The organism is Rhizobium sullae (assembly GCF_900169785.1).
Classification (GTDB): domain Bacteria; phylum Pseudomonadota; class Alphaproteobacteria; order Rhizobiales; family Rhizobiaceae; genus Rhizobium; species Rhizobium sullae.
Map to the genome: position 1 here is coordinate 56,728 of NZ_FWER01000003.1, position 56,247 is coordinate 112,974.

The following is a 56,247-nucleotide window of genomic DNA, read 5'->3' on the forward strand; positions in this document are numbered from 1 at the left end:
GAGCGCGGCCGCCGCAATGGCGCCGATCACCTGCACGACGATGTAAGGAATGAGGCGTCCCACCGGGAATCGGCCAGCAACAGCAAGGCCTATGGAAACAGCCGGATTGAAATGTCCGCCGGAAATGCCGCCCACGGCGTAAGCCATCGTCAGGACGGTCAGACCGAACGCCAATGAAACACCGGTAAAACCGATACCAAGTTCCGGAAAGGCCGCGGCAAGAACGGCGCTGCCGCATCCGCCGAACACCAGCCAGAACGTTCCCAAAAACTCTGCAATAAGACTTTTCTGCATATTTTCCTCCTTCGCTCTCAACCAGAGAGAGAACGAAGACGCCGCTTGAAAGCGATTCGCGTCAATGCCTTCAATTTGGGGTAGCGGGCCACACCGCTGGACCATGATCCGCGAGAAGAAATCATTGCGGTGCAGGCGTATCGGATTTCATCACTTTCCTGCTCATTCGGCGTTTGCGGAATTGAAATTGCGTATTGAAGGAGTCTGGAACATCTGAGGCTGGCGGCACTGATCAGGTTCTCGACGGTCCAAGGATAACTTTGGCTTCAAGCAGGAGCCGTTCACCGGTTGAAGTGAGTGCTGGATTGCGTCCTGATCGGTCGAACAGCTTGAGACCAAGATCCTCCTCGAGTTTCTTGCAGCCTGAGTGCTGACGGCGCCTTTTGTAAAGCCCGGCCCATACCAGAGAGCGACCATGTTCGGCGGCAAAAGCGGAGATCTATCTATATTCCAGATAGTATCTAGCTTGATGCGCATGCAGATAGAATTTACATGTTCAACGCAATAGTGTTCTAAGACCCCTTCGACCCAAGGGTGCTCCTGATAAATCCCGAATGGAATAAAAATGACTGATGCGATAGCTCCCGTATCGCCGACCTCCGCTTCATCGAACATTGCGCAAGTCAATTCCCCGGCGCGCGTTCTGATCGCGAGTCTCGTCGGCACCACCATCGAATTCTTTGATTTCTATGTCTATGCGACGGCAGCCGTCCTGGTCTTCCCGACGCTGTTCTTCCCGAACAACGATCCGACCACCGCCCTTCTCGCTTCCTTTGCCACCTTCTCGATCGCCTTCTTCGCCCGTCCGCTGGGTGCTGTGGTCTTCGGTCATTTCGGCGACAGGATCGGCCGCAAGACGACGCTGGTCGCCGCTCTCCTGACCATGGGTATCTCCACGGTCATCATCGGTCTCCTGCCCTCCTACGAATCGATCGGCGTCGTCGCGCCGCTTCTGCTCGCTCTATGCCGGTTCGGTCAGGGCTTCGGCCTTGGCGGCGAATGGGGTGGCGCTGTTCTGCTTGCAACCGAGAATGCGCCGGAAGGCAAGCGCAGCTGGTACGGCATGTTCCCGCAGCTCGGCGCACCCGTCGGCCTTTTCCTGTCGTCCAGCGTCTTCTGGCTGCTGCTGCATGTCATCTCGCAGGAGGCGCTTCTGAGCTGGGGCTGGCGCGTTCCGTTCATCGCCTCGATCGTACTGATCGTCATCGGCCTCTGGGTTCGCTTGTCGATCACCGAAACGCCTGCCTTTCAGAAGGCGATCGACAAGCATGAGCGCGTTGCCGTGCCGGTCGCGGAGCTCTTCCGCAAGCACAAGCGCAGCCTGTTCCTCGGCACCTTCGTGGCGCTTGCCACTTTCGTGCTCTTCTACATCGGCTCGGCCTATCTGCTGTCCTACAACGTCAAGGTCCTGAAGATCCCGTTCCTGGACGCGCTGGAAATCCAGATCGTCGGCTCAGTGGCCTTCGGCATCTTCATCCCGATCGCCGGCAAGCTCGCTGAGCGATTCGGACGCCGCGAAGTGCTGATCCTCACCACGGTCCTGATCGGTATCTTCTCATTCTTCCTGCCTGGCCTGATGACCGGCGGCGAAGGCAGCATCGTCATTTTTGCCATTGTCGCAATGGCACTCATGGGCATGACATACGGCCTGATCGGCACGGCGCTCGCGGCCCCCTTCCCGACCCCAGTGCGCTACACCGGCTCGTCAATCACCTTCAACCTTGCCGGCATCTTCGGCGCCTCGCTGGCGCCCTACATCGCCACCTGGCTGCAGGCGAACTACGGCATGCTCTATGTCGGCTACTATCTCGGCCTCGCTGCCGTGATCACGCTGATCTGCATCCTGGCATCCGGCCGCGACGACGTCTGATCCGGATTGCTTGTGAAATTCAAAAAAAGCCGCGACGGTTTCCCGTCGCGGCTTTTTGATTTCTATCACGCAGCGTGGCAATTTTCCTGCGAATAGCAGCTACTCGCTTGTCACGCCCTGGAACGGGCGCACCTCGCGCCCTGGCATGAAGACGCCGAGGCGCTTGATTTCCCATTCGAGCTTGATGCCGGAATTTTCGAAGACCTCGCGGCGGACCTGCTCGCCGAGATATTCGAGATCGTAGCCCGTCGCCTGCCCCATGTTGATCATGAAATTGCAGTGAAGCGACGACATCTGCGCGCCACCGATGACGAGACCGCGGCAGCCCGCTTCGTCGATCAGCTTCCAGGCCGAGTGGCCCTCCGGGTTCTTGAAGGTCGAGCCGCCGGTCCTTTCGCGGATCGGCTGCACCGTCTCGCGATGATTGCGCACGGCATCCATCTCGGCGCGGATCTTCGCGCGATCCTCCGGATAGCCCTCGAAAAGCACGGAGGTGAAGATGAGATCGGGCGAAGCCTTGGAATGGCGGTAGGAGTATCCCATCTGCGCATTCGACAGCACAACCTTGTTGCCCTTGCGATCGATGGCATTGACCTCGACGAGGCGATCGCGGGTCTCGCTGCCGTTAGCGCCGGCGTTCATGCGCGCCGCACCGCCGATGCTGCCCGGGATGCCGTAGAAGAAATGCAGGCCGCCGATGCCGTTGTCCATCGCCATCGCAGCCACATGCTTGTCCGGGCAGATGGCGCCGGCGAGAATGCGATTCTCACCCGCAAGTTCAACCGAACCGAATCCCTTAGCCGACAGGCGCAGCACAACGCCGGGAATGCCGCCATCGCGTACGAGAATATTCGAACCGACGCCGACGACCGTCAACGGCACGCTCTTCGGAAGAATTTTCAGGAAGGCAATCAGGTCCGCCTCGTCATGCGGCTGGAACATCAGCTCGGCAAGGCCGCCTGCATGGAACCAGGTGACACGGTCCATGGGGGCATCCGGCGTGATGCGGCCGCGGATGTCCTTAACGCCTTCTCCGAGAGTCTCGAGAAGCTTTTCCCCATTCACCTGTTTCATGCAGACTTTCCCGAAAGACCTTCCAGTTGCTTTGGCAGCGCTGCTGCCCAGTAAGTTATATTCCCAGCACCTAACAGAACCACAAAATCGCCGGGCTTTGCAATCTCCGCGACCATTTCCGGCAAAAGCTCCTGGTTGGCAAGGAAACGCGCATCGCGATGACCGCCCGCCTTGATACGCGAAATGAGCGCCTCAGAATCCACGCCTTCGATCGGATCTTCACCCGCGGCATAGACCGGAGCAAGGAAAATGCTGTCTGCATCGTTGAAGCAGGCGGCGAACTCTTCGAACAAGCTGGAAAGGCGTGTGTAGCGATGCGGCTGATGAACGGCGATAACCCTGCCCTTGCAGGCTTCGCGCGCGGCCCGCAGCACGGCCTTGATCTCGACCGGATGATGGCCGTAATCATCAAAGATCTGCACGCTGTTCCATTCGCCGGTCAGCGTGAAGCGCCGCTTGACGCCGCCAAAGGAGGCGAGCCCCTTTGCGATATCTACGCTCGAAATGCCGAGACGATTGGCGACCGCAATCGCCGCCGTCGCATTCGAAATGTTGTGCCGACCAGGCATCGGCATTACGAGATTGTCGAGCCTGATGACTTGCCCCGTGCGCCGGCGGCGGATTTCAACGTCGAAGATCGACCGTGCGCCGTCGATGCGCACATTCATGAAGCGCACGTCGGCCTGCGGATTTTCACCATAGGTAATGACCTTGCGATCCTCGATGCGGCCGACGAGAGCCTGCACCTCCGGATGGTCGAGGCACATGACGCCGAAGCCGTAGAAGGGTACGTTCTCGACGAACTGCCGGAAGGCGGTGCGCACGGCGTCGAAATTGCCGTAGTGGTCGAGATGTTCCGGATCGATGTTCGTCACGACCGCCACATCGGCGGGAAGCTTCAAAAATGTGCCGTCCGACTCGTCGGCCTCGACGACCATCCACTCGCCCTCGCCCATACGGGCATTCGTGCCGTAGGCATTAATGATGCCACCATTGATGACAGTCGGATCGAGCCCGCCCGCATCGAGCAGCGTGGCGACCAGCGATGTCGTCGTCGTCTTACCATGCGTGCCGCCGATGGCGATCGCATTGCGGAAGCGCATCAGTTCGGCAAGCATTTCGGCGCGCCGCACCACCGGCAGCAGCTTCTCTCGCGAGGCGACAAGCTCCGGGTTGTTCTTCTTGATGGCGGTCGAGACGACAACGACTTCGGCGTCACCCAGGTTTTCCGCCCTGTGCCCGACGAAGACTTCGATGCCCTTGTCGCGCAGGCGCTGCACGTTTGCGCTGTCGGCCTGGTCCGATCCCTGCACGCGGTGGCCGAGATTGTGTAGCACCTCGGCGATGCCGCTCATGCCGATGCCGCCGATGCCGATGAAATGGACAAGGCCTATCGCCTTCGGCATTTTCATGACTGTGTCCCCTTGAACTCTGCAACTGTACGTCCGGCGGCAATAGCCTCAACCATGCCCGCAAGCAAGTTCGCAGCGTCCGGTTTCCCGGCCTGCTTTGCGGCGGCCGCCATGCGGGCGAGCTTTTCCGGGTCGTTCATCACGTGCGCCAGGATCGAAGCGATCTTCTCCGCGGAGAGCTCCGATTGCGGAATGACCTTCGCACCCCCGGTCGCGGCAAGCGCTGCGGCATTCGCTGCCTGGTCGTGATCAAGTGCATGCGGATAAGGCACCAGCACGGCAGGACGGCCGATCACCGAAATTTCCGAAACGGTCGAAGCGCCCGAGCGGCAGATCACGAGATGCGCGTTCGCAAGGCGCTGCGCCATGTCGGTGAAGAACGGCGCGATATCTGCTCCCATCTCAAGCTTTGCTACGCAGCCACTGACCATCTCCATATCTTCCGGACGCACCTGCTGGGTGATGCGCAACCGGGCACGCAGTTCGTCGTCGAGCAGGCTGATTGCCGTCGGCATCGCCTTGGAGAAATACTGCGCTCCCTGGCTGCCGCCGAAGACGACGAGATTGAAGGGTTCGCCGGCGTGCGAAGGCCTGTACGGCACCTTCGCCGCTTCGATGATTGCTGGACGCACGGGATTTCCGGTCGTCACGGTCTTTTCCGGATAAGCGCCGCCATTTTCCGGCAGGAACCCGCCGGCGATCGCCTGGACGCGCTGCGCTAGCGCCTTGTTGGCGCGGCCCATCACAGCGTTCTGCTCGTGGATCATCGAGGGCACGCCGAGACGCGTGGCGGCAAGCAACGGCGGAACCGTCGGATATCCGCCGAAACCGACGACGACCGCAGGCTTCAGCTGCTGGATCAGTTTCTTCGCGGCCCGCATTCCGGTCCAGAGCGTCCAGAGCGAGCGCGCGACCGCAACCGGATTCTTCGAGCCGATCGTCGCGGACGGCACGACATGAATCTCCTCCGCCGGGAACTTGCCGGCAAAGCGCTCGGCACGGCTGTCTGTCACGAGATGCACGGAATAACCGCGCGCCTTCAGCTCATATGCCAAAGCCTCTGCTGGAAACACGTGGCCGCCGGTGCCCCCGGCGGCGAGCAGGATGATACCTTTGCTCATCGGCTTTTACTCCGCCGGCATTCCGTGCGGCATGCGGAAGAAGCTCCGCTCCTGTGCCCGTTTTTCCGGGCGATGGCGCGTCAGCGCGAGAATGAAGCCGGCGGTCACGCAGATCGCGACCATGGACGAACCGCCGTAGGAAATCAGCGGCAGCGTCATGCCCTTTGCCGGAAGCAGCTCGAGATTGACGCCGATATTGATGATCGACTGGATGCCCATCTGGAGCACAAGCCCCGCGACGGCAAACCGGTTGAAGTCGTTCTTCTCCTTATATGCGTGCGATAGCCCCCTCAAAACAAGGACCGTGAAGAGCAGAACGAGCGCGATGCAGAAGACGATGCCGAATTCCTCGGCGGCGACCGAGAAGATGAAGTCGGTATGCGCGTCCGGGATGATGCGCTTGACGATGCCCTCGCCGGGTCCTTTGCCAAACCAGTCGCCGCGGATGATGGCCTCGCGGGCGGTGTCGATCTGGAACGTGTCGCCCTCGCCGGTCATGAACTTGTCTATTCGCCCCGCCACATGCGGGAAGACGTAATAGGCGCTGAACAAGCCGCCCGCGCCGCAGACGCCGAGCAGGACGATCCATATCCATGGCATGCCCGCCATGAAGAACATGCCGCCCCAAACGGCGGTCGTCAGGATCGTCTGGCCAAGGTCAGGCTGGGCAACGAGCAGTGCCGCGACCATGCCGAAGAGGATGATCGCAAAGAGGTTACCCGGGATTTCCGGCTGACGCGCGTGCTCGGCAAAGAGCCAGGCGCAGACGACCACGAAGGCGGGCTTCATGAATTCCGACGGCTGGACCGAGATACCGGCAAGCGTCACCCAGCGCCGAGAGCCCTTGACCTCGATGCCGAAGAAAAGCGCCAGCACCATCATGGCGAGCGAGATGACAAGCAGCAGGATGGCGGTCCGCCGCACCTGCCGCGGCGTCAGGAAGGAAAGTCCGACCATAACGGCGATCGACGGGATCATGAAAGCCGCGTGCCGCTTCACGAAGTGGAACGGCTCGAGCCCGATGCGCTCGGCAACGGCGGGCGAGGCCGCAAAGGAGAGCATGAAGCCGACGCCCATCAGGAAGATGAACATCGCCAGGAAAAAGCGGTCGATGGTCCAAAACCAATCGGCCAAAGGCCCACGTTCCGCACGGCTCACCATGTCATTTATCTCCTGTTGCCGAACCGATCAGCATGGTCACTCCGTCGAGCGCTGCCACATGGCTGACAAATGCATCGCCCCTGACTTCGAAGTTCTTGTACTGGTCGAAGCTTGCGCAAGCCGGGGATAACATCACCGCGACAGGACCAGTTTCATCTTTTTCCGCGTCGGCCGCGGCATGCGCGACAGCGCGCTCCATCGTCCCCGAAATCTCATAGGGCACGGCCTCGCCGAGCGTCGCGGCAAATTCCGCCGCCGCTTCGCCGATCAGATAGGCCTTGGCGATGTACGGGAAGAACGGCGCAAGCGTCGTGATGCCGCCCGCTTTCGGCAGACCACCGGCGATCCAGTAGATCCGATCGTAACTGGAAAGCGCGGGCGCTGCGGCATCCGCATTCGTCGCCTTCGAATCGTTGACGAAGATGACATTGCCGCGTGTCCCGACCGGCTGCATGCGATGCTTGAGACCGGGGAACGAGGCAAGCCCGGCGCGAATCTCTTCGTCCGAAACGCCCACGGCAAGGCAAGCTGCGGCCGCGGCGGCGGCATTCTGTGCATTGTGGCCGCCGCGCAACGTCTGGATGCCGTCGAGATCGGCAAGCGGTCGAACCGCAGCGGAAGAAGCCTGTATGAGCTTCGTACCCTCAGCATAGATTCCATCGGCCAGCGGATGGCGGCGTGAAATGCGGACCACCTTCGTTCCAGCTCGCTCGACGCGGTCGGCGATCATTTCGCAATGACTGTCATCGACGCCGACGATGGCGGTACCGCTGCCAGCAACCAGCCGCTCCTTGATGCCGGCATAGTGCTGCATCGTGCCATGTCGATCGAGATGATCAGGCGTCAGGTTGAGCAGAATGCCGGCGGAGGGATTCAGTGTCGGCGCGAGGTCAATCTGGTAGGACGAGCACTCGACGACATAATAGCGTCCGGCCTTCGGCGGATCGAGCGTCAGTACCGCCGTTCCGATGTTGCCACCAAGCTGCGTGTCGCGGCCGCTGGATTTCAGGATATGCGCAATCAGGGCGGTCGTCGTCGATTTGCCATTCGTGCCGGTGATGGCGATGAACGGGCAATCCGGCGCGTGCGCCCGGCGCTCGCGCACGAAGAGTTCGACATCGCCGACGATATCGACACCGGCGGCGCGGGCGAGATCGACCGTCCAATGCGGCTTCGGATGCGTGAGCGGCACGCCCGGTGAGAGCACGAAGAGCGACTGAACGCTCCAATCGACGATTCTGAGGTCCTCGGTATGGATTCCTTCCGCGGCCGCCTTCGTGACGCTGTCTGGATTGTCGTCCCAGGCCGTGACATGGGCGCCGCCCAGGATGAGCGCGCGGGCCGTTGCAAATCCGGACCCACCAAGCCCGAACAGCGTGACCTTCTTTCCTGCAAGCGTCGTGACAGGAATCATGACCGCCTCACCGCAGCTTCAGGGTGGAAAGGCCGAGCATCGCGAGGCCGACGGCGATGATCCAGAAACGGATGACCACCTGGCTTTCGGTCCAGCCCTTCTTCTCGAAATGGTGATGGATCGGCGCCATCAGGAAGACGCGGCGCCCGGTCATCTTGAAGAAACCGACCTGGATGATGACGGAGAGCGTTTCCGCGACGAACAAGCCGCCGATGATCGCCATGACGATCTCGTGCTTGGTGGCGACGGCAACGGTGCCGATCGTGCCGCCAAGCGCCAGCGAACCGGTATCGCCCATGAAGATTGCGGCGGGCGGCGCGTTGAACCAGAGGAAGCCGAGACCCGCACCGATGACTGCGCCGAGAACCACGGCAAGCTCGCCAGTGCCGGGCACGAAATTGATCTGCAGATAGTTCGCGAAAACAGCGTTACCGGCAAGATAGGCGATGATGCCGAAGGAGGCGGCGGCAATCATCACCGGAACGATCGCAAGGCCATCGAGGCCGTCTGTCAGGTTGACGGCGTTGCCAGCCGAAACAATGACAAAGCCGCCGAAGACCACGAACATGATGCCGAGATTGACCAGGAAATCCTTGAAGAACGGGAACGCGACCGAGGAGCCGAAGGTCGAGCCTGCGGTACCGGAGGCAAGCGCGGTGCGCATCATGAAGTAGACGGCGATGCCCGCAATGACGAACTCGATGCCCAGGCGCGCCTTGCCCGAAAAGCCTTTGTCGCTCTGCTTCGTGACCTTGAGATAGTCGTCATAGAAGCCGATCGCACCGAAGCCGAGGGTGACGAGCAGTGTCGCCACCACATAGACGTTGGAAAGGTCGGCCCAGAGCAGCGAGGCGCCGACAATGCCGGCAAGGATCATCAGCCCGCCCATCGTCGGCGTGCCGGCCTTCTTGAAATGCGTCTGCGGCCCGTCGGCGCGGATCGGCTGGCCCTTGCCCTGCCGGATGCGGAGCGAGTTGATGATCATCGGCCCGAAAAGGAAGACGATCAGTGCGGACGTGAAGAGAGAGGCGCCTGTACGGAAGGTAATGTATCTGAACAGGTTCAGAAATTTCAGTTGGTCCGACAGTTCGACTAGCCAAATTAGCATTCAGGGCCCCTTGTTTACCCGGTCAACGTTCGCGTTGCGTGTCTGCAAATGGCGCAAACTTGTCAAGGAGCGCGGCGACAATCTTGCCGAAGCCTATCCCCAAGGACGATTTCACCATCAACACGTCGCCCGGCGCGACCGAGTTCAATACAAATTCCGTGAGTTCTTCTGTCGTCTCGCGGTATTCGACCTGCACGCTGTCGGGAAGCGATTCCTTCAGCGCCAGCATATCCTTGCCCGCAAGCCAGACATGTTCGATGCCGGCCGCAAGAAGCGGCCCTGACAGGTCGGAATGGACCTTTTGCGCGTATTCGCCCATTTCCAGCATGTCGCCGAGCACCGCGATGCGGCGCCCGCGGCCAGCCGGATCGGCTGCGGCAAGCAGCGCGATCGCCGCGCGCATCGAGGCGGGGTTGGCGTTGTAGCTTTCGTCGATCAGCGTGAAGCTGCCGTTGCCGATCGACAACTTGTGGCGGCGGCCCCTGCCCTTTTCGGGCTGCAGGGTGGCCAGCGCTGCGATCGCCTTGTCGAGGTCCGCATTGACGAGCGTCACAATGCCGAGAGCGGCCAGCGCGTTTTCCGCGATATGCCGCCCGGGCGCGCCGATCGCCACCTCGAACGTGTCGCCGTCGATCGTTAGCCAGAGTGCCGAGCTTTCGTCCGAGCCGTTGAATTCCGCAAGGCGGAACTCGGCCTTCGCGTGCTGGCCGAAGGAATGGATGTTCTCGATGCCGAGCGACTGCGCTGTCCGTTCGAGGAAATTGTACTGGTCGCTGTCTCGATTGAGCACGGCATGCCCGCCGCGCACCAGGCCTTCGAAAACCTCCGCCTTCGCCGCGGCGATTTCCTTGATGCTCTTGAAATTGCCGAGATGCGCCGGAGCGATGGTCGTGACGACGGCGACGTGCGGCCGGATCATCTCAACCAGCGGACGGATTTCGCCCGGATGGTTCATGCCGACTTCGAAGACGCCGAAATGCGTATCGAGCGGCATCCGCGCGAGCGTCAGCGGCACGCCCCAGTGGTTGTTGAAGGAGGCGACGGAGGCGTGCACCTTGCCGGATGGCGAAAGAACGTGGCGAAGCATTTCCTTCGTCGTCGTCTTGCCGACCGAGCCGGTCACCGCGATGATCTGCGCCCGTGAACGCTGACGCGAGGCGACGGCAAGCCGGCCGAGTGCTGCCAGCACATCGTCGACGACGATCATCGGAACGGTCAAACGGCCGAGCCCCGGAAGGCGGGCTTCGCTGACGACGAGAAGTGCGGCGCCATTGGCCATCGCCATCGAGGCGAAGTCATGGCCGTCGACCCGGTCGCCTTTGATGGCGAAGAAGGCCTCGCCCGGCGTGATCGAGCGGCTGTCTATGGAAATGCCGGTGATGCCTTCAGGAAGCGTGCCGAACGGGCGGCCCGTCATCGCGGCAACCATGTCATCGGTGGTCCAGAGCCAGTTCACGATTTCAGCTCCTCCAAAGCTTCGCGCACTTCGGCATGATCCGAGAACGGCAGCGTCACGCTCCCGATGGTCTGCCCTTCCTCATGCCCCTTGCCAGCGACGATCAACGTATCGCCGGATTTCAGCATGGCGACGGCCTCGTAGATCGCCTGCGAACGATCGCCGATTTCGATGGCACAGGGTGCAGCCGCCATGATCTCCGCGCGAATCGAAGCCGGCTCCTCCGAGCGCGGATTGTCGTCCGTGACGATCACTACGTCAGCCAGGCGGCAGGCGATCTCGCCCATGATCGGACGCTTGCCGCGGTCGCGGTCGCCGCCGCAGCCGAAGACGACGATCACGTGCCCGGTCGTAAAAGGGCGCACCGAATTCAGTACATTCTCCAGCGCATCCGGCTTGTGGGCGTAGTCGACATAGGCAAGCGCACCATCCTTCGTATGCCCGACGAGCTCGAGACGGCCCGAGGCGCCCTGCAGCTTTTCGAGGGCGGCCATCGCGATCTTGGCCGGAACGCCGGTGGACATGGCAAGCGCCGCGGCAACCAGCGCATTGGCGACCTGGAAATCGCCGGCAAGTGGAATATCGACCTCGAAAATTTCGTCATAGATATGCACTTCGGCGACCTGCTTATGGCGGAAGTGCTCAACCCGCTTGAGCGTCAGATAATCGCCTTTGCGGCCCACGGTACGGACATCATGGCCCGCATCCTTCGCCACCTTGATCGCCTGCGCGGACCAGGCATCGTCGGCGAAGATGACGGCGGGCGAACCCTTCGGCAGCAGCGTTTCGAAAAGCCGCATCTTGGCGGCCATGTAGCTTTCGACCGTGGGGTGATAATCCATGTGATCGCGGCCGAGATTGGTGAAGGCTGCAGCCGAAAGCTTCACGCCATCCAGCCGGCACTGGTCGAGACCATGGCTCGACGCCTCCATCGAAGCATGCGTAACGCCCTCGTCGGCAAGATCAGCCAGCAGCTTGTGGAGCGAAACCGGATCGGGCGTCGTCAGCGAACCATATTCATTGCGTGTCGGCGAAACGACGCCGGTCGTGCCGATCATCGCCGCCGGATGTCCGGCATAGGCCCAGATCTGGCGCGTGAAGGAAGCAACAGAGGTTTTGCCCGCCGTGCCGGTTACGGCAACCATCGTCTCCGGCTGCCTGCCATAGAAATGCGATGCGGCGACGGAAAGAAAACGGCGCGGTTCCTTGACCGCCAGGACGGGAATAGAAGCCTCGACGGCCTGGGCCGACACGGCAAGGGCTGCGCCATGCTTGGCGGCATCGGCGATGTAGCCCGCGCCGTCCGCCTTAGAGCCGGCCACGGCAACGAATGCCATTCCTGCTTCGATCTTGCGGCTATCGGCGGAAAGCCCGGAAATTTCCAGTCCTCCGACCGGCCCTTCGAGTTGCTCCTTGATTTCCGGAAATGCGCTTCCGGCAATGTCCCGCAGTTTCATCGAATGTCTTTTCTCTCTCACGCCGCCCACCCCACGCGAATCGGCGCTTTTATTCATTCACACTCAATAAGACACCAGCAAGGCCGATCCGTCTTCACCGAATTGCGGCTCTATACCGAGGATGGGCGCGGCACGCCGGATGATGTTCCTGACCATCGGCGCAGCCGTGTAGGAGGCGATGGTCTGGCCCTTTTCGCCGTTGTGCGGCTCGTCGCAGAACGTCAGCACGACATATTGTGGATTATCGATCGGGAACGCTGCGATGAACGCGTTGAAATTCAAGTCATTCGCGTAGCGGCCGTTGACGACCTTGTCAGCCGTGCCTGTCTTGCCGCCGACGTTGAAGCCCGGTACGTCGGCGTTGCGCCCCGACCCTTTGAGGCCATTTAGCTTGAACAGGTAGCGGATTTCGTCGCTGGTGCTCTTCTTGACGACGACCTCGGCCGTCTCGTCCGCCTGCTCGCGGGTGCGCGGCAGGAAGGTCGGCTCGATGAGCTTGCCGCCATTGACGAGGGCAGCACCCGCAACAGCCGTCTGCAGCGGCGTCGTCGAGACGCCGTGGCCGAAGGAGATCGTGACCGAGTTGATCTTTTTCCAGACTTTCGGCTGGCTCGGCATCTTCACTTCCGGCAGTTCCGTCTGCATCTTGGTGAGCAAGCCGAAGCGCGTCAGATATTCCTTCTGCAGCTCTATGCCGACGATATCGATCATCTTCGCCGTGCCGATGTTCGACGAATACTCGAAGATTTCCGGCACCGTCAGCCAGCGGCGCTTGCCATGGAAGTCGTTGATCGTGAACCCGCCGATGCGGATCGGGCGGCTCGCATCGAAGCTATCGTTGATGCTGACCTTGCCGCTGTCGAGCGCCATGGCCGTGCTGAAGGTCTTGAAGGTCGAGCCCATCTCGAACGTGCCGTTCGACATGCGGTTCAGCCAGCCTTCCTTGGCGCCCTCTTGCGGATTGTTCGGGTCGAAGTCCGGCGCAGAGGCCATACCGAGCACTTCGCCGGTATGAATATTGAGGACAACCGCGCCCGCACCCTTGGCTTCGTAATTGGTGACCGCGTTTATCACGACATCGCGCACGATGTTCTGGACGCGCAGGTCGATCGAGAGCTTGACTGGCTCGAGCGGCTGGTCACTGGTCATGCCCACCGATGCCAGATCGGCAAGACCCTGGTCATCGATGTATTTCTCCATGCCGGCGACGCCGCGGTTGTCGATGTTGACGTAACCGAGAATATGCGAGGCCGTCGGACCACCCGGATAGAAGCGACGCTTCTCAGGGCGGAAGCCGATACCGGGAATGCCGAGCGCCAGAATCTGGCTCTGCTGCTTCGGGGTGAGTTGGCGGCGAAGCCACGCGAAATGCGAGCTCTTGACCGAGAGCTTCTTATAAGTGCCCTTCACGTCGAGATCGGGCAGGATGGTCGAAAGCTTCTCGATCGCCTCGTCTGCATCGACGATCTTGTTCGGTTCGGCGAAGAGAGAAACCGTGCGGATGTCGGTCGCCAGCACCTCGCCGTTGCGGTCGAGGATATCCGGCCGCGACGCCATCAGGCGGTCAGGCGGCAGGATGCTGGAAACGACTTCCGGATCCTTCATCCCATATTCGACGAGGCGCCCGCCGATGACGCCGTAAAGCGCGGTGAACCCGAGGATCAGCAGGCCGACGCGACTTTTGGCCTGACCTGCCTTCTTCTTGCGCGAACCCTCGAGCGGCAAGCTGCCCGACGGGCCACCGAAGCGGTTATAGACGCCGGAGGAAAAATGCGCCTGGCTTTTCAGGACCATGATGCGAGAGAGAAACGACATGGCTACTCCACCGATCCAGTTGACATCAGGTTTTCGTCTTGCGGCTCTTCGGCGCGCGCCTGCGGAACAGGCTTCGGCAGCGCCTTGGCAACAAGGGCCGTACCCGTGCTTCCATCGGGCTTTTTGCTGTTCTTGGCTTCGGTGATTTCCGGAACCGGAACCTGCGACTTCAACATCGGCAGCTCGCGCACCTGTACGAGCGCGGTCGAGTCCGTCGGCTGCAGCTTGAGCTCATCATTATAGCTGTTCACCAAACGCTCCAGCCGGTTCGGCTGCGATTGCAGCGCCCAGTCGGCCTTGAGCAGATCGATGGTATCCTTTTCGAGCTTGATCTCGGCCTCGAGGCGATTGACCTCTTCGAGCTTCAGTTCCGCGCGGTGCTTGATCGTATAGGTCACGGTGGCCGCAGCCGTCATGATACCGATAAGGACGACGTCGAACGTTCTCAGCATATCAACCTCCAAGCTTTCCAAGGCTGGCAAGACTGGGCAATCCGAAGATCGCCATATCCGCAGCTTCGGCCGGCGCATTGGTGCGCATTCCGGCACGCAACTTGGCGGAACGCGCCCGCGGATTGGCCTCGGCTTCAGCCTGGCTTGCAGCAATCATGGATTTTCCAACCGGTTCGAAAGTCGCGGCACGCTCATGCGCGATCGGCAGATGGCGCGAGCCGGACGCCTTGCCCGCGCGGTCGGAGAAGAATTTCTTGACGATACGATCTTCCAGCGAATGGAACGTGACGACAACGAGACGGCCGCCCGGCTTCAAGACGCGCTCGGCAGCAAAGAGCGCCTGCCCGAGCTCGCCGAGCTCGTCATTGACGAAGATGCGAAGCGCCTGGAAAACGCGGGTCGCCGGATGAATCTTGTCCTTCATCTTGCGCGGCGTCACCACCTCGATGAGCCCGGCGAGATCGCGCGTCGTTTCGAACGGCTTTTCGGCCCGGCGCTTCTCGATCGCGTGCGCGATGCGTGGCGCCTGATCTTCTTCGCCGAGGAAATGGAAGATGCGGATGAGCTCGGCGACTTTTGCGCGATTGACAACATCGGCGGCAGAAACGCCGGAAGCCGACATGCGCATGTCGAGCGGGCCGCTCTTCTGGAAGGAGAAGCCGCGTTCGGCCTCGTCGATCTGCATCGAGGAAACGCCGATATCGAGCACGACGCCGTCGAGCCCGCCGGCAGGCGCATAGTCAGCCAGATTGGAGAACTGTGCATGGACGAGGCTGAGACGGCCGCCATGGGCAGCGACCATATCCTGGCCAGCCGCAATTGCCGTCGGGTCCCGGTCCAGCGCGATTACATCGGCGCCAGCATCAAGAATGGCCGACGTATAGCCGCCGGCACCAAAGGTCCCATCGAGAATGATTTTACCGGGAGCTGGTTGAAGGGCCGAAAGCACCTCAGCAAGAAGAACCGGAATGTGGCGAACCGGTCCGCCACCGGCATCAGTTGAACCTCCGCCAGGATTCGCCGCCATTCCGTACCCTCGTTCTATCCGGAGCGCCTGCCCGCCAGCCTGCGCTCCCCTCGTGCCTGTATCTGGGCCGCCTGGAATGCCTGCGGCTGCCACAGCTGAAAATGATCCGCCCGACCGACGAAGGCCACCTCGTCCGAGATGCCGGTAAAGTCGCGGATGAAATCCGTGACCATCAACCGCCCCTCGGCGTCGAGCTTCATGAAGACCCCGCCCCCATGGATAAGGAGCGACATCTCGTTCGCATCCGGCGAAAACGGATCCTCCGCAGCAATCTGCCGCTCGAACCTTTCGAGAAGGTCCGGGCCGCCGACGCTGATCGCCGGAAACACAAAGTCCTGGAAGCAATAAAGTTCCTGGACGTTGCGCTGCGCCAGAATGGAGCGAAAGGCCGCAGGCACGGAAACCCTGCCCTTGGAATCGATCCGGTTGGTCGCATTTGAAAGGAAGCGGCTCATGACACGAAACATCCGTTCCCGAAAGGGCCCGAACCGACATCTTACGCCCGGAACCCCCAAATTCAGGCACAGCTTCGCCAGCCGGATGAACAGGATTCCATCCGGCGCCTCCGAAGAGGAAGACGCCTTGTCTTTGCGATTGATGGGCGCTTGATCGCCCTCGTGCAGTGCAGTTATGGGATAGCATGGGACCGTATGGGCGTCAATGGGAAACGCCCGTCTCGCGATGAGCGCAGTATCGAAAATTTATAAGCTGTTAAGTTTAATAAAGGGTTAGGACCGGCTCGCCCGCCGTCCCAGAAAGCATCGATGAAAATAGAAAAACATGCATGCCTTCGGGCGTCGCCATAAAAGAAAATCTTGAAGAATCAGGAGAATGAGAGCCTCCCGACCGGAGGCCCTTGCCACAGAAGTTAATCGCCAGTTGGCCTGTAAGCCGGGTTCTGTATGGCTCCGGCCGAAACCGGAACGTGGCAGCCATTCCTCTGGGACAGCGTTCGCACGCTGCCTCACGCAACCCACCCGGATGACTGACCCGGAAACCGGCCGGCGGGCTTTCGCCCGCCACGTCATCCCTATTCGGTCTTGCTCCCGGTGGGGTTTACCGTGCCGTCGCCGTTGCCGGAGACGCGGTGGGCTCTTACCCCACCCTTTCACCCTTACCTGCGCAAGCGCAGGCGGTTTGCTTTCTGTGGCACTTTCCCTGAGGTCGCCCTCGCCGGACGTTATCCGGCACCGTATTTCCGTGGAGCCCGGACTTTCCTCACCTTACCGCCTTTCGGCATTGGTAAAGCGCGGCTGCCCGGCCAACTGGCAGGGCTCAAATAACCGAGAGCGCCGCCGATTGCCACCAGAAATATGCGGATGTTACCGGAAAGCGGCTTTGAAATCCGTTGCGTAGCCCTGATCCGCGATTTTGCCCTCAAGCAGCAGTTCGGCTCCGAGACGGCCGATCTCGTCGGAACTTTTCGCCGAAGTGCCTGCGCAGCCGGTGAGAACCGCAAGCCGCGGAGACGAAGTATAGCCGATCATCGGATAACCGCCCTTGGTGTGCGAGACGGCGCAGGCCGCTGTCGAAACGGAAAGCGGCCTCAAATCCGGAACAATACGGCGGGCGACCGCCATCAGATAATCACGCGCCGCCGGGCGCCCCTCGGTGCGGAACCAGGCGCGCAGTTCCGCCTCCGTCTCAAGTCGGTAGTCATCGGGATCGCCGCCGATCTTCAGATAGAATTTTCCATCGGGATAGCAGATCGGCGGCAGCAGATAGATGTCGATCCCGGGCGCATTGAGGATCAGCGACGGCATGGCGACGAAATCCGCTGCCTGCGCCTTGCTCACCTCGAACAGTGTAACCGTTCGCCCATGAACCGACATATCGACGGATTGTGGCAACAGATTCTCGCCAATGGAAAAACCGCCCGCCGCAAGCAGCACCTTTTTCGCCGTGTACGTCCTGCCCTCCGAAGTCTCGACAGCGACCACCCCGCCTTCGTCGCGGATCGCCGTGACATAGTCGCGAACGACTGTTGCACCCGCCATTTCCGCGATAATCGACTGCGCCTTTACGAGCTTGCGCGGGCTGATATGTCCGGCGCCCTTTACCTGGAATACGCCCTCGCAGCCGTCCGGCAGGGCAAAGAACGGAAACGTTGCTTTGAGGCCTGCCTCGTCGAGCACTTTCGTTTCGACACCAAGCGATGCAGCGGCTTTTGCCGTGTTGGCGATATAGTCACTCTGCGCCGGCGCCACGAAGACGCAACCCGCTTCGGTGTAGAATTCGAGGCCGCTCTCTGCTTCGATCTCCGCGTATCGGGCGATCGAACGATTGGCCAGCAGCGCCCAGTCGCGATCAGGATCGACGGTTCGGGTGATGCGGCCCTCGTCGTAATGGCTGGCGAAAACGCCCTGATGCGCCTTGCGGTTTTCCGGTTCGTCGGGACCGATCACGGCCACGCCGCCCGTCTGTTTCGCCAGATGCTTCGCCGCCGCCGCGCCCATCATCCCGCGGCCGACGACGATATATTTGAAATCAGCCGCCATATCTCACCTCGCTTCGAGGTCCAGATAACATGGCGGCCGATGTGATTCATATTCTTAAATCGAGGTTTGCGCCGCGCTTGACATAAGGACCAGCACTTTGCCGCAATAGGCTTTCGAGACCGGGTTCATCTTCCGTGCGCCGTGGCCGGCGTTGTATTTGAGGATGGTGTTGCAGGTCTGTCCGCCGCCGAGATCGTGGGCTGCCGCCAGATATTTCATGCCGTATTTGATGTTCGTTTCCGGATCGAAGAGTCCCTTCTTCGTTCCCGAGTAACCCATCATGCGCGCGGTGGCCGGCTTGATCTGCATGAGGCCGATTTCGCCTGCGCTACCGCGGGCGTTCGGGTTGAAATTGCTCTCGACTCGGACGACGGCGTGGGCAAGCTCGACAGGCACATCGTATTGCTTGGCGTATTTGACAATCAAAACGGAATATTTGTTGGCCGTGAAATCCGGCATTGCATAACCGCTCTGGCGGTCGACGGTCTTGAAAATGACCGTTTGGGTTTTCTCGTTCCCATCTTTGTTTTTATTAGCTGCATCGCCAGCAAAAGCGCAGCCGTACCCTGCCAGCAGCAAGCTTGCGCATGCCGCTGCACCAATAATCATATGTCTCATGTAGTCTAGTTACTCCGACCCAAAGAATTACCGGACTGCGCGCCTCGCCGTCTTCCCGTTTCACGTGCCAAGGACTGGCAACGTTCCGCAGCAATTCTTATCGTTTCATTTTGACTCTCGCAGCTACACACAAAAACAGCCGCGAGCGCCGTTCAGCGAGCGGGGTTAGACCATCGCAATGAGGAGATAATAGGGAAATCATGTGGCAGTGCAGCATTCAAGGCTGTTTGCGCAAAACCGTTGCGTGAGTGTCACACAGCCGTCATGAATAGCGCGGCAGCGCCGAAAGCAGGCGGTGCAGCGTATCGATCGTCGAAAAGTCGGCGATGCCGTCGACGCGTTCCTGGCGGAAATGGCGCTGGAAGGCCTCCACGTCACCCGCCGTCTTGTCGGAGAATTCACCTGTGATTTCCGTAGCATAGCCGTAAAGCGAGAGCATCGACTGCAGGGCCTCGACCGGTTGGCCGCAATCGCCCCGCTGGAAGAAGCGCCCGCCGGTGATCGGTGCCGGTTCGACCCAGTGTCCTACCCCTGCGTGATGCAGTTCCGCCCACGGAAATTTCTCGCCCGGATCGACCTTGCGAACGGGTGCAACGTCCGAGTGCGCAAGCACCCTTTCCGGTGCGATCGACCAACGTTCGCCGCAATCACGACACAATTCGATCACCGCCGCAATCTGTTCTTTTGGGTAGTCCGGCAAACCGCCCGGATGCCCGGCATTGGCGATTTCGATGCCGATGGAACGGGAATTGATATCGCCCTCGTCGTGCCAGCTGCCCGTGCCGGCATGCCAAGCGCGCCGCGCCTCCGGCACGAGCTGAACGACATCGCCGTTCTCATGGACGAAATAGTGGCAGGAGACCTGGCTTTCCTCGCGACAGAGCCAGTCGAGCGCCCCTTCCGCCGTCGGCATGCCCGTATAATGAAGAATGATCATCTCCGGCTTGCGCCCGCCCGCGCGTTCGCCATGGTTCGGCGACGGCTGCACGGAAGCCTTGCTGTAGTTGGCCTCGAAAGAGGTCATGCGGCGCGGCGTTCCTTCTCGATCGTCGCATAGGCGTCATTGAGGGCAGCCATGCGCTCATTGGCGATCGCATGGAACTCCCTGGGGACGCCACGTGAAATCAGACGGTCGGGATGGTTCTCGCTGACGAGGCCACGATAGCGGCGGCGGATCGTCGGGAAATCGTCGGAAGGGGAAACGCCGAGGACCTTGTAGGGATCCCGGCCGATCGAGACATGGCGCGCCGCGATCTGCTCGAAACGTTCTTCGCTCATCTCGAAGATCTGGCCGATATGATGGAGGAAATTCATCTCCTTCTCATGGACCGCCCCGTCCGCCTTGGCGATGTGGAAGAGGCCGTCGAGCACGTCTTCCAGCACCGCGCAATTGGAGGTGCAACTGACGCAGAGAGACGAGAGCTTCGCGGCATAGGCCTCGTAACCCGCAACGTCCTGGCGCGCGAGATTGTAGAGGCGGGCAACATTCTTCGCTTGGTCCTGAGGAAAGAAGAAGATGTCGCGGAAAGCCTGGACTTCCTTCTCGCTGACGACGCCGTCAGCTTTCGCCATTTTTGCGGAAAGCGCGATGATGGCGACGGAGAATGCGACCTTACGACGGGTCTCGGGATCACCCTCGAAAACCGTGCGGATCGCCTCGACCATCGCCGAGAGCGCGTTGCCCGCAGCGTTGCCAACAGCATTCAGCAGTTTTTCCCAGAAGGACATCGAAGTTTCTCGCATCGCAATATGAAAATACCTTGATCAAATAATCATAGCCTTTGCAAGGCGGCGATTGGTCGTAGGATTGAAAACACTTTTCACAATTCGGTAATTGTCCCGGCTTTATCAGGCGAAAGACAGCACTCGGATGCGCACTTCCATACGCCTTTCGAACAGCCTGCCATTGCCTGCTCGAGATTTTCCACAGCGCGTCTCGGCGGGCAAATCGGGCTTGAAACGATTAGATGCGTTCTTCCTGCGGAACCGGCCATTTTTCGTAAATTCTTTACTTTACAGCCCTCTTTCCCTGCCGCATCCATGCGTTACGTTAGCTGCATGTTATCGCGCCTCGAAGCGCTCAAGGAGGGAAAATGGCCAAACAGAAAGTAGCAATGCTGACCGCCGGAGGCCTGGCCCCCTGTCTTTCCTCCGCCGTCGGCGGTTTGATCGAACGCTATAGCGACGTCGCGCCGGACGCCGAGCTCATTGCCTATAAGTCCGGCTATCAGGGCGTGCTGCTTGGCGACAGCATCCAGTTCAGCAAGGAAATGCGCGAAAAGGCGCCGCTTCTCCACCGCTTCGGTGGCTCGCCGATCGGCAACAGCCGCGTCAAGCTTACCAATGCCGCCGATTGCGTCAAGCGCGGCCTGGTCAAGGAAGGCGAGAACCCGTTGCGCGTCGCGGCCGAACGCCTTGCCGATGACGGCATCACCATTCTCCACACCATCGGTGGCGACGACACCAACACGACTGCCGCCGATCTCGCAGCCTATCTCGCTGCCAACAATTACGACCTTACCGTCGTCGGCCTGCCGAAGACGGTCGACAACGACGTCGTGCCGATCCGCCAGTCTCTCGGCGCCTGGACGGCGGCCGAAGTCGGTGCGCATTTCTTCGACAATGTCAGCAACGAGCAGAGTGCGGCGCCGCGCACACTCGTCATCCACGAAGTCATGGGCCGTCATTGCGGCTGGCTGACGGCGGCGACCGCCCGGGCCTATCTCAGCCGCACGAAGAACTACGAATATGTCGACGGGATGATGATGAATGCGGGCATGAAGAGCATCGATGCCGTCTATCTGCCGGAAATGGCTTTTGATCTGCAGGCCGAAGCCGAGCGTCTCAAGGAGATCATGGACAAGACCGGCCACGCGACCGTCTTCGTCTCTGAAGGCGCCTGCCTCGATGCCATCGTCGCGGAGCGGGAAGCCGCCGGCGAGACTATCAAACGCGATGCCTTCGGTCATGTGAAGATCGACACGATCAACGTCGGCGGCTGGTTCCAGAAGCAGTTCGCCAATCTGCTCGATGCGGAGCGTTCGCTGGTTCAGAAGTCCGGCTATTTCGCCCGCTCCGCGCCTGCCAATGCCGACGACCTCCGCCTCATCCAGAGCATGGTCGACTTGGCCGTCGAAAGCGCGCTCAATAAGATCTCCGGCGTCACCGGCCACGACGAGGGACAGGACGGCAAATTGCGCACCATCGAGTTCCCCCGCATCAAGGGGGGCAAGGCCTTCGATCTCTCGACCAGATGGTTCGCCGAAGTGATGGATACGATCGGGCAAAAATACCAGGAAGCATGATTGACGCAGGGCTAATATGGTGTCTTTGCTTGTTTCCTAGGGATTAGGAGGAGATTCCATGTCGCTCGAAGCCTGGCTCGCTTTTGCCGCCGCATCCGCCATCATGCTTGCCATTCCGGGGCCGACGATTCTCCTCGTCGTCTCCTATGCGCTGGGACATGGGCGAAAGACGGCGCTAGCGACGGTGAGCGGCGTGGCGCTCGGCGATTTCACGGCGATGACGGCTTCCCTCTTCGGCTTGGGCGCGGTTCTGGCCGCATCGGCAATGCTCTTCACAGTATTGAAGTGGGTCGGCGGCGCCTATCTCATCTGGCTCGGCATCAAGCTCTGGCGCGCCCCCCTCATCACCGAGCCGGTTGCCGACAACGACAACCTGCCGGAAAAGAAGTCGCTGAAGATCTTCCTGCACGCCTATATCGTGACGGCGCTTAATCCGAAGAGCATCGTCTTCTTCGTCGCCTTCGTTCCGCAGTTCCTCAATCCCGCGAAGCCTTTTTTCGAGCAGATGGTCATCATGGAACTGACCTTCCTCGTCCTCGCGGCCATCAATGCGTCGAGCTACGCCCTTCTTGCAAATGCCGCGCGCGGACTCATCCGAAAGGCCAGCGTACAGCGCGCCGTCAACCGTACTGGTGGCACGTTGCTCATCGCTGCAGGTGCCGTGACGGCCGGTTATCGCCGTATCGCCGCTTGACGATTTTCGCCGGGTTGCCGCGCAACAGCGAATAGGTTAATGGCAAATCAGGGTTCAGGGTTTCAATAATTTTCTAAACGCTGCCAGGGCGGCGCCATCCACGAAAGTGACCGAATGGTAGCGAACGGATTTTCCGGCCTGAAACGCGGCCTTGTCGCGACGACAGTGGTCTGCGCTATCGCCGGATGCTCGACCGTTGAGTACACCTCACAGGCGGAATTGACCGCAGTACAAACCGTCGTTCCAACGCCGAAACCGGGCGAAAATGCCATGATGGCTGCCGTTCCGGCCGCCGAAGGCGCCGGCCAGTCCGAAACCGCATTCGCAGCTTCTAATCCGCAAGCAACGCCCGCTCTTACCGCCGCCGCAACGGCAATGCCGGCGACGGCAACGTCCGCCGATCCTGCCATGCAGCAGGCAATGGCCGCCGGCGCAACGCAGATCCCGCTGACGCCGGAAATGACAGCGATCCAGTCGGTCGTGCCGACCCCGCGTCCGGCAACTGCGGCATCGCCATCGACACAGCTTGCCTTCGCAGCGACGACCCCGCAAAGCGGCGCCCTGGCCGCTATCGCTTCCGTCGGTGCCACGCAGCGTTCGATGTCGGATTTCACCTTCGACGAATCCGGACCGATGGATCCGCCGGCCGCACCGCCGATGTTCAGCGATAGCGACGTCGACACCGCTCCGACCGCGGAAAAGAGCTTCATCAGCAAGCTAATCAGCAAATATTCGAAGCTCTACGAAGTTCCCGAAACACTGATCCACCGCGTCGTTCGCAGAGAAAGCCGTTACAATTCGAAGGCTTACAACAAGCGCGGCTATTTCGGCCTGATGCAGATCAAGTACAACACGGCCAAATCAATGGGCTATGACGGCGCGCCCGCCGGCCTTCTCGACGCCGAGACCAACATCAAATATGCCGCGAAATATCTGCGCGGCGCCTGGCTTGTTTCCGACAACAAGGAAGAAGATGCCGTAAAGCTCTATGCGCGCGGCTATTACTACGACGCCAAGCGCAAGGGCATGGCCGATATCGCCCACGGCAATTACTGAGTTTCAATTGGCGGACAGCGCGGCCAGCAGCTCCTTCAGCACCACCTGCGGCTTGTAGCCGAGGCGGCCGGGCGTCAAGCCCATGCGGACGAAGACCAGGTTGGCGGACGGCACGATCGCCATGCTTTGCCCGTCGTGCCCTTCCAGCCAGAACGTATCTTCCGGCAGCCCCGATTCGGCGCTCGTATCTCCGCCGGGCGCTGCGAGCCATGCCTGGCCTTGCGTATATTTGCCGCCGGACGATTGCGTTGGCGTGCGCATCGCCCTGACAAATCCGTCCGGCAACAGCCGCTCGCCGTTCCAGACCCCATCCTGGAGCAGGAACTGTCCAAAACGCGCCCAGTCGCGTGCCGTCGCGTAGAGGTAGGAACTCCCCACAAAGGTTCCACGGGCATCGGCCTCCAGCACCGCGCTCGACATGCCGAGCGGCCTGAAAAGCGCGTCCCCCGGATAGGCGAAGGCCTTTTTCTGGTCGCCCACCCCGTCCATCCAGATCCGCGATAATAGGACCGCCGTGCCGCTCGAATAACGGAAACGTTCGCCGGGATTCGCCTCGAACGGCGCGTTGGCGGGCAGCGCAACCATATCGGGATCGAGATAGAGCATGCGCGTCACATCCGCGACATCGCCGTAATTCTCGTTGAAAGCGAGGCCGCTTTCCATGCCCAGTAGATCGCGGAGTTTGATCCGAGACCGCTCGTCATCCTTCCACTGCGGCAAGAGGCTGGCCGTGTCGAAATCGACCTTCCCGTCGAGCATGGCACGCCCGACAAGCGCAGCATTGACCGTCTTGGTCATCGACCAGCCGAGCAGCGGCGTCTTCGCATCGAACCCTTCCCCGTAGCGCTCCGCGACGATCCGGCCGTTGTGGACGACGATCATCGCCCGCATTTGCGGACCGGCCAGCACCTCATCTGCCAGCAGCGATGCAAGCTCTCCGTCGTTGGCGGCGGTGACACTTTCGCCGTCCGGCCATAGTTCCGCTTTTACCTGAACAGACGGCAGCGGATCGGAAGGTGCGGCATTGGCGGCCGCCTCGAAATCGCCATCCGGCACGCTCGTGCACCCAAGTGCCCCGCGATAGAGCGCATATCCTGGTGCGAAGAGCCCCAGGATGCGTGCCGTCACATGCCCTCGTTCCCGGTCAACCGAAACGCGCACCAACCGCAACAGCGGATTTCCCGGCGCCTGCACATCGTTATGGAGCACCGCCTGCGGATCGCGCCCCGCCAGAAAGACGTTCGAGCAGACGATCTTCGCCGCATATCCGTCGCCCACGCGCAACAGCTGCGGCGGACTGACGGAAAGCCAGGCCCCGCCTCCGATGACGATGACGGCGGAAGCCGTGGCAAGTGCCTTCAGGATACGCAGAACAGATCGCATGTCATTCCCTCCACGAACGGAGAGAAGCAGGAAATCTCTTCACAAAAAAGAGCACAATGACGCGAGTGCCGTTTCGTCTCGGGCAATTCCTGTGGACAGCGATACCCACAGTCTGCGTCATCAAACTGTAGCAGGGACGCGCTACACGCCCTGAACGCTAAAAGGGTGACAGACTCATATGACGGAATTTGCACCGGATACCGGCTTCCGCAAGAACCGGAAACTCAAGGACGCTCTTCTCCGCCACAAGGCATTCTCCAAGGACGGGTTTTCGGAACGGCTTTTCAGCCTGCTCTTTTCCGGCCTTGTCTATCCGCAGATTTGGGAAGACCCGGATCTCGACATGCAGGCGATGGAACTGCAGCCGCATCACCGCATCGTCACGATCGGATCTGGTGGCTGCAACATGCTCGCCTACCTCTCCAAGGCGCCAGCCTCCATCGACGTGGTCGATCTCAACCCCCATCATATCGCGCTGAACCGCCTGAAGCTTGCCGCCTTCAAGCATCTTCCCCGCCACACCGACCTCGTTCGCTTCCTCGCCATGCCCAACGAGCGCTCGAACAGCCAGGCCTTCGACCACTTCCTGTCGCCCAAGCTCGATGAAGCATCCCGCACCTATTGGAACGGCCGCAAGTTCGGCCGCCGCCGCGTCACCGTCTTCGACCGCAATATCTATGAGACCGGCCTGCTTGGCCGCTTTATCGGCGCGGCCCATCTGCTCGCTCGCCTGCACGGCGTCGATCTCAAGCAGATGACGAAGACCCGCTCGATCCGCGAGCAGCGCCAGTTCTTCGAGGAGCAGGTTGCGCCACTCTTCGAAAAGCCGGTGGTGCGCTGGATTACCGGGCGCAAGAGCTCGCTCTTCGGTCTCGGCATTCCGCCGCAGCAATATGACGAGCTTGCCAGCCTGGCCGCCGATCAGTCGATCGCACCGGTGCTGAAACATCGCCTCGAGAAGCTCGCCTGCCATTTTCCGATGCGCGAAAACTATTTCGCCTGGCAAGCCTTCGCCCGCCGCTACGCCTCGGATGACGAAGGCCCGCTGCCGACCTATCTGAAGCCGGAGCACTACGAGGTGATCCGCGCCAATGTCGATCGTGTCAACGTCCATCACGCAAGCTTCACCGAGCTTCTCGCCAAGGAACCGGCCGCCTCCCGCGACCGCTATATTCTGCTCGACGCGCAGGACTGGATGACCGATCAACAGCTGAACGATCTCTGGGCGGAAATTACCCGCACCGCCCGCCCCGGCGCCCGCGTCATCTTCCGCACGGCGGCCGAAAAGAGCGTCATCGAGGGCCGTCTTTCACCTGCGGTCCGCAATCAGTGGGAATACTCCGAAGACAAGTCCCGTGATATGACTGCGCTCGACCGTTCGGCCATCTATGGCGGCTTCCACATCTACGGGAAGAAGGCGTGACCGAAATCCGCACCGTCGTGGACCAGAAAGCCGAAAAGCATGCCGATCTCATGGACGGCATGTACCGCTATCAGCGACACATCTACGATCTGACGCGCAAGTACTACCTGCTCGGCCGCGACCGCACGATACGCAATCTGGACGTACCGCAAGGCGGCACGCTGCTCGAAGTCGGCTGCGGGACGGGCCGAAATCTGGCGCTCGCGCATCGGCTGTTTCCCGGCGCCAAACTCTATGGCCTCGACATTTCGCAGGAAATGCTGATTTCGGCGCGCAAGACATTCGCCACAAAGGCCGCTGTTGCCGATTTTCGCGTTGCCGACGCGACCGCCTTCACGCCACGGGAGTTCGGCGTCGGCGGCTTCGACCGCATCCTCATCTCCTATGCGCTCTCGATGATTCCCGATTGGGAACGCGCCGTCGATGCGGCGATCGCCGCATTGAACCCCGGTGGGCAGCTGCACATTGTCGATTTCGGCCAGCAGGAGGGGTTGCCGGCCTGGTTCAGGGCGATGCTGAAGTCATGGCTTGCAAAATTTCACGTCACGCCGCGTGCCGATCTGCGCGATGTTCTGGAAGCGCAAGCCCATGAAAACAACGCAAGATTGTCGTTCGAGACGATCGGCGGCGGCTATGCCTGGCGGGCGGCAATCATCGCGCGGCTTTCATAATTTACTTGAAACTAACCGAATTTTTACGTTGATATGTTGAAAGAGGGGGATTCCTCTACTGAAACTCGTCTTTCGAAGGTCAAGCTGTGGGGCAAGTCGATCATTCGGTCCACGACGGGACATTTATGCGCCGGATTTTGTTTTGTGTATTGCCGTTGGCCATCATGCTGGCCGGCTGTACCTCGTCCGGATATGATTATCTCGAGACTGCATCCGTAAAGCCGAAGACCCGCTTCAAGGATACCGACCCGCAGGATTTCGGGGCGAAGCATCCGCATCGGAGCGAGGTTCACGGCATCGACATCTCCAAATGGCAGGGCGATATCGACTGGCAGGCGGTGAAGACTTCCGGCGTTGCCTTTGCCTTCATCAAGGCGACCGAGGGGAAGGACAGGTTCGACCAGCGCTTCAATGAATATTGGCAGCGCGCCCGCGCCGTTGGCATCGCCCATGCGCCCTATCATTTCTATTATTTCTGCTCGTCCGCCGACGAGCAGGCCGACTGGTTCATCCGCAACGTCCCGCGGGAATCGGTCCGCCTGCCGCCGGTTCTGGACGTCGAGTGGAACGGCGCATCACCGACCTGCCGTCACCGGCCCGATCCCGCCACGGTACGGGCCCAGATGCAGCGCTTCATGGATCGCCTCGAATCCTATTACGGTAAGCGCCCGATCATCTATACGTCGGTCGACTTCCATCGCGAAAACCTGCAGGGCTATTTCCAGGACTACCACTTCTGGGTCCGCTCGGTCGCCAAGCACCCCGAGGTCACCTATGCTGACAGGCGCTGGGCCTTCTGGCAGTACACGTCGACCGGCGTGATCCCGGGCATCAAAGGGCCAACCGACATCAACGCCTTCGCGGGATCCTCAAAGAACTGGGCCAACTGGGTGGCTTCCGTTTCCAAGGACAGAAATTCTTAGTAACGTCCGTCGATCTTTCTTGCTTCCGTCACATTCATCTGTGAAAGCAGCGGACATATTTCGGATATAAGGACGATCTCATGCACCGCTCGCTCGCAAGCCGCTCTGCACTTGCTCTTTTGTTTGCAGTCACCGCGGCAACCACGGCATTGGCTCAGCAGCAGGCAATGGCTCCGACGGCCTCCCCTCCACCCGCCGCAACGCCTCAGGCTGCTCCCGCGGCCTGCGGCGGCGATCTTGCCGAATTCCTGGCCGGCGTGAAGGCCGATGCGGTTGCTGCAGGCGCTTCGGCCGAAGCCGCCGACAAGGCGCTCGCCGGCGCGCAGATCGATCCGAAGGTTCTCAGCCGCGACCGTGCGCAGGGCGTCTTCAAGCAAACCTTCCTCGAATTCTCACAGCGTACCGTCAGCCAGGGCCGCCTGGATATCGGCCGCCAGAAGCTGAAGCAGTTTTCCGACGTCTTCACCAGGGCCGAGCGAGACTATGGTGTCGCACCGGGCGTCATTACCGCCTTCTGGGCGATGGAGACGGACTTTGGCGCCGTTCAGGGCGACTTCAACACGCGCAATGCGCTTGTCACGCTGGCGCATGATTGCCGCCGTCCCGAACTCTTCCGCCCGCAGTTGATCGCGCTCATCGAAATGGTCCAGCACGGCGACCTCGACCCGGCGGCCAACACCGGCGCATGGGCAGGCGAAATCGGCCAGGTGCAGATGCTGCCGCGCGATATCGTCGCTTACGGCATGGATGGCGACGGTGACGGCCATGTACGGCTGAAGGAGAGCGGCGCTGACGCCATCCTCACGGCTGCGAAGTTCATCCAGCATCTCGGCTTCGAACGCGGTCAGCCCTGGCTGCAGGAGGTCACCCTGCCCGACAACCTTCCCTGGGAAAAATCGGGGCTCGGCGGCACCATGACGGCGGGCGAATGGTTCGCGCTCGGTGTCCAGCCGCGCGACGGCAACACCAGCTTCGGCAATCTGGAGGGCGACCTCGTTCTCCCGCAGGGCCGTCACGGGCCGGCCTTCATCGCCTACCCGAACTTCAAGATCTATCTCGAGTGGAACAAGTCGTTCATCTACACGACCTCGGCCGCCTATTTCGCCACCCGCTTTACCGGCGCCCAGCCCTACCTCAAGGGGACGCCGGAACAAGGCCTCGTGAACGACCAGATGAAGCAGTTGCAGACCAAGCTGCAGTCCAAGGGCCACGATGTCGGCAAGATCGACGGTATCCTGGGCTCCGGCACCCGCGTTGCGATCCAGAAGGAACAGCAGCGCCTCGGAATGCCGGCCGACGGCTGGGCGACGCCCGGCCTCTTGAGCGCGCTCTGATCTGCTATTTCGCGAAGACTGCCAATTTCGATCGCGCCCCGGAAATTGCCGGAGCGCGTTTTCGTTTTCCCGCATCATATCAGCAGCTTCCGGCCATGCCTTGATGCAGCCGTCAACGTTAACGGGCCAATCGCCCAGTTTAACGTGCCGTTAAAATGTGTGAATAAAATTTCGTTGTGATTTAGCGCTTAATTCCAATTGGTTAGTCGACAGGACCCCGACTCATCCACAGCCCGCCGCTGCGCTGCAGCATAGAATCCGCTTTTCACGCGACACAATTCAGACATATTATGTGCTGGTTAACGCGAGGAGGCAGACATGGGTATCACACGATCCTTGAATGTCCTGTTGGTCAGTGCAGCGTTCGCGTTCGTCTTGTCCATGCTCTTCATTTGAGCGCTCGACGAGCCCTATGACTGGAATACCTAGCTCCTGAAAAGCTAACAGATCAGCCAATTAAAAAGCGCATGTCACCGCCAGACATGCGCTTTTTTATTCGATGCCGATTGGCAGGTTTCAGGCGGCGGCGCCCGCTACCCTCTTCGCGCCTTCACGGCGGAGACCGAGATTGGTGAGCACTGCCGAAACCAGCGGCGAACGATTCATCGTATAGAGATGGAACTCGTCCAGGCCGCGGCGAACGAGATCCTCGATCTGCTCGACGGCGACATCCGCGGCAACCTTTGCCCGTTCGTCCACCTTGTCGTCGAGACCGGCAAAGCGCTCGTCGAGAAACGCCGGGATCACCGTGCCGCACGCACTGGCAAAGCGCTTCAGCTGCGTCAGGTTCTGGATCGGCATGATGCCGGGCACGATTGGAATTTTGACGCCTGCGGCCCGCACCTTCTCCAGGTAGCGCTCGAAATTGTCGTTGTCGAAGAAGAACTGCGTCAGCGCGCGGTCCGCGCCGTTGTCGGCCTTGCGCTTCAGCATGTCGATATCGGACGCCACGTCCCGGCTCTCTGGATGCTTTTCCGGATAGGCGGACACCGAAATCTCGAAGTCGCCGATGCCGCGGAGACCGGCCACGAGTTCAGCCGCATTGGCATAGCCGCCCGGATGCGGCTGGTAGGGAACCCCTGCCCCGCCGGGCGCATCGCCGCGCAATGCGACGAAATGCTTGACGCCCACATTGCGGAAATGGTCGATCACCTGATGCGTCTCTTCCTTGGTGGCGCCCACGCAGGTGAGGTGCGACGCGGTCGAAAGCGGCGTCTCGTTGAGGAACCGCGTGACGGCCGTCAGGGTCGGCGCCTTCGTGGTGCCGCCCGCGCCATAGGTCACCGAAACGAAATCCGGACTCCAGTCCTGCAACTCTGCCACAGCCTTCCAGAGCTGACCTTCCATCTCCTCCGACTTCGGCGGGAAGAATTCGAAGGAAATGCCGATATTGCGGCGGTCTCCGGTGTTCAAAGCCATATCATACCTCCCCGGCCAATACTGTTTCGGCGCTTTCGGATGCAACGAGGCGCCTCGGATCGCGCGCAAGCCAGATGGTGACCGTAAGCCCCTTCTCGCCCTGCTGACCCGGATGAAGATCGACGGTCTGCTCCACATCGAGCCCCGTCTTGCGCAGCCAGTCCGTCACCGACTGATGCGAGAAACCGAGGCGGACATGTGCATGCTCGTCGCGAAGATATTCGAGCGCGTGCGGCGCAAGGTCTATGACCATAAGACGTCCGCCCGGGGCCAGCATCCGCGCCGCCTCGGCGATCGCGATTTCCGGCTGATCGAAGAAATGCAGGACCTGATGAATGGTGACGAGATCGAAGTCCTGCCCCTCGAACGGCAGGTTCAAAATATCGGCATGCCGCACCGAAGCCTTGGTGATGCCCGCTCTGTCGAGATTGGCGCGGGCAACGCTCAGCATGTCGCGGCTGGCATCGACCCCGATCGCCCGTCGATAAAGCCCGGAAAGCAGCTCCAGCATGCGCCCGGTCCCCGTGCCGAGATCGAGCAGCGAGTAGACCGGCTGAGTGCCGAGCAGCTTGATGACAGCGGCATCCACCTCCTCGTCGGCGGCGTGCAGACGCCGAAGCTCATCCCATTCGGCGGCGTTGCGGCTGAAATAGGCTTGTGCCCGCTCCGCACGCTGGCGCTTCACAGCCGACAGACGCTCGCCGTCGCGCAGGATCACAGGGTCGTTCGCGGAGGCATGTGCCAGCAGCACGCGCACCAGCGCTGCCGCCTTGCCGTCCTGCCTCAGCCGGAAATAAGCCCAGGCACCCTCCTGATAGCGATCGATGAGGTCGGCCTCGCCGAGGAGCTTCAGATGTCGCGAAATACGGGGCTGCGATTGGCCGAGAATTTCCGTAAGATCGGTCACCGTCAGGTCACTGGCGGCAAGCAGCGCGAGAAGCCGCAGACGCGTCGGCTCACCGGCCGCCTTCAAGACGTCCACCAGCGCATCCAGTCCAAGCCTCACAGCTTCAGCCATATTCGACCCAATCAACATATAAAGATATCTTTATGTGATTTGAACGCGAGTGGCAAGCATGAATCCGCTCCATTCACGAAATTCGCCGCTCTGAAAGCGACCGCACACAATGCAAAAAGCCCCGGCTTTGCCGAGGCTCTTGATCTGAAGGGCCGTGAGAAGATCAGCGCGTCAGGCGCTTGTAGGTCACCCGCCTTGGATTGATAGAATCCACGCCAAGACGCCGCATCTTGTCCTGCTCATAATCTTCGAAGTTCCCCTCGAACCATTCCACATGGCTGTCGCCTTCGAAAGCGAGGATGTGCGTTGCCAGGCGGTCGAGGAACATGCGGTCGTGGCTGATGATAACGGCGCAGCCGGCGAAGTTTTCGAGTGCGTCCTCAAGAGCTCCCAGCGTTTCCGTATCGAGGTCGTTGGTCGGTTCGTCGAGCAGGATGACGTTGCCGCCGGCCTTCAGCATCTTGGCGAGGTGGACGCGGTTGCGCTGGCCGCCCGAAAGCGTGCCGACCTTCTGCTGCTGGTCGCCGCCCTTGAAGTTGAAGGCGCCGCAATAGGCGCGCGAATTCACTTCGTGCTTGCCAAGCTTGATGATGTCGTTGCCGCCGGAAATTTCCTCCCAGACGGTCTTGCTGCCGTTGAGGGCATCGCGGCTCTGGTCGACATAGCCGAGATCGACGGTATCGCCGATTCGGATTTCGCCGCTGTCCGGCTTTTCCTGGCCGGTGATCATGCGAAACAGCGTCGTCTTGCCGGCACCGTTCGGGCCGATGACACCGACGATGCCGCCCGGCGGCAGCTTGAAGGTGAGATTCTCGATCAGAACCGTATCGCCATATCCCTTGGTAAGGTTCTCGGCCTCGATCACGACCTGGCCGAGACGCTCGCCGACCGGGATGACGATCTGGGCGTCGCCGGGACGACGGTCGGCGGCTGCCGCAACCAGGTCGTCATAGGCGCGGATACGCGCCTTCGACTTTGCTTGACGCGCCTTCGGGCTGGACGCAATCCATTCCTGCTCGCGGGAAAGCGCCTTCTGACGGGAGGCTTCTTCGCGGCCTTCCTGCTGCATGCGCTTCGCCTTTGCCTGCAGATAAGCCGAGTAGTTGCCTTCGTAGGGAATGCCGCGACCGCGGTCGAGCTCGAGAATCCAGCCGGTGACGTTGTCGAGGAAGTAGCGGTCGTGGGTGATCATCAGCACAGCGCCCGGATATTCGCGCAGGTGCTTTTCGAGCCAGGCGATTGTCTCGGCATCGAGGTGGTTGGTCGGCTCGTCGAGCAGCAACACGTCCGGCTGCGACAGCAGCAGCTTGCACAGTGCAACGCGGCGGCGCTCACCGCCGGACAGCGTCGTGACGTCCGCATCGGCCGGCGGGCAGCGCAACGCGTCCATCGCCATCTCGACCTGGCTTTCCAAGTCCCAGAGGTTCTGGCTGTCGATAATGTCCTGGAGCTTGGCGCCCTCCTCGGCCGTCTCGTCGGAGTAGTTCATCATCAGTTCGTTGTAGCGGTCGAGGATGGCCGTCTTCGAAGCGACTCCTTCCATGACGTTTTCGAGCGCCGTCTTCGAAGCATCGAGCTGCGGCTCCTGCGCCAGATAGCCGAGTGTCGCACCGTCGGCGAGCCAGGCCTCGCCCGTATATTCCTTGTCGAGGCCGGCCATGATGCGCAGGACCGTCGACTTACCGGCGCCGTTCGGGCCGAGGATGCCGATCTTGGCGTCGGGATAGAAGGAAAGGTGGATGTTCTCCAATACCTTCTTGTTGCCATAGGCCTTGCTGAGGCCGGCCATGTGATAGATGAACTGACGTGCCATTATATGCTGCTCCGGGCGGAAACTTGAAAACCGTGGCCGCTATGTAGGCGAAAGCCGGCGCCCGGGCAACGCCGAAACCGGCTTTCTATACGGCAAATCGATTTTGGTTCCGTTCGAAAAGCAACGGAACGGAGGGATTCTCCGGCTCTCGTCAGGCCTTCCGCCCAGTCGCGTGAAATAGCCGCGCGATCGCTCGATATGGGTCACGCAACGAAGCAGCGCGCTCAAGCGCGATGAGCTTGCCAGCGAGCGCCTCGTCAAAGCCGGGTTCGTCAAGATGATCGGAAAACATGCGGACTCCCCGCCATTGGCATTCCGCAAAGCCACAGGCCTCCATCTGCTGAACAACCGCCGAAGGATCATCGCCGCGCGTCTTGATTCCAAGGTTGCCCATGCTGGCCGCCGCGCCGGTTTCGATCAATTCCCTCGCCGTCGCGTAGTCTCCAAGCAGCGCTTCCCGAAAACCGCTGGAGAGTGCGTTTTTCGTCAGGATGCTAAGCAGCCCGCCGCGGGTTACATGATTTGCAAGGTTTCGGATGGCAGCGGCGCTGTCGTCCAAGTACATGAGCACCCCGTGGCAGCAAACAGCATCGAACAGATGCTACGATGCGAAATCGGTGATGTCGCCCGGCGCAAACTCGAGGCGGTCGCGGACTTGCTCCGGCAGTTCTGCCTTGCGCAAATTTGCCCGGCGTAGCATTTCCGGCGAAGCGTCAATGCCGAGAACTCCAAAGCCTGCTTCGGATAGGCGCGCGGATATCTCGCCATCGCCACACCCCATATCCAGAATTGTTCCGCCGGCAGGCGCAAGGCTGGCCACGACTTCGAACACCAGCTCGTGACGTATTCTGCCGCGTATCCCATCCGAGTATCTTTGATAGGCGTCCCCGACGCTTCCGAAGTCGTCCAGCCGCATTGTTCTCCCACCCTGCGCGGAAAGTATGCCGGTTCTCCAGTTTCCCGGCCGTGCCGACAAACCTTCAGAAGCCCGCAGCGTCGACAACGCCTTCATCGCAGCCGAAGGAGGTGCGGCCGGCGCTTTGGATGAGTTTCGCAAGCCCCGCACCGGCACCGGCGGCCGAGCCCGCATCCTCCGACAGGCCGATCGTCAGCTCACTGATCACACGGATGCCGCCTGCACGGCGGCAGCTCATCTTCACGCGCTCGCCGGCGCCAGCCCCGAAGCTCTTGTCGAAAGCCGCCTTGATCTGATCAGCCTTGACCGTCTTACCGACATTCGCCGCAAAGAGGTCGCGCACGGCAGAGCCGTTCAGGTCACCCATCAGGCGGATCGCCGCGCCGAAATAATCGTCGGCGCTCATCTTCGTGCAGGTGCCGTGCTTCGTCCATTCGTGACGTTCGAGACCGGATTGCGTTCCGGGCATGGCTTTTGCAAGGGCCGACGCGTTCTCGGCCGTCAGATTGACCTCCGGCAGCTTCTGCCAATCGCCGTCCTTGTCGGCTGCCTGCAAGTCCTTCGGCACACCGCAGTAGTTCTGGCGCAGCGGCCAGAGGCCGTGCAGCGAGAAATTCGTCGCGTCGAAACGCTCCCTCGTCTGGCTGCTGCATTCCGGCTTTTTCTGGTTTGTCTGGCAGAATGCCGGCTGCCAGCTTGCAGCAAGGATGAAGTGAGTCCGCCCTTCCCGTTCCTGCGCAACCGCAAAGCCAGCCAGAATCATCGACAGAACAAACGCCATCAAGCGCAGAAACACCCTGCTCATCGCCACTCCCCGCAGACGGAACAATTCCGGAACAAATAAACACGGAGGCCAAAACTCTGCAACCCTGAATCGTAAGAAATTTTGCTGCAAACATGTGCCGGGATGTTGCATTTGGCCCTCGATCTGCTCTGTTGCAGCGGGAGGAAAGCAATGTTTTCGCAAACACAATGGCTTAAGACGCCGGAGGCAACGCTCGCCTTTCATCATGAGACAGCCGGCGGCGGCTCGCGTGGCGTGCTGTTGATCTCCCACGGACTTGCCGAACATTCGAAGCGCTACGCACGCTTCGCCAAGGCGATGGCTGCACGCGGCTATCATGTCTATGCCCACGACCACCGCGGCCATGGCGAGACGGTGGCTAAGGGCGCACCGATCGGGCAGTTCGCCCCCCGCAATGGTGTGCAGCAAGTCCTCGCCGACATCGTGGCCATGCGGGACTCTGCGGCAGAGCTCCACCCGAATCTCCCGGTGATCCTCTTCGGCCATTCCATGGGCGGCCTGATTGCGCTCAACGCTGCCGTGACCTATCCGGAGAAGTTCGACGCCGTTGCCGTGTGGAACTCGAATTTCGCGGTCGGTCTCGCAGGCCGCGCCGTGCAAGCCATCCTGCTTGTCGAAAAAGCCCTGAAGGGTTCCGACGTTCCGAGTGGCATGCTGCCTAAACTCACCTTCAGTGCCTGGGGCAAGTCCATCCCCGGCCATCGGACGGAATTCGATTGGCTCTCCCGCGATCCGGCCGAAGTCGACAAATATATCGCCGATCCGCTCTGCGGCTTCGATGCTTCCGTCTCGCTCTGGCTCGATATCTTCGAGCTCACCTTCCGCGCGCCGCAGAAGCGGCATCTCGACAGACTGCGAAAGGATCTGCCGATCCACCTCGTCGGCGGCGGAAAGGATCCGGCGACCGATGGCGGAAAAGCCGTGGCCTGGCTGTCAAACCATTTGAAACGGCATGGGTTCTCCCGTATCACGACCGAAATATATCAGGACAAACGGCACGAAACGCTGAACGAGATCGGCGCCGAAGCGGCGATTTCGGCCTTTGCCGATTGGTGCGATGAAGCAACCGCAAGGTCCTGATAAGAGGACCATGGAATGAGCAGTGCCGCGATGATGAAGAATGCCACCTCCGACGTGACCATGGGCCTGCTGCTCATGTTCCTTTCGGTGCTCGTCTCGCCGGTGATCGACATTTTTTCCAAGCTTGCGATCACGACGATTCCGTCCGCGGAAATCACCGCGGCGCGCTTTGCCGTGCAGGCGCTCTGCATGCTTCCGATCGTTCTCTGGCGGAAAAACCTGGCGGACTTGTCGTGGCGGCAGAGCCTCTTCCACGCGATCCGCGGCGCCATCATCACCATTTCGATGATCTCGTTCGTCACGACACTGAAATACATGGCGGTTGCAGACGCGATCGCGATCTTCTTCGTCGAACCCATCATTCTGACGATACTAAGCAGTATTTTTCTCGGCGAGACAATCGGCTGGCGCCGCTACGCCGCCTGCGGCGTCGGCTTCTTCGGTGCGATATTGATCATCCAGCCAAGCTTCCAGGAGGTCGGCTACGTGGCGCTATTGCCGGTCGTCAGCGCAGTCTGCATCGCCATCTCCGCGATGATGAACAGGGCCCTGGCACAACGCGAGGATCCCTGGGCGATGCAATTTCATATGGGCCTTTGGGGCCTTCTTTTCTGCGTCATTTTGCTCTTCATCGGGCATGGGAGCGGCTCGGATGTGTTTGATCCGGTGACGCCGGACATGACAGGTCTCGTCTGGCTCCTCGGCGTCGGCGTAACGGCCGCGATCGCCGGCATTCTGGGCGTCTATGCCTATCGCTCCGCACCCGCCTCGACCTTGGCGCCGCTGCAGTATTTCGAGATCGTCTCGGCGACGATCTTCGCTTGGCTGGTTTTTGGCGATTTTCCCGATGCCATGAAATGGCTCGGCATTCTCATCATCATCGCATCCGGACTTTACATCATCTGGCGCGAGCGCCGCTTTGCATCCAAGCCCGTATCCGATACATCTGAGGCGACGCGGGCGCCGTGATCCGTTCTCGGGAGGAACATGACGGACAGAAGCAGGAAGCCGCCGCTTGACGGCATCAGGGTCATCGAGCTCGCCCGCGTTCTGGCAGGTCCCTGGGCCGGTCAGATGCTGGCCGATCTCGGCGCCGACGTCATCAAGGTCGAAAATCCGGATGGCGGCGATGATACGCGGCAATGGGGACCGCCCTTCGTCGAGGGTAAGGACGGCGAAAACCTTTCGGCCGCCTATTATCACTCCGCCAATCGCAACAAGCGCTCGGTCACGGCCGACCTGAAGACGGAGGAAGGCCGGTCGCTGGTGCGGCGCCTTGCAGCAACGGCCGATGTCCTGATCGAGAATTTCAAGCTCGGCGGCCTCGTCAAATACGGGCTCGACTACGAAAGCCTTCGCAAGATCAATCCGAAGCTCGTCTATTGCTCGATCACCGGCTTCGGCCAGTTCGGTCCCTATGCCGGCCTCGCGGGCTATGACTATATCGTCCAAGGCATGTCCGGCTTCATGTCGATCACCGGCGAGCCGGATCGCCAGCCGATGAAAGCGGGCGTCGCTATCGCCGATATCTTCACCGGCATCTATGCCGCATCGGCAATCGAGGCCGCCCTCATCCATACCCTGAAGACCGGTGAAGGTCAGCTCGTCGATATGGCGCTGCTCGACGTTCAGTCCGCCGTGCTCGCCAATCAGAACATGAACTACCTGATTTCCGGCCGCGCGCCGACGCGGCTCGGCAATGCCCATCCGAATATCTCTCCCTATGAGGTCGTGCCGAGCGCCGACGGCTACCTGATCCTCGCCGTCGGCAATGACAGCCAGTTCCGTCGCCTCTGTACGGTCCTCGGCCTCGATGGCATCGCCGGCGACGAACGCTTTTCGACCAACAGGGCCCGCGTCGCCAACCGCGATGAGGTGCGCCGCCTGGTATCGACCGAAACGCTGAAATGGCAGAAGGCCGATCTCTTGAAAGCCTGCGAAGAAACCGCAGTGCCGGCCGGCGCGATCAACACCATCGAAGAGATGTTCGCTGATCCGCAGATCGTCGCGCGCGGCCTGCGCATCGATCTGCCGGATGCGGCAGGAACCATGATCCCCGGCGTGAGGACGCCGGTCGTGCTCTCCGAAACGCCCCTGCGATACGAAAGGCCGAGCCCGCGGCTTGGCGAACATCAGGAAGAGGTTCTGGCCGAGCTCGAGGCATTGGAGCGCGCCGAACGGGAGAGGAAATCGGCACCATGAAGAAGACCGGCGGCGAGCTGATTGTCGAAGCGCTGAAGGCAAACGGGGTTAAGCGCCTTTCCTGTGTGCCCGGCGAAAGCTTTCTTGCCGTGCTGGACGCGCTTTATGACACCGATATCGAGGTGATCGTCTGCCGTCAGGAAGGCGGCGCCGCGATGATGGCCGATTGCTGGGGCAGGCTCACCGGCGAGCCCGGCATCTGCATGGTTACCCGCGGCCCTGGCGCGACGAATGCTTCGGCGGGCCTGCATATCGCCAGACAGGATTCGATCCCGATGATCCTCTTCATCGGCCAGGTCCAGCGCGATGCCCGCGAGCGCGAGGCCTTCCAGGAAGTGGAGTTCCGGCGCGCGCTGACAGAATATGCCAAATGGGTCGGCGAAATCGACGATGCGGCGCGCATTCCCGAATTCGTCACCCGCGCCTTTGCCGTTGCCACCTCTGGCAGGCCCGGGCCTGTCGTGCTGTCACTGCCCGAGGACATGTTGCGTGATGAAGTGGAAGCGCCGCGCGCAAAGCCTTATGCCCGCGTTCCGGCTCATCCCGGACGCCGTCAGGTCGACGATTTCTACATGCGGCTCCTGAAGGCCGAGCGTCCGATGGTCATTCTCGGCGGCACACGCTGGGATGCGGATGCCGTTGCCGATTTCCGCATCTTTGCCGAGCGCTTCAAGCTGCCGGTCGGATGCTCCTTCCGCCGCCAGATGCTCTTCGACCACCTGCAGGCAGGCTATGCCGGCGATGTCGGCATCGGCATCAATCCGGCACTGGCGAAAGAGATCAAAGAGAGCGACCTGCTGATTTTGCTGGGCGGCCGGATGTCGGAAATGCCGTCGTCAGGCTATACGCTGATCGACGTCCCCTACCCGGCACAATCGCTCGTCCATATCTATCCCGACCCGTCCGAGCTCGGCCGCATCTACCGCCCGGATCTTGCGATCTGCGCATCGCCGCAGGACTTCGTCGCCGCCCTTGCCGATCTCGAAGCGCCTACCGAACCGCGCTGGGCCGAGCGGACGGAACGCATGCACCAAGCCTATCTTGACTGGTCGAAGCCGCCGCGGACAGGCCCCGGAGCCGTGCACATGGGGCCGATCATGGAATGGATCGAGGGCAACACGAAGGCCGACACGATCTTCACCAACGGTGCCGGCAACTATGCCACCTGGCTGCACCGCTTCCATCGCTTCCGGCAGTTCAATACGCAGGCAGCACCCACATCCGGCTCGATGGGTTACGGATTGCCCGCCGCCGTTGCCGCCAGGCGGCTTTTTCCGGAGCGCGAAGTCATCTGCTTTGCCGGTGACGGCTGCTTCCTGATGCACGGGCAGGAGTTCGCCACCGCAGTTCGCTACAATCTTCCGATCATCGCCCTCGTCATCAACAACGGCATCTATGGCACGATCCGCATGCACCAGGAACGTGACTATCCCGGCCGTGTCAGCGGTACGGATCTCACCAATCCGGATTTCGCGGCTCTTGCCCGTGCCTACGGCGGCCATGGCGAAACGGTGGAGAAAACCGAGGACTTCGCGCCCGCCTTCGAGCGCGCCCGCGCCAGCGGCAAGCCGTCGATCATCGAGGTGAAACTCGATCCGGAGGCGATCACACCGACGCGCACGCTCTCCGAAATCGCCCAAACAAAAAGCCGGTGAGCGAACCCACCGGCTTTCGAAATTGGCAATGACGCCGATCTCAGTCGATTGCCGCCGTGACGATGAACTCGACCTTGTACTTCGGCGCTGCGAGCTTGGCTTCGCTGGTCGCGCGGGCTGGAGTGTTCGTCGGATCGACCCAGGCTTCCCAGGCAGCGTTCATTTCCGCAAAGTAGGAAATGTCGGAGAGATAGATCAGCGTCTGCAGGATCTTCGATTTGCTGGAACCTGCAGCGGCAAGCAGGCGATCGACTTCGGCAAGCGCCGACTTGCACTGATCGGTCACGCTCTCGCCTTCGCCGACTTGGCCTGCGAGATAGACGGTGTTGCCGTGGATGACCGCGCCGCTCATGCGGGCGCCGACGTCGATACGCTTGATGCTCATGATGCTCTCCTAAGTTTTATGAAATAAAGGCGCGGTGGAGGCCGCGCCGGAAGATCAGCCGCGAATATGATGGGTCTTCTGATAGATTGCGGTGGAGCGCGCGCCGGAACGGCAATAGCCGAGCATCGGGCGCGGAAATTCGTCGAGCGCGTCGACCATGCCCTGCACGGCTTCCTCCGTCACGCCCATCGGGCCGACGGGCACATGCGCGATGTCGAGGCCAAGTTCCTTGGCGCGGGCTTCGATCACGGAAAACGGCGTCTGGTCCGGGCTTTCCTGATCCGGGCGATGGCAGACGATCGACTTGAAGCCCATCGCCTTGATCTGATCGAGATCCTCCAGCGTGATCTGGCCGGATACCGAATATTCGTCGTCGATCTGGCGGATGTCCATCGCACGTTCCTCCTGAGAATGAATGGCAGAAGCTCTACGATGCGAGACCGGAAGCGTCAATAACTGTTCGCCTAGAGGAAGGCGAAGCGAAGCGCATAGGTGCGGCTCTCGCCCGGCTGCAGCATGTTGAACTCGCCGCCCGCCTGAAGCTCGCTGCGCGAGACCCAACGATGCGAGACCGGTTCGATGCCGAAAACGTCCGCCGGCGTCTTCTGGTTCCGCCAGACCTGTAGATGCGGCAGCGTATCTGCGTGGAAACGCACGCACAGCGTCTTGCCGCCCGCTGCTTTCATCGGCCCGAGCCGGACTTCGGCAAAACCATCCTCGGCGGCCAAAGCCTCGACGCAAAAGAGGCCGCCAAGCTCTTCTCCGAAGCTCCACGGAAAACCCCCGCCTTCGAACATGGCCCCTTCCAGCCGCGTACCGGCATCGAGCCATTTGCCGCCGGTATTTATGTGGTACATCAGGAAGGTCGGTACCACTTGGCCGCTGGTGTTGACGACGGTGTCGTCCAGCAAAACTTCCCCCGTCGCGCCGTCGATGCGCCAAAGCCGTTCGATCCGCTGCGGCAATCCTTCGACGGTGACGATATCGATGTCGGCGCGGCACTCGGCATTGCCGTTCTCGAATTTGGTCCAGAGAACCTTGGCGGGATGACCGGACGCCGAACCATGAAGCGGGTAGACCTTTCCATCCGTGCGCGCCGGGATCGGCTCGCGATGGCGGATGTGGTCCGGACCGCAGGTGAAGAGAAAACCTTCGAGCGAGTGGTCGATACGCGGATCGCCGTCGTCCGGGATGGCGCGCTTCGGCGCGATATCGACACCGTCGACGATGCATCCGCCGATATCCATCACCGATGTTTCGTCCAGCATCAGGCGCGGTCCCTTGGCGGCGGCAAACTCGATCATTGCATTCCTCCAGATCTTTAGGCTGCCGTAGGGTTAGGACCCGTCCGCACATTCGTCAATCGCGGCAAGCCCGTTGCGCACAACCGGCAATGCATGCCGGAACCCGCTTGCCAAACCAAGCGTTTTGTCCCAGGCAGGAAACGCAATAATTTTCATCTTTTGTTTAGTACGAATTCATAAATTCCACATTAGCGTCAAGATTCGCAGGTGTGTGTCGGCCAAGTCACTGTTTGAGGTGTAAGACGTGAAGCGCTTTCTAAAATCGGGGATGTCCCTTGCCGCGGCCGTGCTGGCCCTTGCGGCCGCCACACCGGGTGCCGATGCGCAGCAATACGGCCGCCGCCAGCGCGATGTCGTGATGGTGACCCCCGACGGGGCGATAATCGACTACATTCCGCCGGGTGCCGACGTCTATTATTCGCGGGATCGCAACGGCAAGCGGGTCCTGCTCGATGGCTACGGCAACGTCGTCGCGACCGAAATGCGCGGCAGCGGCTATTATCCGCCACCGCCTGTCCGCGAAACCTATAACAACGATCCCTATTATCCAGATAGCGGCAGCACACGTTACGTGGAACGCGGCGCCGTGACGGGCTCCATCCCGCGCGATGCGGAAATCCAGCGCGAGCCGCTTTACGACCAGCCTTATCCGGATGCCAACGGAGAAAGCTATCCGCAGAACGAGGACTATGCGTCGATCGAACCGGATCAGCCGTTCCCGGGCGACATGCAGCCGAAGCCGCCCTCAGAACCCGTCATCACGCTCAAGGGAAAATCGAAGCCTGAAATCGTCGCCATTCAGGTCTTCCTTGACCGCGCGGGCGTTTCTCCGGGCGTCATCGATGGCCACATGGGCTCCAACGTCACCAAGGCGATATATGCCTATGAGCAGATGACCGGCGAAAAGCTTGACCCCAACAATACCGAAGCGATCCTCGAGCAGCTTCGCCTGTCGGGCGGGCTACCCGTCACCAGCTACACGATCACGCCCGCAGATGCCGCCGGGCCTTATGTCGCCGCGATTCCGGAAGACTATTCGCAGAAGGCGCTTCTGCCGTCGATGGCCTACACCTCGACGACCGAAATGCTTGCCGAGCGCTTCCACATGGACGAAGCCTTCCTCAAGGAAATGAACCCCGGCGCCGATTTCACCGTTCCCGGCACGATCATCAAGGTCGTCAACCCTGGGCAAGCCAAGACCGGCGCCGTCGCCAGGATTCTCGCGGACAAGGCCAAGAAGCAGGTCTTCGCCTATGATGCTGCCGGCAATCTCGTCGCCGCCTATCCCGCCTCCATCGGCTCCAACGATACCCCTTCGCCCTCCGGCGTTGTCAACGTCGAACGCGTTGCCCTGAACCCCGGCTATACCTACAACCCGAAGATCAATTTCCAGCAGGGCGCAAACGACCGGATCCTGAATATCCCGCCCGGCCCGAACGGTCCTGTCGGAACGGTCTGGATCGCCCTTTCGAGGCCGACCTACGGCATTCACGGCACGCCGGAACCGTCGAAGATCGGCCGCACCCAGAGCCACGGCTGCATCCGCCTGGCGAACTGGGACGCAACGGAGCTCGCCAAGATGGTGAAGCCCGGCGTGACGGTCGAATTCGTCGACTAAGCCGAAAAGCCCAAGGCACGCAGGAACCATAGGCCAGGCGCAATGAATTTGGTGGGTCGTCAGGATTTTCGCGACAGTGCCGCCAGCAAGTCCGCCAACTGATTGGCGCGAACATCGTCCAGCTTCGCGCCTAGATGGCGTTGAAGCGCCGAGGCATAGACGGTCCACATGCGCGCTTGCATGGCGCGCCCCGCCTCCGTCACAGTGACCCACCGGCCGCGGCCGTCCTCGTGGAATATCTCGCGCTGAACAAACCCTTCCTTCTCCATTCGGTCGATAAGGCGTGAGAGATTGTGTTGCGCCAGCAGCGTGCGCTGCTCGATCTCATACGGCCGCAATTTGCCATCCTTGGCACGCGTCAACTCTAACAGCACGTCATACCAGCCGAGCGGCGGAAAGCCCGCCGCCTTCAAGTCCTGCTCGATCGCCATCAAGACGAGCCGTTGAGCACGCATGAGACGCACCCACGCGCGTGTGATGGACGGTGAAGGTTGATCGGCTGTGACGTTTGGGCAATCGAACATAGATGCAATTACATCTATATTGACCCACAAGGCAAGCTCCAATATAGATGCATATGCATCTATATTGACGGAGACCTCCATGACCCAGAACCGCCTGACAGGCTATGGCGCGGCATTGCTGCGGCTCAGCTCGGCGACGGCCTTTTGGCGCTATGCCCTTCACGCCCCATCCGTTGATTCCGATTAATCAGGAGCTTTCATCATGTCCGACAACAAGCTGACCTTGGTCAGTCATCATCTCTGTCCCTACGTCCAGCGCGCCGCTATTGCGTTGATTGAGAAAGGCGTTCCATTCGAGCGCCGATATGTCGATTTATCTGCAAAGCCCGATTGGTTCCTCGCCATTTCCCCGCTTGGCAAGGTGCCGTTGCTGGTCGTGCGGCAGGGGGATGAAACAGAGGCAGCGTTGTTCGAAAGCGCCGTCATCTGCGAATATCTTGAAGAAACCCAACCTGGCGTTCCGCTCCATCCAGCCGATCCGCTCACGCGGGCGCGGCACCGCGGGTGGATCGAGTTCGGCTCGTCCATCCTCTCGGACCTGTGGGGGTTCGAGACCGCGAAGGATGCCATAACCTATCAGACAAAACGCCAGATGCTGATTGAGAAATTCAGGCGTGTCGAGGCTGAGTTAGGCGCGGGACCGTTCTTCGCCGGTCCCGCATTCAGCCTTGTTGATGCGGTGTTCGCGCCGGTCTTCCGCTATTTCGACGTATTCGACGCGATCACGCCGAGCGGCATATTCGAAGATCTTCCTCGCGTGACGGAATGGCGCAAGACGCTGGCCGGCCGGCAAAGCGTGAAAGAGGCAGTGATGGAGGACTATGCCGATCGCCTCATGGTCTTTCTCAAGAACCACGACGCATGGCTTCTGAAACTGGCCGGCTGAGAAACTCGCAATCGACCGCCGCCTTTCGAAACCTGATCGAAAATCAGAATGTTGCTTCAATCCCACTTTCAAGCAACATTCACACATTGTGGAAGATCAGCCTGTGGCGGCCTCAAGTCGATCAGCGCGAAGAACGGTCGGCGCTCCTTGGGAAGAGGCGTGCTTTTGTTCCAAACTGTATTGCCGGGGTGAACCGCCCATCTCTCTCCTGAAGGCCGTGCTGAACGCGCTCTCGGATTCATAGCCCAGTGACAAAGCAATGGCCGAGATCGGATCGTTCGAGTTCGCCAGCCTGTCCGCCGCCAACAACATGCGCCAGCGAGTCAGGTAGTCCATAGGCGTCTCTCCGACCGTTGCCTTGAACTTCATGGCAAAGGCCGATCGGGACATGCAGGCGCGCCGAGCAAGCTCCTGCAACGTCCACCGGTAGCCAGGATCGGCATGCATCGCCGTGATCGCCGCGCACATCTGCTTGTCGGCGAGCGCGAAGAACCATCCGACCCGGCCCTTTACCTCCTCCGCCAGATGGAGCCGCAATGCCTGGACAAGCATCATATGCGCAAGGTGCTGGGCGATGAGGAAGCTACCTGGCTGAGGCTCGCGCAGTTCGTGCATCATCCGCTCTACCGACCAGCGCAACGCGGCCTGATCGGAATCCCTGCGGATATGCACGATGGGAGGCAGTGTCCGCAGCAGCGCACCAGCGTTTTGCCCGCTGACAGCGAACCGGCTGCCGACCAGAAAAAAATCCCCGCCGCCATTCACCGAGACGACACCGCCCGCCCTTGCCGGCGGAAAGATCGTGCCGGCCTCGACAGGTTGCAGGCTCAAGTCGCTTGCGAGGCGAAAGGGCCGGCCGCTCGGCAGCACGAAGCAGTCGCCGCCCTCCAGACGGACCGGATCGGACACATCTTCCACCGACAGCCAGCATCCGCCGGAGACCACCGCATAACATTTGATGCGCTCGTGCTGGTCGGCGAACTGGATCGACCAGTCTCCGCCCGCATCGAAGCCGGAGGACACATAGCTGCGCGGTTTCAGCAGCGAGAGGACATCGGAGAGCGGATCCATCGTGAAACCTGGACGATCGCGAAAGTAATATAGACTTTAACGCATAGATCGTACTTCGGCAACCGCCTAAGTTCCCACCATAACGACTGCGATCGTCGTCATGACCTCGACGATTTCGCCTTGTTCGCGGCGCTGGCCAGGCCACCGACGCCCAGAACAAGACCTCGCGGGAGCCGTTCCGGAACGGTTCGGCTCACCCTCATTGCTGTCAGCCTTAGGAAGGATTCTGCCGTGAGTACCACCGAAACCGCAAACATCCATCGTCAAACTCCAAGACAGTTCATCCTCTTCACGCTCATCGCGGCAGTTGTCGCGTCTTTCGCGGCCTGGAGCAGCGCGACCCTCGCGCTGGAAGTCTGGGTGATGTTTGCAGGCTTCATCGCCTGGTTCGTTCGCCCGACATCGTTGCGTGAAAGCCTTTCCGCCATGGTTTGCCTTTGGCTGGGAATAGGTCTGGCCGCGGTCGCGGAGGTCGCGACCGGAGCATTGGTCCCGATAGCGGGAGGCTTAGCCCTGCCATTGGTTGTGTTCTTTGTCGCCATCCTCATCGTCGGCCTGCGAACTACGCGCATCGTCAACAACATGCTGACCTGGTTTCTCGGGATGGTCACCTTCTTCGCGGCGGGCTGGGATCTGTCCGCGGAGACATTCCTGCATCTCGGTGGAGCAACGGCGATTGGCGGTTTCGTGGGCTGGGCCTGCCAGGCGATCAATCGCCGCTGGGTCGAAAACTGACCTCGACCTTCACTACCCGCGCAATTCCTACAATTTCCGACTGCAAGAGGCGGTCGCCATACCGGACCGGAGATAAACATGATCGTCATTACCGCGCCCACCAGCATGATCGGCAGCCAAGTGCTCGACAACCTTCTCAAGAGTGAAGAGAGCATTCGCGTGATCGCCCGCGATCCATCACGCCTGCCTTTGCAGGTCCGGGAACGGGTCGAGATCGTACAAGGGTCACACGGCGATATCGACGTCGTCGTTCGGGCGTTTGCGGGGGCGGATGCTGTATTCTGGCTGCTTCCTCCCGATCCACAGGCAGAAAGCGTCGAGGCCGCTTATGTGGGCTTCACACAGCCGGCCTGCGAAGCCTTCAAGAGCCGGGGCGTCAAGCGCGCAGTCGGCGTTTCTGCGCTGGGCCGCGGGACTCGCGTCGCCGGACGGGCCGGCTACGTCACGGCGTCCCTGGCGATGGACGATCTGATTGGCGGCACGGGGGTGAGCTACCGCGCGCTGACCATGCCCTCGTTCATGGACAACATTCTTCGCCAGGCCGGCGTGATCAGGAACCAGGGCGTATTCTTCTCCCCGATCTCCGGAGACCGTAAGATGCCGAGTTGCGCCACCCGCGACATCGCCGCCGCCGCCGCCGGGCTCCTGCTCGACCCATCCTGGAACGGATGCGAAGAGGTTCCCCTCCTCGGCCCTGAAAACCTGTCCTTCAATGATATGGCGGAAGTCATTTCGGAGGTGCTGGGCAGGCCAGTCCGCTTCCAACGGATTTCATTCGAAGCCTACAAGGCACGCTTCATCGAGCTCGGCATGTCAGAGCCTATGGCGCAAGGCATGACCGACATGGCCCTCGCCAAGGACCAGGGTCTCGACAACGCCGAGCCGCGTACACCCGAAAACACCACCCTGACCAGCTTCCGACAGTGGTGCGAAGAAGTGCTGAAGCCCACCATCCTCCGTTGACCATCCGGCGGGGCGCCTCGCCCTCGCCTTTCACGGCAAAATCAGGCAGCGCTGCGGATCAGCGGGCCGGTTATGCGGGCGGAAGCTGGAAGGTTCATTGGCACCTTGCGCATCATCTCTTCAGCAAGACAGAGTGCATTCTCGCGGGCCTTGTCGAGATTAGAGACCCGCGCCGGGTCCATATCATACAGCGTGCCGCCGCAATCGAAGATGTCACGAAACGCGGCCCGCTCGATGATAGCCGTATCGAGAACCGGAACGTTCCGCTCGTTGAGCAGTGTCTTGACAAGTTGCAGTGCCCGAGTGGTCACCATGGAATTGACGCGGGTAAGCACCACCGAATGGCCGATCTTGATGCCCGCCTTCTCATCCAGATACTGCAGCAGTTCCAGGACCTGCGCCCCGCCGCGTGCATCCATGGCGCAGCCCTGGATGGGGATCAGGACGTGGTCGGAAAGACCGACGGCGGTGGCCAGCAGCGGATTGCGAGCACCCGGCAGGTCGATGATGAAGTAGTCGGTGGACTGTTTGTTTTCGCTGATGTGCTGCGGAAGCGATGCACAGGTCACGAAGTCGATGACCTCAATATTCGGGACATGGCCGGAAATCTCATGCCAGCGGGAAATCCAGTGCTGCGGATCGGCATCAAGGATGGTGATCCGATAGCCTTTGCGGGCAAGTTCCGTCGCGAGCAGGAGAACGGCCGTGGTCTTGCCGGCCCCGCCCTTGGTGTTTGCAAATGTGATGACTGCCATATTCGTTCCTCGAAGACGTCGCGAGCCGGATATCGCTCTTTTGCGCACTTTCGGGTTCATCGTGCGGTTAACGTATCCTTTCCGATGATGGTTAACAAAATCCAAACAAACGCGCCGAAATTGCAGTCCGCATTTTTCACATCCCTAAAAGTTGGGATGCCGGAAAATGAAAAAAGCCCGGAAAGCTTGGACTTTCCGGGCCAGCTGACGGTCCGCCTTATGTGATCAGAAGCAGTCTTTGAAAAGCGTCTTGGTATTTTCGAGCGTCATCGGGACGGGATTACCCCCCGCGCTTGGGTCTTCGATTGCCATCGCCGAGAGCTCATCGATCCTATCCGGTGCGATTCCCATCGCCGAAAGATTCTCCGGAACCCCGAGCTCGCCCCGAAGTTTCAGGACATAGTCGTAGAAGCCGTCGAAGCCGCCGGAAATGCCGAGATAGGCCGCGGCGCGTGCGATCTTCTCTTCGATGGCGGCGCGGTTGAAGCGCAGGACGGCCGGCATCACCACGGCATTCGTCATGCCGTGATGCGTGTTGTAGACAGCGCCGATCGGATGTGACAGCGCATGGATGGCGCCGAGGCCCTTCTGGAAGGCGACAGCGCCCATGGCGGCTGCCGCCATCATGTTGGCGCGGGCTTCGAGGTCGGTTCCTTCCTTATAGGCACGCGGCAGGAATTCCTTGACGAGGCGCATGCCTTCCAGCGCGATGCCGGCCGACATCGGGTGGTAGAAGGGCGAGGAATAGGCTTCCAGGCAATGCGCAAAAGCATCCATGCCGGTGCCGGCGGTGATGATCTTCGGCATGCCGACCGTCAGTTCCGGATCGGAGATGACGACGCCCGGCAGGAACTTCGGATGGAAGATGATCTTCTTCACATGCGTGGCGGAATTGGTGATGACGCTCGCGCGGCCGACTTCCGAACCGGTGCCGGCCGTCGTCGGTACCGCAACAATCGGCGCAATGCCTTCGACGCTCGCACGCGTCCACCAGTCGCCGATATCCTCGAAATCCCAGACAGGGCGCGTCTGGCCGGCCATGAAGGCGACGCACTTGCCGAGATCAAGGCCCGAACCGCCGCCGAAAGCGACGACGCCGTCGTGGCCACCATCCTTGAAGGCCTTCACGCCGGCGTCAAGGTTCTTCTCGTTCGGGTTCGGATCGACGTCGGCGAAGATCGCCCGGCCGAGGCCGGCGTCTTCCAAAATGTCGAGCGCATTCTTGGTGATCGCCATCGAAGCCAGGCCGCGATCGGTGACCAACAGCGGCTTTTTCATACCGAGGCTCTTGCAGGCCTCCGCCAGTTCCTTGATGCGGCCCCGCCCCAGCTTGACGGCGGTCGGATAGCTCCAGTTGGCGGTGATGTTGCTGCTGCTCATGCTGTGACTTTCTTCAGGTGATAGGATTTCGGACGCGTCAGGTTGTGAAAGCCGATGATCGAGAGCGAGCCGCCGCGACCGGTTTCCTTGACGCCGGTCCAGCAAAGCGCCGGATCGAGATAGTCGGCACGGTTCATGAAGACGGTGCCGGTTTCGATTTCGCGGCCGAGCCGCCCTGCCCGCTCTGGATCCTTCGTCCAGAGCGACGCCGTCAGCCCGTACTGGCTGTCGTTCATCAGCGCGATCGCTTCCTCGTCGTTCTTTACCTTCATGATGCCGACGGCCGGACCAAAGGTTTCCTCGCGCATGAAGGCCATCGAGTGATCGACATCGACGAGGATCTGCGGTGCAAGATATGCGCCGCCGTCATCGGCCGGAAAGAGCTTCGGATCGACCAGCGCCTTGGCGCCTTTCGAGACCGCATCCGCGATCTGCTCGCGCACAACCTTGGCGAAGCGCTTGTTCGCCATCGGCCCAAGCGAAGTCTCCGGATCGAGCGGATTGCCGAGTTTGTAATTGGAAACCCAGTCGACCGATTTTTCGACGAAACTGTCAAAGAGCGACTCGTGCACATAGATACGCTCGATGCCGCAGCAGCATTGGCCTGAATTATAGGTCGCGCCATCCATCAGCGTATCGACGGCCGCATCGAGATCGGCGTCTTCCATGACGTATCCCGGATCCTTGCCGCCAAGTTCGAGGCCGAGGCCCGTAAAGGTGCCGGCTGCGGCCCGCTCCATCGAACGCCCGCCTTCGACCGAACCGGTGAAGTTGATGAAATTGAAGCTACCTGCGGCAATCAGCGCCGAGGTCGTTTCGTGATCGAGGAACACATTCTGGAAGACATCCTCTGGGACACCTGCCTCGACAAGCGCCTGAACCAGCCGCTCACCGACAAGCAGCGTCTGCGATGCATGCTTCAGCACAACGGCATTACCGGCCATCAGCGCCGGAGCGATCGTGTTGATCGCCGTCATATAGGGATAGTTCCAGGGGGCAATGACGAAGACGACGCCATGCGCTTCACGCTCGATGCGACGTTCGAAACTCGCGCTGTCCTCGACCACCAAGGGCGCCAGCGCATCGGCGGCGATCGAAGCGACATAGTTGGAGCGTTCGTTGAAGCCGCGATACTCACCGCCATACTTGACGGGCCGACCCATTTGCCAGGCAAGCTCCGGCACGACAACATCCGACATTTCGTTGAGCCGCGCTACACCCTTGAGCACGAGCTGCACGCGCTCTTCCAGCGGCCGTTTCGCCCAGGCCTTCTGCGCCTTACGGGCGTGGACGACAGCTTCCTTTGCCGCCTCCAGCGAGAGCGCCGGGCGCTCCGCGTAAACCGATCCGTCGACCGGCGAAATGCATTGGATCATTGGCATTCTCTTCTAACTCCAGTTCTAACAGGCCAGGGATTTCACATGGCCGGCGGCGCCATAGGCGAGGATCGCTCTATCGCGGGTCATGATGGTCAGGTCGTGCTCGCGTCCAGTGGCAATAATGATACGGTCGATCGGATCCTTATGCAGAGACTGCGGAGGGAAGGAGGACGCGATGAAGATATCGGCGGCAACCTGCTGCTCCATGACCTTCGCCTCCGAGTCATCCTGCGTTCATCCTTCAAAAGGCGCGATACGGCGCTCTCGTCGGGTCTGAGAGCACGTGCCAGATCACCTTAGCTCATCGCCTGCTTGCTAAGCTGCTCGATAAACCAATCAGTATCGATTTCAAACTTCAGCATCGTCGCCCCCACTTATGCGAAAATCTCAACAAATATCGCAATTCATGGCAATTTCGACAACACGAATCGCGACATCACGCCCTTTCAAAGCCTCTCGCCACTTCCCAATCCGTCACGCGGCGATCGTACTCCTCCTGCTCCCATTCGGCAGCGCGCGTGTAATGGTCGATGACGTCGTCGCCGAAAGCCTCGCGCAGCATCTTCGATTCCGTCATGGCGACTGCTGCAGCACGAAGCGTGTGTGGAATCTCGCGGATATCGCGCGCGCCATAGGCATCGCCAACGAATGGCGCTTCGAGTTCGAGCCTGTTTTCAATCCCGTCGATGCCAGCCGCAAGCAGTGCTGCGAAAGCGAGATAGGGATTGAGGTCCGAACCGCCGACGCGGCATTCGATGCGGATCGCCTTGGTGTCGTCGCCGCATAGGCGGTAGCCGGCCGTGCGGTTGTCCTTGCTCCAGATTGCCTTGGTCGGTGCGAAGGTACCGGCCATGAAGCGCTTGTAGGAATTGATATAGGGCGCCAGGAAATAGGTGATTTCGCTCGCGTGGGCGAGAAGGCCCGCCACATAGTTCCGCATCAGCGGCGACATGCCGTATGTACCCGCCTCGTCGAAGAACAACGGCGTCTTGCCGTCGGCGCTCCAGAGCGACTGGTGAATGTGCGAAGAACTGCCAGCCGACGTATAGCTCCATTTGGCGAGGAACGTGATCGCCTTGCCCTTCGACCAGGCAATCTCCTTGCAGCCGTTCTTGATGATGGCGTGGCGGTCAGCCATCGTCAGCGCGTCGGCGTAGCGGACGTTGATTTCCTCCTGTCCCGCCGAAGCCTCGCCCTTGGAATTCTCGACCGGAATGCCGGCGCCCTGCAGGCCGGTGCGGATCGCCCGCATCACCTCCTCTTCCTTGGTCGTCTGGAAGATGTGGTAATCCTCGTTGTAGGCGCTGGCGAGCTTGAGATTGCGGTAGCCGGCGGCATGCGCGGCTTCGTAGGTCTGGTCGAAAAGGAAGAATTCCAGCTCGGAGGCCATGAAGGCCTTCATGCCCATGTCTTCGAGGCGCTTCACCTGCTTCTTCAGGATTGCCCGCGGCGAATGGGCCACTTCTTCGTGCGTGTGATGATCGAGCAAGTCGCAAAGGACGAGCGCCGTGCCTTCGAGCCAGGGAATGCGGCGCAGCGTCGAAAGGTCCGGCTTCATCGTATAGTCGCCGTAACCCTTCTCCCAGCTCGTCGCCTTGTAACCGGAGACGGTTTCCATCTCCATGTCGGTGGCGACGAGATAATTGCAGCTATGGGTTTCCTTCCAGGCGCTTTCGACGAAATATTCCGCCTGGAAGCGTTTGCCCATCAGGCGGCCCTGCATGTCCACCTGGCATGCGAGAACCGTATCGATGCGCCCTTCGGCCACGTCCTGCTTGAGATCGTCGAGAGTGTAGCTGTTGCTCATGATTGTCCGCCTGAACTTTTGAATTGGAAACTCGGGGCAACGAAACGGCATGCCGCGACCGGCTTGGTTGGCAAGATGCCTTGTCGTTGAACCGGTGATGGGGCCGCTGAACGGCGGCCCCGCCACCTGAGGGGGAAGCCTCGGTTTATTAAGCTTCGCCGACCGCCTTTTCAGCAGCGACGATTTCAGCTTGGCGCTTGGCGACTTCCTCGCCGATCGGCGGGCCCTTGAAGCGGCGCTTTTCGAAGCCGTACCAGATGACGCCCGTTAGAATCAGGAAGCCGACGGTGATGTAGAGCGCCCAGTCGTTCGGCGGTTGGATGCCGAGGACGAAAATCAGCACCATCGCAATGATCGAGAGCACGGCAAAGAGCTTGAACATCCCCTCGCCGAGGTTCCACGGACCCATCTTATCCCACTTTGAGGTACCCCAGGTGAGGAGGCCGAGCGTGATCGGGATCACGAAGGAGAAGAAGAGGAAAATGACGGTGCACGAGACGACGATGGTATAGACCGGCGTTTCGCCGATCGAAACGAGCGACGAACCCCAGACGAAGAGGACGGCGAGGATAGACCCCGTCCAGATCGCGGCAACCGGCGCGCGGTGCTTCGGGCTGACCTTCGACAGCGCCTTGGATGCCGGCAGACCGCCGTCACGCGAGAAAGCAAAGATCATCCGGGAAACCGAGGTCACCGTCGCAAGACCACACAGCCACTGGCTGACCAGAATGGCAAGATACAGGATGTCCTTGACGATCGGATTCACCTGGCTGTCCATCGCCCAGAAGAACACGTTCCAGCCCTGCTTGGCGGCTTCATCCATATTGGGCAGCATCAGGACGAACGAGCAAAGCATGATGTAGCCGAAGAGCGCCGACCAGAGCACGGAGGAAATCATGCCGCGCGGCACGGAATGCGCCGCCTTCACGGTTTCTTCGGAGGTATGCGCCGACGCATCATAGCCGGTGATCGTGTAGATCGGCAGCAGCAGCCCGAGCAGGAACACCCAGGTGCCGGATGTCGCAGGCCAGACATTGCCGCCGGTTTCGCCCGAATAGTTGGAGAAGGTGAAGAGACGGCCGAACTCGTAGGACGGAGCAGCGATCAGGCAAGTCGCGGCAAGCGCGATCGCCGTTGCGAAGATCAGGTAGCCAGAGAAGTCCGTGAGCTTGGCAGTCAGGCCGATGCCCATATGGTTCACAAGCGCCTGCGCACCGGTGATGATGATCAGGAAGACGACACGGACGACGGTCGTGTCCGTCAGCCCGAAATAGCTCGTGCCGAAGGAACCCATAAAGAAATAGTAGGTGCCGACGTTGATGGCGCCAAGCACCGTCACAAGGCCGAGCAGGTTGAACCAGGCGGTCAGCCAGCCGGTGAAGCGATTGCCGAGGATGGAGCCCCAGTGATAGAGACCGCCCGCGGTCGGATAGGCCGAGCTGATCTGCGCCATGGCGACGGCGAAGACGAGCGAAATGAAGCAGCCGAGAGGCCAGCCGATGCCGATCGCAGCGCCGCCCGCGCCGGCAGTCGCCTGCGCCAGCGAATTGATGCCGCCGGAAAGAATGCAGATGATCGAGAAGGAGACGGCGAAGTTCGAAAACGAACTCATTCGCCTTTCCAGCTCCTGGGCATAGCCCATGGAATGCAGGATGTTCATATCCTGCTTCTTATCAAGTTCGGTATAGTCCGACATGACTTCCCCCTGTTCGACGATCAGCAGCGGAATTGCCGCCGATCCAGTGCCAAAGTTGCCCGCAGCTGTTCGCCATACGGGCCGATCGCAGTTAGACTGCTCCCTGGGGTCTTTTCTTTTATAGTCAGGCTTCCAGGCTTTGCTGGAGGAGCCCTTTCAGATAGTCGGCCATGACCCCTTGGCCGGCATCGTCGCTGATAAGGTCATTGCGGACCTCGATCATTACATTGCGGAACCCGTTCGAAAGCCCGTGCAGGATCAGCGTGTGCGTCACGCCGTCTTGAGGACCGTAGGGCTCGTTGCGTTCGGTTTTGTAGAGTGGCGCGTCGACCGCGCCTGCCAGCATAAGGTCTGCCAGGCGGCTGTCGGCATCGTGCAGGATGCCGAGTTCGACGGCGCGCTCCTTGCCATTATAGACCGGTGTAAAACTGTGAACAGTGACGATCACTGTCTCCTGCCCCCGTCCGTGCCTGTCCTTTATGAGGCCCCGCACCACATCGTGAAAAGGAAGGTAGAGCGCTTCGGTGCGGGCTCGCCGCTCCTCCGCGCTCAAATTTTGATTGCCGGGGATGGCGTAGATCTCGCTTTTCTCGGGCATCGCGGCCGGCGATTCCGGCGGACGGTTACAGTCGTAGATCAGGCGTGAGAAGCGCTGGAAGACAAGCGTCGCGTCGAGCGCGGTCGAGATGCCGCGCGCAACCGCCAGAGCGCCCGGATCCCAGGCGATGTGGCTCTTCAACGCTTCTTCGGAGAGGCCGAGATCGCCGAACTGCTCGGGCAGCGTCCACGAAGCGTGTTCGCAGATGACCAGCAACGGGCTCTTGCCGTGCGGCCGCTCGATGCCGACGCAGTTTCCATCCGCTTCGCTTAGAACCTTGAACTGAGTGAGCACGTGCCCAGGCCTGCCATCTCTTAATAAAATCCTACAAGAAAAGAATTCTTCAGTATTCCGGCAGTGTCAAGCGCACACTGAAAATTTCTTTTCACGATAGTAGTTGACATGGATTGTGACAGCGTTGTTAACTTTGAGTGGGAAAGTGGCACAAGACCAATCCCGGGGAGCAAGATCGAGTGAACGCTGCGTCGAAGACGGTTTCGGACGTCATCCATTCGCATTTCGAAGCGCTGACACGCGCCGAGAAGCAATTGGCCGAGAGTCTGCTGGATAACTATCCCGTTTCAGGGCTGGGCAGCATCACCACAATTGCCGAAAACGCCGGCGTCTCGACGCCGACCGTTGTTCGCATGGTCCAAAAGCTCGGTTTCAAGG

53 protein-coding genes and 1 other RNA gene (2 of these 54 cut by a window edge) are annotated in these 56,247 nt (G+C 60.6%); 17 read left to right on the top strand and 37 right to left on the bottom strand.

Translation table 11 applies throughout. From position 1 onward, the window contains the following. Nucleotides 1-294, bottom strand: partial view of an aquaporin Z gene (gene aqpZ / locus BN1800_RS03935; protein ID WP_086994653.1) — the beginning only. 393 nt of this gene lie to the left of the window's left edge; only the first 294 of its 687 coding nucleotides appear in the window; the start codon lies at nt 292-294; the stop codon falls past the left edge of the window. Between the two features lie 565 nt (nt 295-859). On the opposite strand from aqpZ, the gene BN1800_RS03940 reads away from it, so the two are divergent. Beyond that, nucleotides 860-2,164 (top strand): MFS transporter, encoded by a 1,305-nt coding sequence (locus BN1800_RS03940; protein ID WP_086994656.1) that lies wholly within the window; start codon nt 860-862, stop codon nt 2,162-2,164. Nucleotides 2,165-2,263: 99 nt separating this feature from the next. Here the strand turns inward: BN1800_RS03940 and murB are convergent, their stop codons facing one another. The 17 genes from murB to BN1800_RS04025 form a co-directional block, all read right to left on the bottom strand. Beyond that, nucleotides 2,264-3,238 (bottom strand): UDP-N-acetylmuramate dehydrogenase, encoded by a 975-nt coding sequence (murB, locus tag BN1800_RS03945; RefSeq protein ID WP_027508736.1) that lies wholly within the window; start codon nt 3,236-3,238, stop codon nt 2,264-2,266. Continuing rightward, nucleotides 3,235-4,650: a UDP-N-acetylmuramate--L-alanine ligase gene (gene murC, locus BN1800_RS03950; RefSeq protein WP_027508735.1), complete on the bottom strand. Its 1,416-nt coding sequence runs from the start codon at nt 4,648-4,650 to the stop codon at nt 3,235-3,237. The genes murB and murC overlap by 4 nt, the downstream gene beginning before the upstream one ends. Then, nucleotides 4,647-5,771 (bottom strand): undecaprenyldiphospho-muramoylpentapeptide beta-N-acetylglucosaminyltransferase, encoded by a 1,125-nt coding sequence (gene murG / locus BN1800_RS03955; RefSeq protein WP_086994660.1) that lies wholly within the window; start codon nt 5,769-5,771, stop codon nt 4,647-4,649. The genes murC and murG overlap by 4 nt, the downstream gene beginning before the upstream one ends. A gap of 6 nt (nt 5,772-5,777) precedes the next feature. Then, nucleotides 5,778-6,932 carry a putative lipid II flippase FtsW gene (gene ftsW, locus BN1800_RS03960; RefSeq protein WP_086994665.1) on the bottom strand — a complete coding sequence of 385 codons (1,155 nt, stop codon included), beginning with the start codon at nt 6,930-6,932 and terminating at the stop codon, nt 5,778-5,780. Nucleotide 6,933: 1 nt separating this feature from the next. Next, complete coding sequence (gene murD / locus BN1800_RS03965; RefSeq protein ID WP_086994669.1) at nt 6,934-8,346, bottom strand: UDP-N-acetylmuramoyl-L-alanine--D-glutamate ligase; 1,413 nt, start codon at nt 8,344-8,346, stop codon at nt 6,934-6,936. Between the two features lie 7 nt (nt 8,347-8,353). Further along, nucleotides 8,354-9,454: a phospho-N-acetylmuramoyl-pentapeptide-transferase gene (mraY, locus tag BN1800_RS03970; RefSeq protein ID WP_027508731.1), complete on the bottom strand. Its 1,101-nt coding sequence runs from the start codon at nt 9,452-9,454 to the stop codon at nt 8,354-8,356. A 22-nt stretch (nt 9,455-9,476) separates the two neighbouring features. Next, a complete protein-coding gene (locus BN1800_RS03975) occupies nt 9,477-10,910 on the bottom strand; it encodes a UDP-N-acetylmuramoylalanyl-D-glutamyl-2,6-diaminopimelate--D-alanyl-D-alanine ligase (protein ID WP_086994672.1) in 1,434 nt (477 codons plus the stop codon). After that, nucleotides 10,907-12,424 (bottom strand): UDP-N-acetylmuramoyl-L-alanyl-D-glutamate--2,6-diaminopimelate ligase, encoded by a 1,518-nt coding sequence (locus BN1800_RS03980; protein WP_179213745.1) that lies wholly within the window; start codon nt 12,422-12,424, stop codon nt 10,907-10,909. Before BN1800_RS03980 ends, BN1800_RS03975 begins: the two co-directional genes overlap by 4 nt. 6 nt (nt 12,425-12,430) lie before the next feature. Then, nucleotides 12,431-14,182 carry a peptidoglycan D,D-transpeptidase FtsI family protein gene (locus BN1800_RS03985; RefSeq protein WP_086994675.1) on the bottom strand — a complete coding sequence of 584 codons (1,752 nt, stop codon included), beginning with the start codon at nt 14,180-14,182 and terminating at the stop codon, nt 12,431-12,433. Between the two features lie 2 nt (nt 14,183-14,184). Beyond that, a complete protein-coding gene (ftsL, locus tag BN1800_RS03990) occupies nt 14,185-14,634 on the bottom strand; it encodes a cell division protein FtsL (protein ID WP_086994678.1) in 450 nt (149 codons plus the stop codon). 1 nt (nt 14,635) lies between these two features. After that, nucleotides 14,636-15,661: a 16S rRNA (cytosine(1402)-N(4))-methyltransferase RsmH gene (rsmH, locus tag BN1800_RS03995; protein WP_027508726.1), complete on the bottom strand. Its 1,026-nt coding sequence runs from the start codon at nt 15,659-15,661 to the stop codon at nt 14,636-14,638. 14 nt (nt 15,662-15,675) lie between these two features. Next, on the bottom strand, nt 15,676-16,116 hold the full coding sequence (gene mraZ, locus BN1800_RS04000; RefSeq protein WP_086994974.1) for a division/cell wall cluster transcriptional repressor MraZ: 441 nt from the start codon (nt 16,114-16,116) through the stop codon (nt 15,676-15,678). A gap of 416 nt (nt 16,117-16,532) precedes the next feature. Continuing rightward, nucleotides 16,533-16,930: RNase P RNA component class A (rnpB, locus tag BN1800_RS04005), an RNA gene on the bottom strand. 53 nt (nt 16,931-16,983) lie between these two features. After that, a complete protein-coding gene (locus BN1800_RS04010) occupies nt 16,984-18,159 on the bottom strand; it encodes an NAD(P)/FAD-dependent oxidoreductase (RefSeq protein WP_086994681.1) in 1,176 nt (391 codons plus the stop codon). A 54-nt stretch (nt 18,160-18,213) separates the two neighbouring features. Then, the gene (locus BN1800_RS04015; RefSeq protein ID WP_086994684.1) at nt 18,214-18,777 is read right to left on the bottom strand and encodes a lytic transglycosylase domain-containing protein; all 564 of its coding nucleotides are present in this window, start codon (nt 18,775-18,777) and stop codon (nt 18,214-18,216) included. A gap of 262 nt (nt 18,778-19,039) precedes the next feature. Next, complete coding sequence (locus BN1800_RS04020) at nt 19,040-19,801, bottom strand: N-acetylmuramoyl-L-alanine amidase (RefSeq protein WP_086994687.1); 762 nt, start codon at nt 19,799-19,801, stop codon at nt 19,040-19,042. Next, nucleotides 19,798-20,505, bottom strand: coding sequence for a J domain-containing protein (locus tag BN1800_RS04025; protein WP_027508721.1), 708 nt, complete (start codon nt 20,503-20,505; stop codon nt 19,798-19,800). Before BN1800_RS04025 ends, BN1800_RS04020 begins: the two co-directional genes overlap by 4 nt. A 365-nt stretch (nt 20,506-20,870) precedes the next feature. Between BN1800_RS04025 and BN1800_RS04030 the strand changes: the two genes are divergently transcribed. The 3 genes from BN1800_RS04030 (at nt 20,871) to BN1800_RS04040 (ending at nt 23,832) form a co-directional block, all read left to right on the top strand. Beyond that, the gene (locus BN1800_RS04030) at nt 20,871-22,082 is read left to right on the top strand and encodes a pyrophosphate--fructose-6-phosphate 1-phosphotransferase (RefSeq protein WP_027508720.1); all 1,212 of its coding nucleotides are present in this window, start codon (nt 20,871-20,873) and stop codon (nt 22,080-22,082) included. Nucleotides 22,083-22,140: 58 nt separating this feature from the next. Continuing rightward, entirely contained in the window at nt 22,141-22,776 is a 636-nt protein-coding gene (locus BN1800_RS04035; RefSeq protein WP_027508719.1) for a LysE family translocator, read from the top strand. 114 nt (nt 22,777-22,890) lie between these two features. After that, nucleotides 22,891-23,832: a lytic transglycosylase domain-containing protein gene (locus BN1800_RS04040; RefSeq protein WP_086994690.1), complete on the top strand. Its 942-nt coding sequence runs from the start codon at nt 22,891-22,893 to the stop codon at nt 23,830-23,832. Between the two features lie 3 nt (nt 23,833-23,835). Here the strand turns inward: BN1800_RS04040 and BN1800_RS04045 are convergent, their stop codons facing one another. Next, nucleotides 23,836-25,215, bottom strand: a complete 1,380-nt coding sequence (locus tag BN1800_RS04045) for a serine hydrolase domain-containing protein (protein WP_086994693.1) — start codon at nt 25,213-25,215, stop codon at nt 23,836-23,838. A 178-nt stretch (nt 25,216-25,393) separates the two neighbouring features. On the opposite strand from BN1800_RS04045, the gene BN1800_RS04050 reads away from it, so the two are divergent. The 4 genes from BN1800_RS04050 (at nt 25,394) to BN1800_RS04065 (ending at nt 29,566) form a co-directional block, all read left to right on the top strand. After that, entirely contained in the window at nt 25,394-26,638 is a 1,245-nt protein-coding gene (locus BN1800_RS04050; protein ID WP_086994697.1) for a BtaA family protein, read from the top strand. 50 nt (nt 26,639-26,688) lie between these two features. Beyond that, nucleotides 26,689-27,309, top strand: coding sequence for a class I SAM-dependent methyltransferase (locus tag BN1800_RS04055; protein WP_425298962.1), 621 nt, complete (start codon nt 26,689-26,691; stop codon nt 27,307-27,309). A 125-nt stretch (nt 27,310-27,434) separates the two neighbouring features. Further along, complete coding sequence (locus tag BN1800_RS04060) at nt 27,435-28,232, top strand: glycoside hydrolase family 25 protein (RefSeq protein WP_027508714.1); 798 nt, start codon at nt 27,435-27,437, stop codon at nt 28,230-28,232. An 80-nt stretch (nt 28,233-28,312) separates the two neighbouring features. Beyond that, on the top strand, nt 28,313-29,566 hold the full coding sequence (locus BN1800_RS04065) for a lytic murein transglycosylase (protein ID WP_086994702.1): 1,254 nt from the start codon (nt 28,313-28,315) through the stop codon (nt 29,564-29,566). Between the two features lie 516 nt (nt 29,567-30,082). Here the strand turns inward: BN1800_RS04065 and metF are convergent. The 6 genes from metF to BN1800_RS04095 all read right to left on the bottom strand — a co-directional run bounded on the left by metF (nt 30,083) and on the right by BN1800_RS04095 (nt 35,537). Then, on the bottom strand, nt 30,083-30,985 hold the full coding sequence (gene metF / locus BN1800_RS04070) for a methylenetetrahydrofolate reductase [NAD(P)H] (protein WP_027508712.1): 903 nt from the start codon (nt 30,983-30,985) through the stop codon (nt 30,083-30,085). 1 nt (nt 30,986) lies between these two features. Beyond that, nucleotides 30,987-32,003: an ArsR/SmtB family transcription factor gene (locus BN1800_RS04075; protein ID WP_086994977.1), complete on the bottom strand. Its 1,017-nt coding sequence runs from the start codon at nt 32,001-32,003 to the stop codon at nt 30,987-30,989. A 163-nt stretch (nt 32,004-32,166) separates the two neighbouring features. Beyond that, a complete protein-coding gene (ettA, locus tag BN1800_RS04080; protein WP_086994705.1) occupies nt 32,167-33,816 on the bottom strand; it encodes an energy-dependent translational throttle protein EttA in 1,650 nt (549 codons plus the stop codon). A gap of 151 nt (nt 33,817-33,967) precedes the next feature. Continuing rightward, a complete protein-coding gene (locus tag BN1800_RS04085) occupies nt 33,968-34,381 on the bottom strand; it encodes a class I SAM-dependent methyltransferase (protein ID WP_086994708.1) in 414 nt (137 codons plus the stop codon). A 36-nt stretch (nt 34,382-34,417) separates the two neighbouring features. Continuing rightward, nucleotides 34,418-34,732, bottom strand: a complete 315-nt coding sequence (locus tag BN1800_RS41245; protein ID WP_179213747.1) for a class I SAM-dependent methyltransferase — start codon at nt 34,730-34,732, stop codon at nt 34,418-34,420. A 64-nt stretch (nt 34,733-34,796) separates the two neighbouring features. Next, nucleotides 34,797-35,537, bottom strand: coding sequence for a ribonuclease T2 family protein (locus BN1800_RS04095; protein ID WP_086994714.1), 741 nt, complete (start codon nt 35,535-35,537; stop codon nt 34,797-34,799). Nucleotides 35,538-35,687: 150 nt separating this feature from the next. Between BN1800_RS04095 and BN1800_RS04100 the strand changes: the two genes are divergently transcribed. The 4 genes from BN1800_RS04100 to BN1800_RS04115 are packed head-to-tail and all read left to right on the top strand — an operon-like array spanning nt 35,688 to nt 40,474. Further along, nucleotides 35,688-36,617, top strand: a complete 930-nt coding sequence (locus tag BN1800_RS04100; RefSeq protein ID WP_086994716.1) for an alpha/beta fold hydrolase — start codon at nt 35,688-35,690, stop codon at nt 36,615-36,617. Between the two features lie 15 nt (nt 36,618-36,632). Further along, complete coding sequence (locus BN1800_RS04105) at nt 36,633-37,586, top strand: DMT family transporter (protein WP_086994719.1); 954 nt, start codon at nt 36,633-36,635, stop codon at nt 37,584-37,586. An 18-nt stretch (nt 37,587-37,604) separates the two neighbouring features. Further along, complete coding sequence (caiB, locus tag BN1800_RS04110) at nt 37,605-38,819, top strand: succinate--glutarate CoA-transferase (RefSeq protein WP_086994723.1); 1,215 nt, start codon at nt 37,605-37,607, stop codon at nt 38,817-38,819. Beyond that, a complete protein-coding gene (locus BN1800_RS04115; RefSeq protein ID WP_086994726.1) occupies nt 38,816-40,474 on the top strand; it encodes a thiamine pyrophosphate-binding protein in 1,659 nt (552 codons plus the stop codon). Before caiB ends, BN1800_RS04115 begins: the two co-directional genes overlap by 4 nt. Before the next feature lie 40 nt (nt 40,475-40,514). On the opposite strand, the gene BN1800_RS04120 is transcribed toward BN1800_RS04115, so the two are convergent. The 3 genes from BN1800_RS04120 to BN1800_RS04130 form a co-directional block, all read right to left on the bottom strand. Beyond that, complete coding sequence (locus BN1800_RS04120; protein WP_027508703.1) at nt 40,515-40,859, bottom strand: RidA family protein; 345 nt, start codon at nt 40,857-40,859, stop codon at nt 40,515-40,517. 54 nt (nt 40,860-40,913) lie between these two features. After that, nucleotides 40,914-41,252, bottom strand: coding sequence for a protein tyrosine phosphatase family protein (locus BN1800_RS04125; protein WP_022714338.1), 339 nt, complete (start codon nt 41,250-41,252; stop codon nt 40,914-40,916). A 71-nt stretch (nt 41,253-41,323) separates the two neighbouring features. Next, the gene (locus BN1800_RS04130) at nt 41,324-42,163 is read right to left on the bottom strand and encodes a DUF4432 family protein (protein ID WP_086994729.1); all 840 of its coding nucleotides are present in this window, start codon (nt 42,161-42,163) and stop codon (nt 41,324-41,326) included. 244 nt (nt 42,164-42,407) lie between these two features. Between BN1800_RS04130 and BN1800_RS04135 the strand changes: the two genes are divergently transcribed. Continuing rightward, nucleotides 42,408-43,781: a L,D-transpeptidase gene (locus BN1800_RS04135; protein WP_086994732.1), complete on the top strand. Its 1,374-nt coding sequence runs from the start codon at nt 42,408-42,410 to the stop codon at nt 43,779-43,781. 59 nt (nt 43,782-43,840) lie between these two features. On the opposite strand, the gene BN1800_RS04140 is transcribed toward BN1800_RS04135, so the two are convergent. Further along, nucleotides 43,841-44,305 (bottom strand): MarR family winged helix-turn-helix transcriptional regulator, encoded by a 465-nt coding sequence (locus tag BN1800_RS04140; protein ID WP_086994981.1) that lies wholly within the window; start codon nt 44,303-44,305, stop codon nt 43,841-43,843. A 202-nt stretch (nt 44,306-44,507) separates the two neighbouring features. Here BN1800_RS04140 and BN1800_RS04145 point away from each other — a divergent pair, with 202 nt between their 5' ends. Continuing rightward, nucleotides 44,508-45,191 carry a glutathione S-transferase family protein gene (locus BN1800_RS04145; protein ID WP_086994734.1) on the top strand — a complete coding sequence of 228 codons (684 nt, stop codon included), beginning with the start codon at nt 44,508-44,510 and terminating at the stop codon, nt 45,189-45,191. A 96-nt stretch (nt 45,192-45,287) separates the two neighbouring features. On the opposite strand, the gene BN1800_RS04150 is transcribed toward BN1800_RS04145, so the two are convergent. Then, nucleotides 45,288-46,262, bottom strand: coding sequence for an AraC family transcriptional regulator (locus tag BN1800_RS04150; RefSeq protein WP_086994737.1), 975 nt, complete (start codon nt 46,260-46,262; stop codon nt 45,288-45,290). Between the two features lie 231 nt (nt 46,263-46,493). On the opposite strand from BN1800_RS04150, the gene BN1800_RS04155 reads away from it, so the two are divergent. Beyond that, nucleotides 46,494-46,997, top strand: a complete 504-nt coding sequence (locus tag BN1800_RS04155; RefSeq protein ID WP_086994740.1) for a DUF1097 domain-containing protein — start codon at nt 46,494-46,496, stop codon at nt 46,995-46,997. A 78-nt stretch (nt 46,998-47,075) separates the two neighbouring features. Beyond that, nucleotides 47,076-47,960: an NAD(P)H-binding protein gene (locus tag BN1800_RS04160; RefSeq protein WP_086994743.1), complete on the top strand. Its 885-nt coding sequence runs from the start codon at nt 47,076-47,078 to the stop codon at nt 47,958-47,960. Nucleotides 47,961-48,001: 41 nt separating this feature from the next. Here BN1800_RS04160 and BN1800_RS04165 read toward each other — a convergent pair whose 3' ends face one another. The 7 genes from BN1800_RS04165 to BN1800_RS04195 form a co-directional block, all read right to left on the bottom strand. Beyond that, nucleotides 48,002-48,715, bottom strand: a complete 714-nt coding sequence (locus BN1800_RS04165) for a ParA family protein (protein WP_086994746.1) — start codon at nt 48,713-48,715, stop codon at nt 48,002-48,004. Nucleotides 48,716-48,940: 225 nt separating this feature from the next. Beyond that, nucleotides 48,941-50,095, bottom strand: coding sequence for an iron-containing alcohol dehydrogenase (locus BN1800_RS04170; protein WP_086994749.1), 1,155 nt, complete (start codon nt 50,093-50,095; stop codon nt 48,941-48,943). Then, nucleotides 50,092-51,477, bottom strand: a complete 1,386-nt coding sequence (locus BN1800_RS04175; RefSeq protein ID WP_086994753.1) for an aldehyde dehydrogenase family protein — start codon at nt 51,475-51,477, stop codon at nt 50,092-50,094. Before BN1800_RS04175 ends, BN1800_RS04170 begins: the two co-directional genes overlap by 4 nt. An 18-nt stretch (nt 51,478-51,495) precedes the next feature. Next, complete coding sequence (locus BN1800_RS04180) at nt 51,496-51,681, bottom strand: PIN domain-containing protein (protein ID WP_244564431.1); 186 nt, start codon at nt 51,679-51,681, stop codon at nt 51,496-51,498. Nucleotides 51,682-51,910: 229 nt separating this feature from the next. After that, nucleotides 51,911-53,281 carry a glutamine synthetase family protein gene (locus tag BN1800_RS04185; RefSeq protein WP_027508692.1) on the bottom strand — a complete coding sequence of 457 codons (1,371 nt, stop codon included), beginning with the start codon at nt 53,279-53,281 and terminating at the stop codon, nt 51,911-51,913. Nucleotides 53,282-53,429: 148 nt separating this feature from the next. Then, nucleotides 53,430-54,977: an amino acid permease gene (locus tag BN1800_RS04190; protein ID WP_086994756.1), complete on the bottom strand. Its 1,548-nt coding sequence runs from the start codon at nt 54,975-54,977 to the stop codon at nt 53,430-53,432. A 124-nt stretch (nt 54,978-55,101) separates the two neighbouring features. Continuing rightward, on the bottom strand, nt 55,102-55,869 hold the full coding sequence (locus BN1800_RS04195) for an N-formylglutamate amidohydrolase (protein WP_086994759.1): 768 nt from the start codon (nt 55,867-55,869) through the stop codon (nt 55,102-55,104). A gap of 179 nt (nt 55,870-56,048) precedes the next feature. Here BN1800_RS04195 and BN1800_RS04200 point away from each other — a divergent pair, with 179 nt between their 5' ends. After that, on the top strand, nt 56,049-56,247 hold the 5' portion of the coding sequence (locus BN1800_RS04200) for a MurR/RpiR family transcriptional regulator (protein WP_027508689.1). It continues 674 nt past the right edge of the window; 199 of the gene's 873 nt are visible here — the first part of the coding sequence; it begins with the start codon at nt 56,049-56,051; its stop codon lies off the right edge, out of view.

What these genes read in the sequence shown, in the direction of transcription:
- BN1800_RS04055 (WP_425298962.1), top strand. Translation starts at nt 26,689, where the DNA reads ATGGACGGCATGTACCGCTATCAGCGACACATCTACGATCTGACGCGC.
- BN1800_RS03985 (WP_086994675.1), bottom strand. Translation starts at nt 14,182, where the DNA reads ATGTCGTTTCTCTCTCGCATCATGGTCCTGAAAAGCCAGGCGCATTTT.
- BN1800_RS04120 (WP_027508703.1), bottom strand. Translation starts at nt 40,859, where the DNA reads ATGAGCATCAAGCGTATCGACGTCGGCGCCCGCATGAGCGGCGCGGTC.
- BN1800_RS04145 (WP_086994734.1), top strand. Translation starts at nt 44,508, where the DNA reads ATGTCCGACAACAAGCTGACCTTGGTCAGTCATCATCTCTGTCCCTAC.
- BN1800_RS04170 (WP_086994749.1), bottom strand. Translation starts at nt 50,095, where the DNA reads ATGAGCAGCAGCAACATCACCGCCAACTGGAGCTATCCGACCGCCGTC.
- BN1800_RS04175 (WP_086994753.1), bottom strand. Translation starts at nt 51,477, where the DNA reads ATGCCAATGATCCAATGCATTTCGCCGGTCGACGGATCGGTTTACGCG.
- murG (WP_086994660.1), bottom strand. Translation starts at nt 5,771, where the DNA reads ATGAGCAAAGGTATCATCCTGCTCGCCGCCGGGGGCACCGGCGGCCAC.
- BN1800_RS04020 (WP_086994687.1), bottom strand. Translation starts at nt 19,801, where the DNA reads ATGACCTCTTTCGAGGCCAACTACAGCAAGGCTTCCGTGCAGCCGTCG.
- murD (WP_086994669.1), bottom strand. Translation starts at nt 8,346, where the DNA reads ATGATTCCTGTCACGACGCTTGCAGGAAAGAAGGTCACGCTGTTCGGG.
- BN1800_RS04085 (WP_086994708.1), bottom strand. Translation starts at nt 34,381, where the DNA reads ATGTACTTGGACGACAGCGCCGCTGCCATCCGAAACCTTGCAAATCAT.
- BN1800_RS04045 (WP_086994693.1), bottom strand. Translation starts at nt 25,215, where the DNA reads ATGCGATCTGTTCTGCGTATCCTGAAGGCACTTGCCACGGCTTCCGCC.
- BN1800_RS04100 (WP_086994716.1), top strand. Translation starts at nt 35,688, where the DNA reads ATGTTTTCGCAAACACAATGGCTTAAGACGCCGGAGGCAACGCTCGCC.
- BN1800_RS04065 (WP_086994702.1), top strand. Translation starts at nt 28,313, where the DNA reads ATGCACCGCTCGCTCGCAAGCCGCTCTGCACTTGCTCTTTTGTTTGCA.
- BN1800_RS04125 (WP_022714338.1), bottom strand. Translation starts at nt 41,252, where the DNA reads ATGGACATCCGCCAGATCGACGACGAATATTCGGTATCCGGCCAGATC.
- BN1800_RS04105 (WP_086994719.1), top strand. Translation starts at nt 36,633, where the DNA reads ATGAGCAGTGCCGCGATGATGAAGAATGCCACCTCCGACGTGACCATG.
- BN1800_RS04075 (WP_086994977.1), bottom strand. Translation starts at nt 32,003, where the DNA reads ATGGCTGAAGCTGTGAGGCTTGGACTGGATGCGCTGGTGGACGTCTTG.
- BN1800_RS04185 (WP_027508692.1), bottom strand. Translation starts at nt 53,281, where the DNA reads ATGAGCAACAGCTACACTCTCGACGATCTCAAGCAGGACGTGGCCGAA.
- ftsL (WP_086994678.1), bottom strand. Translation starts at nt 14,634, where the DNA reads ATGCTGAGAACGTTCGACGTCGTCCTTATCGGTATCATGACGGCTGCG.
- BN1800_RS04115 (WP_086994726.1), top strand. Translation starts at nt 38,816, where the DNA reads ATGAAGAAGACCGGCGGCGAGCTGATTGTCGAAGCGCTGAAGGCAAAC.
- BN1800_RS04140 (WP_086994981.1), bottom strand. Translation starts at nt 44,305, where the DNA reads ATGTTCGATTGCCCAAACGTCACAGCCGATCAACCTTCACCGTCCATC.
- BN1800_RS04165 (WP_086994746.1), bottom strand. Translation starts at nt 48,715, where the DNA reads ATGGCAGTCATCACATTTGCAAACACCAAGGGCGGGGCCGGCAAGACC.
- BN1800_RS04030 (WP_027508720.1), top strand. Translation starts at nt 20,871, where the DNA reads ATGGCCAAACAGAAAGTAGCAATGCTGACCGCCGGAGGCCTGGCCCCC.
- BN1800_RS04050 (WP_086994697.1), top strand. Translation starts at nt 25,394, where the DNA reads ATGACGGAATTTGCACCGGATACCGGCTTCCGCAAGAACCGGAAACTC.
- BN1800_RS04190 (WP_086994756.1), bottom strand. Translation starts at nt 54,977, where the DNA reads ATGTCGGACTATACCGAACTTGATAAGAAGCAGGATATGAACATCCTG.
- mraY (WP_027508731.1), bottom strand. Translation starts at nt 9,454, where the DNA reads ATGCTAATTTGGCTAGTCGAACTGTCGGACCAACTGAAATTTCTGAAC.
- rsmH (WP_027508726.1), bottom strand. Translation starts at nt 15,661, where the DNA reads ATGGCGGCGAATCCTGGCGGAGGTTCAACTGATGCCGGTGGCGGACCG.
- BN1800_RS04040 (WP_086994690.1), top strand. Translation starts at nt 22,891, where the DNA reads ATGGTAGCGAACGGATTTTCCGGCCTGAAACGCGGCCTTGTCGCGACG.
- BN1800_RS04035 (WP_027508719.1), top strand. Translation starts at nt 22,141, where the DNA reads ATGTCGCTCGAAGCCTGGCTCGCTTTTGCCGCCGCATCCGCCATCATG.
- BN1800_RS03980 (WP_179213745.1), bottom strand. Translation starts at nt 12,424, where the DNA reads ATGAATAAAAGCGCCGATTCGCGTGGGGTGGGCGGCGTGAGAGAGAAA.
- murC (WP_027508735.1), bottom strand. Translation starts at nt 4,650, where the DNA reads ATGAAAATGCCGAAGGCGATAGGCCTTGTCCATTTCATCGGCATCGGC.
- BN1800_RS04180 (WP_244564431.1), bottom strand. Translation starts at nt 51,681, where the DNA reads ATGGAGCAGCAGGTTGCCGCCGATATCTTCATCGCGTCCTCCTTCCCT.
- BN1800_RS04015 (WP_086994684.1), bottom strand. Translation starts at nt 18,777, where the DNA reads ATGAGACATATGATTATTGGTGCAGCGGCATGCGCAAGCTTGCTGCTG.
- caiB (WP_086994723.1), top strand. Translation starts at nt 37,605, where the DNA reads ATGACGGACAGAAGCAGGAAGCCGCCGCTTGACGGCATCAGGGTCATC.
- BN1800_RS04010 (WP_086994681.1), bottom strand. Translation starts at nt 18,159, where the DNA reads ATGGCGGCTGATTTCAAATATATCGTCGTCGGCCGCGGGATGATGGGC.
- BN1800_RS04130 (WP_086994729.1), bottom strand. Translation starts at nt 42,163, where the DNA reads ATGATCGAGTTTGCCGCCGCCAAGGGACCGCGCCTGATGCTGGACGAA.
- mraZ (WP_086994974.1), bottom strand. Translation starts at nt 16,116, where the DNA reads ATGAGCCGCTTCCTTTCAAATGCGACCAACCGGATCGATTCCAAGGGC.
- murB (WP_027508736.1), bottom strand. Translation starts at nt 3,238, where the DNA reads ATGAAACAGGTGAATGGGGAAAAGCTTCTCGAGACTCTCGGAGAAGGC.
- BN1800_RS04095 (WP_086994714.1), bottom strand. Translation starts at nt 35,537, where the DNA reads ATGAGCAGGGTGTTTCTGCGCTTGATGGCGTTTGTTCTGTCGATGATT.
- BN1800_RS41245 (WP_179213747.1), bottom strand. Translation starts at nt 34,732, where the DNA reads ATGCGGCTGGACGACTTCGGAAGCGTCGGGGACGCCTATCAAAGATAC.
- BN1800_RS04025 (WP_027508721.1), bottom strand. Translation starts at nt 20,505, where the DNA reads ATGTCCTTCTGGGAAAAACTGCTGAATGCTGTTGGCAACGCTGCGGGC.
- ftsW (WP_086994665.1), bottom strand. Translation starts at nt 6,932, where the DNA reads ATGGTGAGCCGTGCGGAACGTGGGCCTTTGGCCGATTGGTTTTGGACC.
- BN1800_RS04060 (WP_027508714.1), top strand. Translation starts at nt 27,435, where the DNA reads ATGCGCCGGATTTTGTTTTGTGTATTGCCGTTGGCCATCATGCTGGCC.
- BN1800_RS04160 (WP_086994743.1), top strand. Translation starts at nt 47,076, where the DNA reads ATGATCGTCATTACCGCGCCCACCAGCATGATCGGCAGCCAAGTGCTC.
- metF (WP_027508712.1), bottom strand. Translation starts at nt 30,985, where the DNA reads ATGGCTTTGAACACCGGAGACCGCCGCAATATCGGCATTTCCTTCGAA.
- BN1800_RS03940 (WP_086994656.1), top strand. Translation starts at nt 860, where the DNA reads ATGACTGATGCGATAGCTCCCGTATCGCCGACCTCCGCTTCATCGAAC.
- BN1800_RS04150 (WP_086994737.1), bottom strand. Translation starts at nt 46,262, where the DNA reads ATGGATCCGCTCTCCGATGTCCTCTCGCTGCTGAAACCGCGCAGCTAT.
- ettA (WP_086994705.1), bottom strand. Translation starts at nt 33,816, where the DNA reads ATGGCACGTCAGTTCATCTATCACATGGCCGGCCTCAGCAAGGCCTAT.